The organism is Desulfatitalea alkaliphila (assembly GCF_022968795.1).
Lineage (GTDB): Bacteria > Desulfobacterota > Desulfobacteria > Desulfobacterales > Desulfosarcinaceae > Desulfatitalea > Desulfatitalea alkaliphila.
Genome location: NZ_JALJRB010000004.1, coordinates 173,015 through 230,685 on the forward strand (window position 1 = coordinate 173,015; position 57,671 = coordinate 230,685).

Consider the following 57,671-nt stretch of genomic DNA (forward strand, 5'->3'; position numbering starts at 1 on the left):
GTTTCCCGTTGGGCATCGGCCCTCTGCCGGTTCATCTCCTGGTCATGTATCGGTCCGATGGGATCGGTTTTCATGACCGCCCTCAGTGGTGCTTCGCTGATCTTGTTAATCATGGGATCCTCCCTTTCCGCCCTTCGTGTCCTCTCGGGTCAGGTCGGGGCAATTCTTGCCCCGATGCTTTGGTTCATCCGTTCTCAAACAGTGCTGTCGCTTTCCCCGGATGAAGGGTCCCCCGTCGCGTCGGCCGCGGTCGCGGCAATGGGGCCGAACAGCGGGCTGATTCGGTCGAGGGGTAAGCTGTTGGTGCTTTTCCGATCGTCTTCGTCAATGGTGGTGAAGGTGAAACGGACCTCCGCTTTCTCGCTCTTGCCCATGGGCGGTCGCTGGTAGGTGTCGGCCAACAACTCCGCGAAGCGGCTGCGGGGCGCTTCGCCGGAGATCTGCGCCACGATGTTTTCCGACACCTGGTCGATGATCGCCTGGCGGGGACGCCGACCGGACAAGCCCATCCCCTCCGTCACAGGGGAAGGCGATGCGGATCGTTCATTGTCCGCGCCGGTGCGTTGGCTCAATTGCTTCCGGTAGACATCCAGTACATTGTGGATTTGGTAATTGTGTATATACATGTGGGTCCCTCCGATTGTGTTATCGGCGGGTTTCACCCTGACTTTAGAAAAAATGTGGGGTGGGGATTAAAAAAAATGAAGCCTTCTATGCGGGACGCACCGCAGGGGATCGAAGACCATCGATTTACCCTGCGGTGCGCTCTGAAGCGTCGGGTATGCGTAAGCGTCAGCCGGTCCTTTGTTAATCCTCGAAGTCGCCCGCGGGACCTTTGTTGGAGGTGATGGCTTTGGCCTTTTCGATGATCTTGGCCTCTGTCCACGCCTCGGGTGTTTCAATGCGCTCCGCCTTCGGTCCGGGATCGTGGCTGCCGGCCTTGAGAATCGCATCGATGGCCAATGGCGCGGTATCGCTCGCATTGAACACATCCACCAACATCTTGTAGACGAAGGTTTCGACCCGCGTCGCCATGCGATTGCGCACCTCCGCCGGTTGGCTCAGCAGCTTGCTCTCGAAGGGCAGGTTGAGTTTTTTGAAGTCCCCTTTTTTCCAGCCCTGGGATTGGGCATAGTCCTGCATTTGCGCCCACACCTCTTCGGCGACCCCCTCGCCTTCGACCTTTTTGAACCGGCCCTCGCTGTCGAGGATGGCATTGCCGTAATCGTTGACCTCCACCCCCCATGAAATCATTTGCAAGGCCGTGGCCACATTGGCTTTGGTGGTGCGTGTTTCCTGTGCTATGCGGCGCAGGCGGTCCGAGCTGTTGCCCGATGTGCCGTGTTGGGCACCCGAAATGTTGTAGGGCACCAAGGCCGCATGAATCTCGGCCGTGAGTTCGACCTGAATGCCCTGGTCGCTGGCTTCGATCCCATGGGTGGTCCCGTTGTTCAGTGCGATCCAATTGGGGAAGATGTCGTGGGCGTTGAGCCCCTGGATCAGAAATAGGGCCTCCTCTTTGGTGGAAAGCCCAAGTTTGCCTTTGATTTCACCCACCTCTGTCTCAAGACCGGCCCAGTCGGGCACGTAGGGGTTGAGGGCGATGCTGGCCAGCAGATTGCGGTCGTCGGGCATATGGGAAGCATCGATGGCGATGGAGGTGATACCGGCGTCGAACATCGACGGGATTTCGGTGCGGGCGGTTTGGATGTCCTTGTCGTTTTTGATGCCGTAATGGTCGGCATGGATCGCCACCGGTATGCGGATGCCCATCTCATTGCAAAGGCTGTCCACGATGCGGGCCATGTTCCAGTAATTGACCGCGCAATAGGCGTTGGCGCCGCCTTCGGATTTGGCAATCTCAATGATGAGCACTGCGTTGGCCCGTTGGGCCGCCCGCAAGGCGCCCCGGATGACCATCTGATTGCGACCGTTGGCCGCCATGCAGATGCTATTGCCTTTGGCCAACATGGCCATGTCGATGTATTTGCCGCTTACCAGCAAAGCCCGGGAGTTGGGAAACAGCGTTTGAATGTTGGGGGGGCGACCGACCGCCAGTGCACGATCGAAATCCTTAGAGGAGATATCCGCCATCTTTGCTTCCTCCTTGTGCGATGTTTGCTTGTTGATAGGTTAACCGGGATAGGGCATGCGGGCAGGCAGCGGGTTGCGAGCTACTGGGAGCGCTCGTCGGCAACGCGCTCATTGAAGGCCTTCACCTGTTGGCCGAAGTCGTCCCGCTTCTCTTCATACGCTTGGGTACGGGCGTTGAAAGCTTCGATCTTTGAATTCAATGCATCGATCGCCGCCGCCCCGACCGCTTCCGCTTGCTCTTCATCCAGGGCATCCCGCTCTTGAAGAAGCGCCTCATATTCTTGGTTCAGGGCCGCTTCCAAGGCCTCCAGCCGCTCCCGCTCCGCCTCCAGGTCGTCCATCTCCTCCGCGGCCGCATCGGACCTTTGCGGGGCGCTGTCTGCGGATGGGGTGTTGCGGGGCGCGGGCGCTTCGTAAGTCTGCACCCGGTCTTGCTGGTCCCGGGGCACCTTGCTCAGATCGTCGGTGTAAATGACATTTCCCTGTTCGTCCGTGTAACGATAAAATTCGCCCAGTGCCGGTGTTGCCGCTAACAGGGCGACCAGGATCCACGCCAGCATGCGTGCCGTTTTCATGAGTGGTTTCCTTTGATAGGTCCAGTTTTGTTGCTGTTTTCGGTTGGAAATTTATGCTAATATACGGCCTCACCGGACAGGATGTCAAGGTATGTGGTATGCGGTGGCGGGCGCTTCGCTGTTGCTCCGCCCGGGAGATCGGCTTTCCGATATTGTCAGGGATCAGGCGCGTGTGATGAATCTAATTGCTTTACGACATGGGCAACGGGTATCGCGACTGCCGCAAGCGAGTCGTCACCGGCTGTGGTGGTGCATGCTGCTGTGCACGGTGGCGCTTGTTGCCGGTTGCGCAATGCCCCTGCCGCGACCAACCGACACGGTTGCCCCGGCTGCGGAACCCGGCGACCCCATCTTCCAGCAGGCGGATCGGTTTTGGCGGCAGGCGGCTTTGGACCAGGCCATGGTCCATTTCAGTCGCTACCTGGCCCATCATCCGAATGGGCGCCACGCGCCGCGCGCCTTGCAACGCTTGGGGGATATCTACCAGCGCAGGGATCAGTTCGAGGCCGCCCGCGCCTTTTACCTGAGAGTGATCGAACAATATCCCGATACCGAGGCCGCAGACGATGCCCGCCTGGCCATCATCGATCTGCTGATCGCCGACGGTCGTCCGGCGGAGGCCATGGAACTGGCGGATCGCCTGTCGGCCGGCAGACCCGCGCCGGAGGTTGCCCACACTTTATGGCAGCGTCTGTACCAGTTGCACGCCGCGGTCGCGGACACGCCGCGATCGGCCTGGTATGCCTACCTGCTGCGGCAAGAAGGGCCGGAGGAAAGCCGTGCGCTTTGGGCGGAGCGGGTCGAGGCGGCTTTCGCCCGTCTCGAAATCAGCGATATCGAATGGCTCTGGGACCGAGTCGATGATCGGGACTTGCGGGCCGATTTGATGTATCGGTATGGCGCGCTGCAGGCGGTGGCAGAGAACGACGACACGGCCCTGGAGGTCCTTTCCGCCTTTCGGCAAGCCCATCCCGGACATCCGCAGGCCGTGGATGCGGCAGCCATGGTGGAAACCCTTGTCCGCCGCCTCTCCTTCGCGCCAATGACCATCGGGTGCCTTTTGCCGCTCAGCGGTTCCCACGAGACCTTTGGACAGCGGATGTTGCAAGCCATCGAAATGGCCTTGGTCACCGTTTCGGAGAACGATGCCGTGCGTCCGATCCGGCTCGTAGTGGAAGATACCGGCTCCAATGAACGGGGGGCCGTGCAGGGGGTCCGCGCCCTGGCCGAGGCCGGGGTGGGAGCGATCCTGGGCCCCGTTGTGACCGCGTCGGCCGCCGCCCGCGAGGCGCAACGGTTGAAGGTGCCCATGGTGACCTTCACCCAACGGCAAGATATCACCGAGGTGGGCGATTACATCTTCCGCCATTTCATCACGCCCGGCAGCCAGGTGCGCACCCTGGTGAACCACTTCGTCAATGACATGGGGTTGCGTCGTTTTGCCGTGCTCTACCCCGATGAGACCTATGGCCGCACCTTCATGCGACTTTTCTGGGGTGAGGTGGCCCGCCAGGGCGGCGTCGTAATGGCCGCGGTGGCCTACGACCCCGAGCAGACCGATTTTGCCGCCACCATCGCCCGCCTCATGGGGCCGGACCATTCGGTGCCGGCGGACTTGCGGGTGCCGGCGACCATTCGGCCCTCCGAAAGACGCCATTTCCTTTCGCCGAATCAACTTCGGGGCGGTGGCGGCCACCCGGTGATGGACCCCGTCGCCCGAATGTCCGGTTTGTACCATGAAGATCGTCTTGAGGGGCAACGGGCGGGCGCGGACGACATCCCATTGCCGCCCTTCGACGTGCTTTTCATTCCCGATGGACCCCGCTCCACCGGTCTCATCCTGCCCCAACTGGTCTACCACGATGTGCAGGACATGATACTTGCGGGAACCAACCTGTGGCACACCTCCCAATTGTTGGACATGGCCCGGCAGTTCGCGCAGAACGCAGTTTTGGTGGACGGATTTTTCAAGGAGAGCCGATTGCCGATGGTGCGCCGGTTCGTGGACGGCTACCGCGAACTGTATGGCGCCGATCCGGGACTGGTGGAAGCCTTCGCCTATGACACCGCCCGGATGTTGTTCGAGGTGCTGGACACTCCCGATATGCGCCTGCGTCCGCAACTGCGCGACGCCTTACGCCAAAAGATTCATCTGGACGGCGTGACCGGCGCGACCGCCTTCGACCATCGCGGCGACGCGCTCAAGACCCTCAACCTGTTGCGCATCGAAGGCAACCGGTTTGTCGAAATCGCATCCCCATGAACCCTTACCACCTGGCCTACAACTTGATTGGCGCCGGCATCGGCGCCGTCTTGAAGCCCGCCTGGTGGCTGCGCGCCCGACACGCTGAAGATCGGCAGGAACAGTTTCGCCAGCGCTTCGGCCGCTATCCGGCGGCACTCCGGGCATCGCTCGGGGGGCGGGGGGCACGGATCTGGATGCACGCGGTCTCGGTGGGCGAGGTGGGCGTGGCCCTGGCCCTTGAAGATCCCCTTACGGCCCATGTGCCCCATTGTCGTTTGGCCTTATCCACCACCACCGTGCAAGGGTTGATCCGGGCCCGGACCGTATTGGACGGCCGGGTACCTTGCTTCTATGCGCCCATCGACCTGCCATGGACCACCCGCAGGGCGCTGGAGATGGTGCGGCCCCATACACTGGTGCTGCTGGAGACCGAGCTTTGGCCCAACCTGATCATCGCCGCCCACCGTTCGGGGGTGCGCACCGCCATGTTGAACGGTCGCATTTCGGTGCGGGCCATCGAACGCTATCGCAAGGTGCGCCCGATGCTGGCGCACATGCTGGCGCACGTCGATGCTTTCAGCATGATCTCCACGGCCGACGCCCAACGCATCATTTCTTTGGGTGCCCCCGAGGAGCGGGTTTCCGTCAACGGCAATGCCAAGTTCGACAGCCCCGATCCTCATCCGGAGCGAGAGCAAACCCGGGCCTGGGCCATGCAGCTTTACGGTTTGCGACCGGAAACGCCGGTTTTCGTGGCCGGCAGCACACGCCATCCGGAGGAGCGGTCCCTTTTGAGCGCCTTCCGTCAAATCCATCAGCACTTTCCCGAAACGGTCCTGATCATCGCGCCGCGCCATCTTGAGCGGGTGCCGCGGGTGGTCCAGTGGGTGAGCGAGGCGGGGCTCAGCTGCCAACGCCGCAGCCGATTGGAGGGCGAAGGACGCCATACCCCCGTGGTGGTGCTGGATACCATCGGCGAGCTGGCGGCCACTTACAGCGTGGCCCGTTTCGTTTTTTGTGGCGGGAGCCTTGTGCCCAAGGGGGGGCAGAACATGCTGGAGCCGGCCCTTTGGTCCAAGCCGGTCATGTACGGTGCTTCCATGGAGGATTTTGCCGACGCCCGGGTCCTGATCGAACGCGCCGGTGGTGGCTTCATGGTGCAGGATGCGGATCGAATGGCCGCCCTGGCCATCGAGTGGTTGCGCCGGCCGGAGGTGGCGGTCGAGGCGGGCCGCGCCGCCCGCGCCGCCATCCTTGTCCACCGCGGCGCCGCGAGGCGCCACGCCGCGGTCATCGAAGGCTTGCTCAAGAGGTGATCGGCGTATTGCTTCATGCCGGGTTTTTCATGGGCAACTGACCGGTGGTCTCCATCACCGCCGACCAGAGTTCGCCGGTGGGTGAAACCTGTTTGCGCCGGCTGGTGGCCGCTTCCATGGGGATGTGCACAAAATGGTTGTTCCACCGGCCGATCACCACCTTGGTCTTGCCGGCCATGCCGGCATGTACGGCGTTGCGGCCCAGAAAGCCGCAGAATACGCTGTCGTTGGCATTGGCCGGCAGACTGCGGATCATGTAGCTGGGGTCGATGTACTTGATGTTGACCTCGATGCCTTTTCCCTTGAAGTATTTCGCCATGGCACCTTTCAAATAGATGCCGATGTCGCTTAAGCGGATGTTGCCCGACTCGTCGGTTTCGCCGCCGTTGTTTTCGAAAAATTTCTGGCCCGCGCCTTCGGCCACAACAATGACCGCATGACCGCGCAGCGCCAGTCGCTTCTCCAGGGCGGCCAGAAAGCCGTTGGGCCCCTCCAGGTCGAAATCCACCTCGGGTATCAATACGAAATTGACATCCTGCTGCGCCAGTGCCGCCGTGGCGGCGATGAAGCCGGAGTGGCGCCCCATCAGCTTGATCAACCCGATCCCGTTGGGATAGCCGGCGGCTTCGTTGTGGGCGCCGATGATGGCCTGGGTCGAAACATCCACCGCCGTTTCGAAGCCGAAGGAGCGGGAAATCATGTAGATGTCGTTGTCAATGGTTTTGGGAATGCCCACCACACTGATTTTCAGGTTACGCTGTAGAATTTCGTCGGCGATTTTGACCGCGGCCCGCAATGTGCCGTCGCCGCCGACCATGAACAGGATGCCGATGTTCATGCGCTCCAGGCAATCGACGATTTCGCCGATCTCCTGCGGCCCGCGGGAGGAGCCCAAAATCGATCCGCCGCGATCGAGGATGCCGGCCACCGAAGCTGGTTCCAGATCCATTACATCGTGGCCGTATTTGGGAATGAAGCCCTGCAGGCCATAGCGCATGCCGTAAATGGTGCGCACGCCATAATGATAGTAGAGCTCCAGGACGATGGAGCGGATGATGTCGTTGAGCCCGGGGCAAAGACCACCGCAGGTGACCAGGGCGCAACGCAGTTTGCTGGAATCGAAATAGATCTTGCGGCGCGGTCCGGCCAGCTCGAAGGATGCGAGAGGACCTTCCTTTTGCAGGTCCGCCTCGATTTCCTCGAGGCGGATGTTGACCAGCACGCGATCTTTCTCTTCAATAAATGATTGGTGGCTCGTACCGTCTCCGTTGAGCAACGGAGAGGTCACGCTTGCTTTGCCGATTTCGGTGATTCCGGTATCGGTGATTTCGATGTGGTGCATGGATGGCACTCCTTGCAATCAGCATTCCGGCGGTAGAAAGCGCCGCGACGCACAAGGTGTACAACGGTTATGCGTCACTTGCCGTTGAATTTGAATTCGCCCTTGCCCAATATATCGTGCAAATGCAGAATTCCTGTAACGTTTTTATCGTGATCGATGATGGGCAGGACGGTGATCTGGTGTCGTTCCATGGTGTTGAGGGCATCGTAAGCCGGCATTTCCGGATGGGCGTGCAAGGGGTCACCGCTCATCAATTGATCCACGATCATGGTGTTCAATGGTTTGTTCTGCGCCAGGGCGCGGCGTATGTCACCGTCCGTGATGATGCCGGCCAAATGGCCGTCGCCGTCCATCACCAGAATCACCCCCAGGCTGTGGCGGTTCATTTCTTTAAGGGCGTCCGCCATCGGTGTTTGGCAGGGTACCGACGGCACGGCGTCCCCAGTGAGCATGATGTCCCTGACATTGCGGGCCAGGCGATGGCCCAAGGCGCCGCCGGGATGGAACCGTTTGAAATCGTCGCTCTTGAAGTGCTTGCGATTGACCAGCACCACGGCCAGGGCGTCCCCCATGGCCAACATGGCGGTGGTGGAGCTGGTGGGGGCCAGGCCCAGCGAGCAGGCCTCCCGTGCCACGCCGACATCGATGACCAGGTCGCTGTGTCGCGCCAGGGTGGAGTCGCCATTGCCGGTAAAGGCGATGATGGGGCAACCCACCACTTGAATGCGGGGCAGCAAGATGTTCAACTCATCGGTTTCACCGCTGGCCGAGAGGGCCAGGAACACATCTTCCGGGCAGACCATGCCCAAATCGCCGTGCATGGCCTCCACCGGGTGTAGAAATAAGGACCGGGTCCCCGTACTGTTGAGGGTCGCCACGATTTTGCGCGCAATGATACCGGATTTGCCGATGCCGCCGATGATCACGCGGCCCGTGCAGTCACAAATCATGTCGACCAGTTGAGCGAAGCGCCCGTCGACCCTTCGACTCATTGCGAGAATACTTTCGGCTTCCAGTTCCAACACCGCGACCGCTTCCTTGATCACAGCCTGATGATCTTGTTCCGCCATTTGAACTCCGTATCAATGGTTCGCGGCATTCCATCAGAGGTGTGCCGCGAATCGAAATCACAAAAAAGGATTTGATATATCCAATATGAGGGCGCATAATGAAAATCGCCGTGACACAATAAATCAACTCTGCGGCACATGCAAGGGCTTCAAACCATCGACGGATATCGGTGATCCACCGGCCACGGTGAATCTTGACACGAATTTCGGCATTTCAAAATAACAATCAGAGAATGGAGGCGCTTTCATGGAGATGAGTCAAGTGTTGGAAACCGTGTGGGAACTGGTGGTGATTTACGGGCTGAAGGTCTTGGCGGCGATCGTCATCCTCATCGTCGGGCGATGGGTTTCCATGGCCGTGCGCAAGCTGGTGCGGCGGCTCATGGCCCGGGCGGAGATCGACGAGACCATCGTCAGCTTCGTCGGCAACCTGGTCTATGTGGCGTTGCTGGCCTTCGTGGTCATCGCGGCATTGAGTCAACTGGGAATTCAAACCACCTCCTTCATCGCCATATTGGGTGCCGCCGGTCTGGCCGTCGGTTTGGCCCTGCAAGGCTCCCTGGCCAATTTTGCCGCCGGGTTTTTGATGATCATCTTCCGCCCCTTTCGGGTGGGTGACTACATCGAGGGCGGCGGCGTGGCCGGCACGGTGGAAGAAATCCAGATCTTCACCACCACATTGAAAACCCCGGACAACAAAACCGTCATCGTGCCCAACGCCAAGATGACCGGCGACAACATCGTCAACTGGTCCACCAAGGGGACCCGGCGCGTGGACATGGTGTTCGGGATCGGTTACGGCGACGACATCGACAAGGCCCGGCAGACCATCACCGCCGTGCTGGCAGAGGATGATCGGATCCTCAAGGAGCCGGCGATGCTCATCGCGGTGGTCGAGCTGGGCGACAGCAGCGTTAATTTCGTGGTGCGCCCCTGGGTCAAGGCCGAACACTATTGGGGTGTGTTCTTCGACACCACGGAAAAGGTCAAAAAAGCCTTTGACGCCAACGGCATCTCCATTCCATTTCCCCAACGGGATGTGCACCTATACCAGCACACCCCGTCCGACGTTTGATCGTTTTTAATTTTTTCTCCATTTTTTCTTGACAAGGCGGATCGGCTCGCATATACGCCGTTTCACCGAAACTGCATGAATGGCCGGCGGCCATGCGCCGGCTGTTTTTTTTGGCATTTTATTCAACGGAGGTGTTTACCATGATTTGTCAAACCATTCGCAAAGGTTCCGAGTGTGCTTTCATGACCGCCAAAGGGTGTGCTTACAATGGCGGCCTCTGCCACGAGATCATCGAGTCGTGTCAGGGTTGCGGGCGCGCCACCCAGCTCGAGGCGGGGTGGTACTGCGCGAGCTGTCCGGAGCCGGCGATCAAATGGAAGAGCGGACCCTGCAACCTGGCCACCCATGTCACCGCTACCGTGGCGACGACCCAGGCCAAAATCAATCCGATCAAGGCATCCAAAAGAGGAAGTCGGTAATGCGATCGGCCGTTACAAGCCGAACCCCATCCCGACGCCGGGATGGGGTTTTTTTATCCGCGCTATCCTGTTTCAACAATCATGATCAAATACGGGGAAGGGGGCGGGTTGCGCCTCTTTCCGGGGAGGAAATGGGACCATGAATCCGCTTGCCCAAGAGTTGAACGATGTGATCGTCCGGGGAAATCCCGCCATTGAAGCCATGTTGTCCCGGGTGGGACGGCAGCTTTTCTTTCCCAAAGGCATTTTGAGTCAAAGCGCCGAAGCCAAGGAAAAGGCCCATCGTATCAATGCGACCATCGGTATCGCCAAGGAATCGGGGCACACCATGTGTTTCGAAAGCGTCATGGCCAATTTGCAGGGTGTTCGCGCAAGTCAATCCCTGACCTACGCGCCTTCCTTCGGGCTGCCGGCGCTGCGACAGCGCTGGCAGGAAGATTTGTTTGCCAAGAACCCCTCCCTGACCGGCAAGGCCGTCAGTCTGCCGGTGGTGACCTGCGGCATCACCCATGCCATCAGCGTGTTCGCCGATGTGTGGCTGGATCCCGGCGACGTGGTGCTTTTGCCCGATATGATGTGGGGCAACTACAACATGATTTTGAACGTGCGCAAAGGGGCCCGGTTGAGTCACTACGCCCTGTTCGATGAACAGGGAGGATTCAACCTGGAGGCTTTCGAGGCGGCCGTCACCCGCGAGGCGCAGGCCAATGCCAAGATCACCATTTTGCTCAACTGCCCCCAAAATCCCACCGGTTACACCATCACCACCCGCGAGGGCGATGCCATCGCGGACATCTTGACCCGCGCCGCCGAGCAGGGCACCCATGTGGTGGTGGTGCTGGACGATGCCTATTTCGGACTCTTCTACGAAGAGGAGACGATGAAAGAGTCTTTGTTCGCCAAGCTGTGCGGACGGCATGCCAACCTCCTGGCGATCAAGCTGGACGGCGCCACCAAAGAGTACTTCGTCTGGGGGCTGCGTATCGGGTTCATCACCTATGGTCTGCACTGCGAGGGAGATGCCGCACCGTTTTATGACGCCCTGGAGCGTAAAACGGCCGGTTGCGTGCGGGGCAACATTTCCAATGCCTCCCATCTCAGCCAAACCCTTCTGTTGCAGGCCATGACCGATCCGCGGATCAGCGCGGAGAAACAGGAGAAGTTCGAAACCCTCAAAGCGCGTGCATTGAAGGTCAAATCGGTTCTGGCCGATGAGAAGTATGTCGCGGCGTGGGATGTGTACCCGTTCAATTCAGGGTATTTCATGTGTCTGAAATTGAAAACGGTGCAGGCCGAACCCTTGCGGGTTCATTTGCTGGACAAGTATGGCGTCGGGCTCATCGCCCTGGGCAAGCACGATCTGCGGGTGGCCTTCTCCTGTATCGACGTGGACCAGATCCAGGAACTGTTCGATATTGTGCTGCAGGGGATTGCCGATCTGGAGCGGGCCTAACAAGATCCGTAATTTCAGGGTGCGCGCAACGACAACTTCACATCGCAGATTGTCCGCTTTAAACCGCTTTCGATCCGAATCCGGGCACTTGCAATGCGAAATCGTTTTTGCGCGCGCCCTTTTTTTTGGGGCTTTATTACCAGAACTTCAAGTTGAAGCGCCCTTTGGCCTTGATCAGGGCATCGGTGGTCGTGCGCAGTCGCTGGGCCAGAATTTCGGACATCAAGCGATAGAAAACATATCCGAAAGCCGCCTTTTCATTGCCTGTCAGTTTTTCCAGATAGAAGATGTCGGTGGCCAGGCACACGGTGTCGGTGACGGCATAGGCCGAGGCCGAGCGGCGTGAGCTGTGCACGGCACCCATCTCGCCGAAGATCTCCCCCTTGCGGGACAGTACGGTGACCTCCTTGCCCGCCTTGGTGATGCGGATCTGGCCGTACATTAAAAAGTAGAGCCAGGTGTCGGACTGACCTTCGCGCACGATGCACTCGCCGGCTTTATATTTTCGGATCTTGCTCATTTCGAGCAGATTGTTGAGCTCCTGATTCTCGAATGGATCAAAGGCGGGCATCGACTTGAGGCTGTCCATATTAATGTTGTTGCAGTCCAGGAACGTGGTTTCGAGCATTGTTTTCCCCTTGCATGGATGAATCGTGGACCGATTGCCGTTGTTTGCACCCTGCATCGACTGCAACAAAAATGCCATCGGGGTAGGTATCCAATGAGAGCAACAGTGGTCGGCGACAAGGGGAAACGGCTCAGCCGGCGACCTGTCGCCGGGGCCGGCCGCATGTGATCATATGTGGTCGCCCTGTCTACTAATCCGCACGCTTGACGAACCAGTACCATGCGGTGGGGGTGCCCCCCTCTTCACCGATCACGCGCCGGCGGGTTTCGAAAGCATCATCGAACAGCACGTGTACCCTTTCCATCGCGATGCCCCGCTGTTTGCCGCGCCATCTGCGCGGGAGCCAGGCATAGAGCATGTATTTGGCGCCCGGCCGGAGCAGGGCCGGCAATCCGGCGGCGTATCGGTTTTGCTGGGAGGTGGTCAATGCGTGCAGGCAGCCGATGTCCAGGGCATAATCGAAGGGGCCACGGACACCTTGCAGATCAGTCACATCCCCTATCCGGAAGTCGATGGCCGGCTTGACCCGGGACGCTCTGCGTCGGGCCGTCCAGATGGCCTGAGGAGCGAAATCGATGCCGGTGACGTGCCAGCCGCGGCGTGCCATGGTCATGGCGTTGGTGCCGGTGCCGCAACCCAGATCGAGGGCGCGTCCCGGCGGCGCGGTTTCCAGGAAGGCCATCACCTCCGGCGGCGTGATCCGTGTGTCCCAGGGGGTGCGACCGCGTAAATAGCGCCACAGGAAGGACCACCAGCGGGCATCCCCGAGGCAGGCAAGACGCTGCACAGTGCTCATCGGCGCATCAGCATGGGGCCCAGGGGGCGCCCGGCGAAAAGATGCAAGTGCAGATGAAACACCTCCTGGTTGGCGTCGCGGTTGCAGTTCACCAGCAGTCGGTAGCCGCTTTCGGCCACCCCTTCGCGGGCGGCGATCTCCTTGGCCACCAGGAACATGTGCCCGATCAGCGGCGCATCGGCCTCGCTGATGTCGTTGACCGTGGGAATCTCCTTGTTGGGCACGATCAGAATGTGGACGGGGGCCTGGGGGCGGATGTCGCGAAAGGCAGTCACCCGGTCATCCTGGTAAACGATGTCGGCCGGGGCTTCTCCTTTGATGATCTTGGAAAAAATGGTTGTCATGATACGGTTTGCTCCTCGTCATTGGTGTTGGCATGGGTCTCGGCGGTCTGCCGGGCTGCACCCGGCAAGCGGCGCACCAAACGCTCCCGATTCCAGAAGGTGGTGGCGCTTTGCCGATGTTCGCGGTGGCTGCATTGCGACCGACCGCATATGGGGCACTCATCGGCATTGCAGGGATCCATGTGCACCAGCACCTCCGCGCGCCCGAGATAGCGGTCGATCAAGAGCTGTTCCAGCCGCTTGCACTCGCCGTGGGCGGTTTCCAGGGTCAGGTCGGCCGGCAGCACCAGGTGCAGGTCGATGTGTACCTGGTGGCCGGCGCGCCAGGCCCGCAGCTGATGGATGTCCACCCAGAGGGGAGAACGGTGTTTTTCCAGGGAGTGCGCGATCTGATCGAGCAGCACGGGGTCGGAAGCGTGCATCAGGCGCGCAAAGGAGTGGCGCACCAATCGGCCCCCCGTGAACAGAATGTTGATCCCCACCAGACAGGCGATGGCGCCGTCGAGCCAGAGCCAGTCGGTCCAATGCACCAAACCCAGGCCGATCAGAACACCCGCCGAGGTGAAGACATCGGTCAGGATGTGCTTGCCGTCGGCCATCAGGGTGATGGAGTCGGTGCGGCGGCCGGTGCGGATGAGAAACAGACCCAGCAGAAGATTGATCACCGATGCAACGCAGAGGATGATCAGCCCCAGGCCCAGGTTGGGCAGCGGGTGAGGGGCCAGCAGATGGGTCACCCCGGTGTAGAAGATCCCCACCGCCGCCCCGATGATCAACGCGCCTTCGAATCCCGCCGAGAAATACTCGATTTTGCCGTGGCCGTAAGGGTGGTCCAGATCGGGCGGCTTGTTGGCCATCCAGATGCTGATGGTGGCAAAACCGCTGGCCACCACATTGACGATGGACTCCAGGGCGTCGGACAGCACCGCCGATGACCCGGTCAGGCTATAGGTGTAGAACTTGAGCGCCAGCAGCACGATGCTGACCGCCACCGACAATAGAATGGCGGCCATTCGCAGGCGGTAATGGTCCGCGCTTTGAATCGCTTGTCCTTTGGCGGCGGTTGGGTCGTCCACGGCGGTCATCATGCGTCCCTTAGTCGGCCGGTCGGTTGAAGCGGTCCAGCACCCGGTACAGCCCTTGTGTCCCCATCTGCTCACCGCCCTGGGCCATGGCGGCCGTGTAGAATTGGTGGACGAGGGCCAAGCCGGGCAGGGACAGGCGCATGCGACGGGCTTCGGCCAGGGCGATACCCATGTCCTTGACAAAATGACGGATGTAAAAGCCCGGCGCGTAATCGTTCTGCGCAATGCGTCGGCCCAGGGTGTTGATGGCCCAAGAACTGGCCGCGCCTTGCCCGATGATGTCGATGACCGCATCGAGGGACATGCCGCTGTGATGGGCATAAAGCAAGGATTCCACCACCCCGATCATGGTGCCGGCGATCAGGATCTGGTTGCACATCTTGGTGTGCTGTCCGGCACCGGCGGGTCCCATGCGGGCGATGTGCCGGCCCAAAATGGCCAACAGGGGCCGGACCCGTTCGAAGGGGGCCGGGTCGCCGCCCACCATGATGGCCAGGGTGGCTTCACGGGCCCCCACGTCACCCCCTGAAACCGGTGCATCCAGGGCCGCCACCCCCTGCTGTCGAGCTTGCTGGTGGATCTTTACCGCCAGGTCCGGGCTGGAGGTGGTCATGTCCACCACCACCGTATCGGCCCGTGCGCCGGCCAGAATACCGTCTTCATGCAAGTAGACCGCGGCGACATCGTCGGGGTCGCCCACGATGGAAAATATCACATCGCAGTGCCGGGCCACCTCCCGCGGCGTGTCGCACCAATCGGCGCCGGCCTTTACCAGGCTGTCCGTCTTGGACCGGGTGCGGTTGAACAGGTGAACCTTGTGGCCGGCGGCGATCATGTGACCGCACATGGCATTGCCCATGACCCCGGTACCGATCCATCCGATCGCCAGGCTGTTCATGCGCCAGCTCCTTTTAATTCGGGGTGAAAACAGCGCCCTTCGTTCAATTACCTGCTATAACACATGCCTTCGGTGTATGGACCGAAAATAGTCAATATGCGCCGGTAGTGTCAAGCGAGGCGTGCCTTGCCCGGCAATTTCACTTTACGGGAAGGGCTCGGTCGCGTTCGAAAGCGCTCACTTGGTTGCGGCCGAAAGAAAGATGCGTTAGGTTCAGGATCATGATTGTTTCTCGCAAAATGGAAAATGAAGGCTGAGATGAAAATTCAGATACAACACATTCCCGCCGAGGGGATGGACGTGGCCTACCGCAAGCCGTTCGATGTTTTTCCAGTGCTCAAAGAGTTGGCGGACGAGGGGCAATACGCTTTTCCGGCACCGGTGGAGGCACAAATGCGGTTGGTGCTGGAGCGTGACCTGATTACGGTCGAAGGGTTCGTGCAGACCACCGTGCAACAGGCGTGCAGTCGTTGCCTGGAGCTGTTCGACCAGCCGATCCGGCAACGCTTCACCCTGCGTTATTCGCGTGAAATTCCCGTGGACGTGACCCCCGGCGATGGCGAGGAGGTGGCGCTGACCGCCGAGCAGATCGGCCTGGTCTACTTCAAAGGGGAACATATCGATCTGCGGGACACCATGCAGGAGCAGGTGGTGCTGGCGCTGCCTTTCAAACCCCTGTGCCGCGACGACTGCAAAGGGTTGTGTGCGCGTTGCGGTGCCGATTTCAACCGAGGGCCCTGCGGCTGCGGTGCCGAAGTGATCGAGAACCCGTTTGCCGTGCTGCGGGATCGTTCCTGGCCCAAAAGCTGATGCAAGGCGCGAGGGCACGGCATGCCGTGCCCCTACAAGGCCGGCAATCCCTTGTTGGGCGCATTGCATGCCATAACCGGTGCGCGGCCGGCCATTGCCTGTATGGGGAATCGCATGCCGTGTCCGAGCACGACCGGTTCCCCTCCGTAGGGGCGCGGCATGCCGTGCCCTTGCCCGTGTCCGAGCACGGCCGGCAAGTTCCCGCAGGGGCACTCCCCACGCCGTGTCCCGATTCATGAAAGGTGTTCTGGCCCCATGTCCATCCGATTGTTGGCGCGCGATCTTTACCTTTCCCAGCAGCAGGTGGCCCGCTTGCAAAAGGCGCTCGCCGATGCACCCGACGACCGACGGCCGGCGATAGCGCAACAGCTGCGCCGCGCCCTCGCCGAACGCAATGCCCTGCGGCGTGCCCTGGATGGGCGCATCGGGCGCTGAGCAATTCACGCCACGCTGTGCTTCAGCCGCGCTTGCCCCGTTTGAGCAGCACTTTGTAATAGTCCGTCAGGCGCCGGAACAGCTCCGGATCGCCGCCCTGGTCCGGGTGGTGTTTCAGCGCCAGGCGGTGGTAGAGGCGTGTCAAACTGCGTTGATCCAGTTTCTTGAGGGTCTTCCACGGCAACCCGAACAGATGGCCGGCCTCTTCCAGCTTGATGCGCACCTTTGCCGGGGGGTGGTAGGTGCGGTGGCGGTTGATGAAATCTTCCACATAGGCCTGCCAGGGGGATTGGCGCGGCGGGTCGAGATCGAAATAGAGGATGGCGTAGCGCACCAGGTAATCCCGCAAACGGCCGGGGTGGGGCAGGTCCGTCCAGAACCGTTCGTCCGCATCCAAACGGCACAGCCGGGAAACGAAATAACGATCCATCTGCTCGAGCAGCGTTCGATCGCTGGCGGGGTCGGGCACGAAGCGCCGCAACTCGAAGATGGTGTTGACGTAAGCGGCCTTTTCGTGAAGCCGCAGACGCCGCTCCTCCGCCCAGAAGTACTGCTCCAGCTCGTCCCGCGATTTGGCGTAAAGGGGATGAAAGACACTCTCCGGCACCCGGCCGATGTGCCGTTGCTCGCTGTGGCCGAAGCGCAGGTAGTGATAACGGCGCCGATCAAAAAGGTGGGGGGGCGGCATTGCATCACCGTCCATGGCGAGGGAGCGGTGCGCGGTCCTGCGACGCCTGCGGTCGAAGCCGGCGATCACCCGCTGGATTTCCGGATCCAGGAACTCGAACAAGAGTCGGTCCAGGGCGTCCGGGTCGGCCGCCGCATCCGCTTCGGCCAGGGCACTGAGCAAGGGTTCCGCATAATAGTAACCCCGTCCGCCCACATAGACGATGAAGGCGGCGGGGTCGGGGCCTAAATCGAACAGATCGCGGCTTCGCAGCCGTCCGTCCGCTGGATAGGATTGACGGATGACGTAGTGCAGCCGGCCTCCGTCATACACTCTTGCAAGATACATCCTCTGTCGCCACCTCCCCGGGCACAGAGGACCTTAACCATTGCCGGCGACCATGGCAAGCACCGAATACGCCGGAATCACACCTTGAACTGTCCCACCATTTGGCGCAGCTTTTCGGCCAGGGAGGACAGCGCATCGGCATTCTGATTGACCTGGCCGCTGGAATCGGCGATCTCCCCCACTGCCGCGCTGACCTCGTTGATGTCGCCGGAAATGGTACCGGCCACCACCGAGCTTTCGCTCACATTTTGCGTGACATCCTGAATGCCCTGGGATGCCTGGGATACATTGTTGGCGATCTCCTGGCTGGTGGTCGCCTGCTCCTGCACCGCCGTGGCGATGGTGCTGACAATGTCGTTGACCTGGTTGATGACCGCCGAAATCTCTTCGATCTGCGTGACCGTATCGCCGGTGGAGTGTTGGATGGCCTGAATGCGCGACTTGATGTCCTGGGTGGCCGATGCGGTCTGCTTGGCCAGCTCCTTGATTTCGTTGGCCACTACCGCGAAGCCCTTGCCGGCTTCGCCCGCCCGGGCCGCCTCGATGGTCGCATTGAGGGCCAACAGATTGATCTGTTCGGAAATTTCGGTGATCACCTCGGTCACCTTGCTGATCTCGTTGGCGGCCTGGCCGAGCTCGTCCACCTTGGCGGAAGTACTGCCGGCGATAGTGACGGCCGACTCCGTGATGGTGTGGGCCTTCTCGGAGTTCTGGGCGATCTCGTTGACCGTGGCGGTCATCTCCTCGGCGGAGGCGGCCACCATGTTGACATTGGTGGCCGCCTGTTCGCTGGCGGCGGCCACGCTGTTCATGTTGGCGCTCATCTGTTCCGAGGCAGCGGCCACCTGCTGCGAGCGTTGGGACATGTTTTCCACACCGCCGTTCATTTGACCGGCGATGGCGGACAGGTTGGTGGATGCCTCGTTGAGGGTGGAAGTGTCGTCGCTGATCTGGCGAATGATGCTTTGCAGTTTCTCCATGAAGGTGTTGAACCAGGTGGCCATCTCGCCGATCTCATCCTTGCTGTCCACCGGCAAGCGCTTGGTCAGGTCGCCTTCTCCCTGGGCGATGTCCTTGAGCATGACCACCGTCCCTTTGATGGGCTTGAGGATCACGGCGGTGACGGCCAGGGCCAGGGCGATCACCACGCCCACCACGACCAGGATCACCAAAAGGATTTTATTGCGCAGGGCATTGACCTCCGCGAACACCTCATCCGTGGCCGCGGTGGTGACCATGCCCCAGTTCAGTCCTTCGATGGCCAACGGATCGTAACGCACCAGCTCTTCGTGTTCTCCGTCCAGACGGTCGACGGCGATGCCGCTTTGACCTTTGACGGCACGGGCGCTGTATTCATCCGAAAGCAGGGTGCCGATTTTTCCGCTGCGGACAACCTGATCGCTGCGCAATCCCGCTTTGCCGTCCACGGCCCCCACCAGGTAGCTTTCCCCGGTCTGCCCCAAACCGCTGCGCTGTTGCACGACGGCATTGATTTCAGCGGTGGAGAGCCGCACGGCGACGTAACCCAGGTGATGGTCGAAGGCATCCAGGACCCGGGCGGTCATGAAGGCGGCGGGCTGGTTGTTCAAGGGGGGATAGGCAGCGAAATCCGCCACCACGACATCGGTGGTTTCGGATTGTGCCATGGTATTAAAGGCTCTGCCCAGGCTCGACTGCGCCAGGGGGCTTTCCGGAATGAGGACACCCAGATCCGATTCCCGTTGGGTGGAGTAAATGACGTAGCCGGAGGCGTTGAGCAACAGCAGGTCGGCGTAGCCGTAGTCGGCCACCATCTCGTGCAGACGCGGTTCCCGAAACTCAACGATCACCTTCCAGTTGGGGGCATCCACCGTGTTGCCGCTGCCTTCGAAGGCGGTGCCGAAGGCGTTGACGCACTCGCGGATATACGGATCGAACTGGATGGTTTTCACCGAGGTGCGCACCCGCGCGAAGTAGTCCTCCAAATGGTTGCGCTTGGCCTCCTGGATGGCCGTGAATTTGGCGGATGCCTCGTTTTGCAGCGCCCCTCCGGCCTGGTTGACCGCCAGCACGGTGACGATGCCCAGGGGGATCAGGCTCACCAGGATGAACGCCGTCAATAATTTGGTCTTGATGCCCAGTTTGTTCAACATTTCGCTCCGCTCCTTATTTCATCACATCGGTTCATATGGCCCACTGCATTATTGGCCGAATGGCATTCGGACTTAAGAGCAAATTCAAAAAATAGGATTACAATATGTTGAAGTTGGCATCGGCGCGTGTATGTCGGCAGGCGGGCGGTTGGAAGGCGGTCCGTCGTCAAACGGTGTGTGTTTGCGCATTGACATCGGGCCGGCCACTGCATATAACCGAGCTCAAACCGGGGAACGAAACCCCGATCCAGTGCCTTGTCGCCCTGATTGAACCACGAAGGTTCGCCACCCCGCATCCTTGCGAATGGACCGGCGAAGTTCGTGGTTTTTTTGATGCCCTTGACCCGAAAGGAGGTTTTGCAAATGCACCTGAGATCGTTTTTCATATGGACCCTGGTTTTGGCAGCGCTCCTTGCCGCCGCGCCCGTATCGGCCCACTTCGGCATGCTGATTCCTTCCGCGAACATGGTGATGCAGGACGATCCGCGCAATGTGGCCTTGACCCTCTCCTTTTCCCACCCCATGGAAATGGTGGGCATGCCCATGGCCAAACCGAAACAGTTCAAAGTGCTGGCGGGCGAAACCCACACCGATCTGCGCGACCAACTCACGCCGATCAAGGTGATGGGCCGCGAGGCCTGGTATATGGACTACCTGCTGCGACGCCCGGGGGTTTACACCTTCTATATGGAGCCCGAACCCTATTGGGAACCCACGGAGGATTGTTTCATCGTGCACATCACCAAAACCGTGGTGGCGGCCTTCGGTGACGAGGCCGGGTGGGATGCCGAAGCCGGGCTGAAGACCGAGATCGTCCCCCTGACACGCCCCTTCGGCCTTTATACCGGCAACCTGTTTCAAGGCATCGTGAAAATGGACGGCAAACCCGTGCCCTATGCCGAGGTGGAGGTGGAATTCTACAACAGCGACCGCAAGGCGGAGATCATCAACGACTACATGGTGACCCAGGTGGCCAAGGCCGACGGCAACGGGGTGTTCAGCTTCGCCGCCCCCGCACCCGGCTGGTGGGGCTTTTCCGCTCTAAACACGGCGGATTACACCATCACCCATGAAGGCCAGGAAAAGGAAGTCGAGTTGGGCGCCGTCCTATGGGTCCACTTCGAACCCTGGCCCACCAAACCCTGAAACCCCCGAACCCCAAACAAAAGCGGCGGTTCCAATCAAGGAACCGCCGCATCCAACTCAACCAACCCTACCAACTCAACAAACTCAATAAACGCAACACCCCTCTCAGCCCGTCGCGGAGCGGATACCGTGGCGGTGGCTGATCTTCTCCAGCATGCGGACGAAGCCGGCCACCAGGCTGTACAGGGCATCGATGGGCAGATTGTCCGGTGCCGATGCGTCAAAAAAGACGTTCAGGCTCGATGCCATCCCCTCATCGGGTTTCCAGTAACAAATCATCATGGGCACCTTGGGCAACGGGTAGAGCACAACGGCGATGTCGGCGTTGAATTCGTCCGTTGTCTCCTGACCATTGAAGAGTATCGTCATGTCTTCAAACAGTTCCGAATAGCTGTCGGCCAAGTGCTTGATCGCCTTCTCGCCCCGCTGTTCAAACAGGCGGTACCAATCCTGGCCCCCCTTGAGTTCCCGCAGCGGCACCCAACGGCCGGTCAACGGTTCGCCCTTGCTCTCCAGCACATAACGCAGCATGGGAATGGCAATCCAGCCGTGGATATGAATGTCCGCGTGCATCTTGCCCTGGTCATCGATACTGAAAGGTTTACCCAGCGTTCGCAAGGTCAGGCGACCATTGCGGTATTCGCCGCCCAGTCGCTCGGCAACCGAGGCCAAGTCCACATCTTTGACCCTTTCCTGCAGGACCCGCACCGCTTCGTCCATGCTTTGATCGATGTTCGGGCTTTTGTTGCCGCGACCGCTGTGTTGCTCGATGACCGCTTTGTCCAGATAGGGGCATTCCGCCAGGTCCCGGTTGCCCTTGAACACCGCGGCCGCAAAGGCCAGACAGGTGCGCTCGCCGCATTCGCGGCAGTTGGTTTTGGGAAGCAACTTGAAAACAGCCATGGGATTGTTCAATACCGACATGCAACACTCCTTTGGATGATTTGGCATCAAGGACGCGTGCCGTAATCAGGTCGTTAAAACCAGCTTATGGCTCGGGGCTCCGCCAGCCCCGGGCCATAAGCATTCATTGCGAATATGTTGGCGGCGAACCTTGATGCATGCCTTATCAAACAGCTACTTTAAGCACGCTTGCCGATTCATCAAGGGCGCAGGTGTCAGGATCGGGCCGGTTGCCCATGACGTCGGGCCGGCCCGGGAGGGAAACTAAAAACCGCTCTCGATGATTTTGCCGCAAACGTGGTTGGCTGCCGAACGGGCCATCTCACGGGCATCTGTTTCCGTATGGTCCCGCACCGGTCGCGTACGGTGAAGCATGTATCAGAAGGGGGTATCCCATTCTTGAGGCGCCTATTTGACTAAATTGCTGAAACAACGGCCTTTGCAGTTGGATTTGGATGGAAAAATATAAGGATTTGCGGATATGGGGCACCAAGCGACCGCCGGCGAGGATTCTGTTACATTAAATTAAAACTGAAATGTGACAGAAGCCTGAGGACCAGGGTTGCTATTTTGGACTCAAGAGGCATTTAGATCATAATTCAAGTCGTGCGGCCAGTGCTTGCGCCTTAGGGCTCGCGAAAAAATAACTTCCCCTTTTATGCATCCCTGCTTCAGGTCGTCTTGGCCCGATCAGCGGATTCAAAATCCTCGGAATAGCTCGCTATGCCTCCGGTTTTGAATCCGCTGATCAAACCAATCCGACCCAAATCCGGGCGCCTAAAAGGCGAATTTATTGTTTCGCGAGCCCTTAGTCGCGGTTTTGGTCCCTGTGGCCTTCGACAGCTCGATAAAATTGAGTACCTCTTGCTTGTGTGTCTGCAGCACGCGAGGTGGGAATTCGGTCAGCACGACGACAGTGTCATAAACGCCGTTCGAATTGTCTCTGTGTCGGCCGGCGAAATCGACCAGCGAGAGCACGACGCTTGGCTCATTGCGTCAACCCTGAATCAGTTCGTGCGCCGCGTTGATGCGTAATCCAGCGTCCGGCGAAAAAAGGTCGCGAATGAGTACGTCAACACGCTGCTCAAGGGAGATTTTCGCAGCTGATTGAACAGATGCGTCTTCGTCGGATTCCGCAATGGTTCGCACGAGGACCGGGCCTTGCTCCGGAAGCGCGATCAATACGACGGCGACAGCCAATTTGCGCTCCTGGGGATTAGAGCTGGTGAGCGATTTCATCATCGTGTTGACAAGATTGGCCTGAGCAATCTTGGTGTTGGCTTCAGCGATGGAGCAGGATTGTTCGGCACGCCTTTCCCCGCTTCTCATCTTACTTGGGCTTTGTGCATAACCGCATTCCCGAATGTCAATATGCCGCTTGACGGTATATGTCAAAGAAATTAGTTGCTTTCGGATGTGTGGCTTTGTTCCAAATCGCGACGGTGTTCTTCAAGCACCCTGTCGGCCGGTATTTTGGCCTCGCGGCAGTACCAGGTTGAGCAGCACGCCGGCGATGCCGGCCAGGCCGATGCCTTTGAGGGCGAATTCGCCGGTTTCAAAGGACATGCCGCCGATGCCGAACACCAGGATCAGGGCGATGATGGCCAGATTGCGCGGTTGGGTCAGATCCTCGCCGGTTTTCACGAGGGAGTTGAGCCCCACCACGGTGATGGCGCCGAAGAGCAACAGCATGATGCCGCCCATCACCGGCACGGGAATGGTTTGCAGCAGGGCGCCCACCTTGCCGATGAAGGCCAGCACGATGGCGAAGAGGGCGGCCCAGGTCATGATGGCCGGGTTGAACACCCGGGTCAGGGTGACGGCGCCGGTCACTTCGGAGTAGGTGGTGTTGGGCGGCCCGCCGAGCATGGATGCCAGCGTCGTGGCCAGGCCGTCCCCCATCATGGTGCGGTGGATGCCCGGATTTTCGAAATAATCCTTGCCGGTGACATGCTTTATGGCCAGCACGTCGCCGAAATGTTCGATGGCCGGCGCGATGGCCACCGGCACGATGAAGAGGATGGCCTGCAGGTTCCAGGCGGGCATCACGAAGGCCGGCATGGCGAACCATGCGGCCTCTGCTACCGGCGTCATATCGATCAGGCCCAAAGGAATGGAAACGATATAGCCGACGGCGATGCCGGTCAGAATGGGTATCAGGCGCATAAATCCCTTGGCCAGCAGGGATACCAGAATCGTGGTGCCCAGGGTGACCATGGCGACGACCAGGGCGACGCCCTGGGGTACCAGCACCACCGCCCCGTCGCCGGTTTTGCCCAGGGCCATGTGCACCGCCACCGGCGCCAGGACCAAGCCGATGACCATGATCACCGGCCCGACCACCACCGGCGGCAGCAGGCGGTGCAGAAAGCCGCTGCCGAAGTATTTGATGCCCAGGCTGAGCAGGACATAAAAGAGGCCCGCCGCCACCAGGCCGCACATGGTACCGGGAATGCCCCAGGTTTGCACGCCGTACATGATCGGGGCGATGAAGGCGAAGGAGGAGGCCAGGAAAATAGGCACCATGCGTTTGGTCAAGGCCTGAAACAGCAGGGTGCCGGCGCCGGCGGTGAACAGCGCCACATTGGGGTCCAAACCGGTGAGCAGCGGCACCAGCACCAGCGCGCCGAAGGCGACGAACAACATTTGGGCGCCGATCAAACTGTCTTTGAGCCTGAAAACGTAGTCGGTGGGGCTGTTGGGGCGTGGCATGGGGCTCCTTTTCTGAGTGGGCTATGGATGGATCGCTTCCGGTACAACGGTTATCAACACAGGACAGGGAGGCGCTTGACGCTATTTGGTGCCGAAAATCTTGTCGCCGGCATCGCCCAGGCCCGGCAGAATGTAGCCGGCATCATTGAGCTTTTCGTCGATGGCCGCCACGAAGAGCTCCACATCCGGATGGCGCTCCTCGAGTCGGCGGATGCCTTCCGGCGCCGCCACGATGAAGATGCCCTTGATCATTTTGCAGCCGGCGTCTTTGAGCATATCGATGGTGGCCACCAGGGTGCCGCCCGTGGCCAGCATGGGGTCCAGGATAAGGGCCACCCGCTCTTCCATGCCGCCGGCCATTTTGGCGTAGTACTTGACCGGCGCCAATGTCTCTTCATTGCGGTACAGGCCGACCACGCTGACCTTGGCGGACGGAATCAGGCGCAGCACGCCCTCCATCATGCCCATGCCGGCCCTGAGAATCGGCACCACCGTGATCTTCTTGCCCTTGATGCAATCCACTTCCAGCGGTCCGGCCCACCCCGTGATGGCGCGTTTTTCGGTAGGCAGGTCCTTGGTCGCCTCGTAGGTCAGCAGGCTGGCCACTTCCGAGGCCAGGTCGCGGAAATCCTTGGTGGTGATGTCGTTGACGCGCATCAGGCCGAGTTTGTGCTGGATCAGCGGGTGCTGGACAAGTTTGACAGGCACGGCGGCCTCCTTGTGTGGGTTCGGGGCGCAAAATCAGCAAGGCAGCCTTATGTAAAAACCGATCCGGTGTCAAGTGCCGGCCCGGTTGCCGGCGCTGGGACGGGACGTTTGGGCTTATTTGAAGAAACAGGTTGGCCTGGCTGGTTTTTGTCTGGCAAACGCCGCTGTGTCATGCATCCACAAAACAAAAGGCCACGGTTAATAACCGTGGCCTTTACCCAAGGCAAGTACAATATGGCGAGGTGGATTGTATCCGCCAGGTAGAGGCGGGAGGGGAGTGGCATCGACGCCGTACCGTGTCGATCAGGAAATAAGGGTGATGTAGTCCTTGTAGACAAATCTGATGAGGCCGCCGTGTTCGATGCCGTACCAGTTGCGGTGGCGGCCCACGATCTGCACCACGTGGCCCCGTGGAATGGTGTCAAGCCGCTGTGACATCCACGGACGCGCCCTTACATTCAGCCGGCTGCAATGATCCACGGTCCCTGTACGCCAGAAGGGCTCAAGGTAAAAGTCGTTCATGTTGGTCGCATCGCGGTTCAAGTCCACATTGGCTGCGGGCAATGATGCGCCGAATGATGCTGATCCTGATGTTGCCGTGGACGTTGACCGGCGCGGGTTCCTACCGATGGCCACGAGGATGTCTTCTTCCGTAGTGAAGCCGGACGCAATGCCGCTGATGTTCAACGCATCTCGAAAGTGGGTCCCCGTGCCGAGAAGACGGTGCAGATATTCAACATGATGGGGCAATGTTGCCGGCAAAGGCAGGGCCACCGGATTGCCGATCGCTTCCATAATGGCGACGATCAATTGTGATGCAGGTGGCGCGGCCGGCGGCAAAGCGGGCAAAATTGTGGTGATGCGAGGGTGCACAAGCCAGGTGTCCACATAACGGAGCACATCGCCGCACGATGTGAAGGTGTCCAGCGCTGTTGTAAACCCCGACACCCGCGAGGCGTCATGCTGCATCCAGGCCTGATTGAAAATCAGGCGGATTCGTGCTTCACTGGTCCAATTGGTTGTCGGGCTCAGCGCCTTGAAGATGGTGTCGATGTCCCCTCCAGGCAACTGGTTGCCGACATTGTGCCAGAGATCGAACCCCTGGGGATGGTCCAGGTCGTGCTCCAGGTGGGAAAGCCAATCGGTGACATTGACCATTCGGGCGATTATCCGGCCGTTGGACCAGTAGTTGCTCAACGCCACCTGGTAAATGCCGCGAACGATCTGTTCGTCCCAATTCGTGGTCGAGGGTGTCTTGGTCCTGCGTTGCGCCGCATCCCGGCACGTGGTGCCCACCGGCGACATGGCTTGGTCCACGGCCCAGCATTCCACCAAAGCACGAACAGCGCCGCCACACTCCGGACCGAATTCCACATACTGAATTTTGGGTGCTGCAATGAATGGATCGTGTGGTGCCTGCAAGGTGAGCCTGGGCGGTGCCCAAAAGGTGTCGGGTGTCATAAACCCCGTCGCCCATTGGGATGCCTGGGATCCCAGTACGGTTGCACCACTGCCCGCCCGACTCGCGATAAAATCCCTGATGTTCGGATTTGCCCGGATCGCGCTTTGGATCTGGACGGCCGCCGTGGCCGGGTTGTTGGGATCGATGCCGGTGGGATCGACCTCATGTGAGGCGGTCAAACACGCATACAAAACGATGCGCCTCTGAGTCGGATCGGTACTCATATGGTTGACCAGTTCATCGATCAGGTTCTCGGTGGCCGTCCGATGTGTTGCCGCAGCACCGCCTTCAAGGCTTTCATTGATGACCGTGCCGCCCGTAGCCGTGCCGGCAAGCTCGATACCTGCGGGTGACCCATGACCCGCAATCAGGACCTGATCGATGCGGCCCCCGATACCATACTGTGCGGCCAGTGGGGCGACACGGCTCTCATAATCGCCCAAGGTGCCCAATCCTTCGAGCACGATGGTCAAGATCCGGGGGGCTACGATCAGCTCCGTGATGCCGGACAGGCGATGGAATGCACCATTGTGGTCCAACGCGCTGAACAATACCAGCGTCAACGGTCGCAGCCACCGGCCTGCAGCGTTTACACCCTCATTGGCCACTATGCCGTCGAGTGCCTTGCGTTCGAACCGGTGGAAATTGCGCACGTAGCGGATTCTCCCGAAATAGGTCGTCGGATCTGCGCCTTCTCCTCTCAAGGCGAGATACGATGTTATTTCCATACCATTGGTGGCCGACAAAATGGGATCGCAAGTCGTCACATAATTGATGAAATCCGCATCCCTGCCCGCTGAAACCAGATTTTCGAAGGCTGAGGGGTCGGACAATGGGGTGGGGGGCGGCATGATCGATTGCAATGTGCCGGGTGTGCAAGCCCCTTCAAGGCCCGGCAGGGCCTGACCCCAATTTACCGCATCCGTTACACTGTTGGTTTGTCTCAACCAAGCCGTATTTCGGGAACTTGCCGCTCCCCTGGCGTAATGGCGCAGATGGGAAAACACTGCAGGAATGCCGGCAGCGATGATGTCGTCCACGGGCAGTGTGCCGCAAGTACTGAGAATGTCGGGTTCGTGTGAGAAGGAGAGCACTTGGCGAAAGTGGGCCAAATTCGTTGCCGCGCCAGGCGCCGTCAGGTGTGGACTGGTGGCCCAGTCCAGTTGGCGCACAGTGAATTCTTGAAAATCAGACAGACTCATGGCGTTGATTTGTGCCACGGTCTGGTGAGCCGCCGCCGCCACCGGCTGGAAGGTTGATTTGCGTTGGACCGTGTGGACACCGGTCCGCGCAGTGACCGGCGTAGAAGGAAGCGTATTTTCCTTGGGGGAAAATTTTGGTCGTTCGGCGCCTTGTTGCACCACGTGGGCTGCTTCATGGGCCATCAAGCCGAGGTCTCCTGGCGTTTGTTCCGCACCCAGGTAAATATGGTGTCCATGGGTGAACGCTCTGGCATGCATCGATGCGGCAGCCTTATGCGCTGTATCGTCATCGTGCACTTTCACATGGCTGAGATCGGCGCCGAGTACGCTGCTGATGGGCGTTTCCACATTCAGCGGCATTCGATGCCCGTTTCGACCGGACCCTGTTGCGTTTTCGACCCGGGGTGTCGGGGGTGTGCCCGTATGAATATTGTGATATTTGCCTTGGACCGTATCATGAAGATCAGGCGCTGGCTCAACCTCCCCTGCATCGTCATCTTCGTTCAGGCGAGGCCTGTTTGACTTTACAATGGAATCCGCGACCCGATCCGCCTCCTTCTCGTAAAAATCATCCGGCCGTCCCACTTCCGGCTTGGCCTGTATAATGCTGGCGGGGGCTGCAGCGAGACTGTTTTCGCGTTGTTGCGGGAATCGTGGTGACTCGGCAACGGCGGCACCCGACGACTGTAAAAACAGCGGCACTCCAGAAGTTGATGATTCACTGCGAGAGAATTCAGGCGGGGCGATCCGGACCGTGGCCCTTTGTGCTTTATCCGGTTCGGTTGCCTTTTGGAGTCGCGGTTTGAGTGCTTGTAACATTGAATTTTCAGCTCCCTGGTGTTCCTTTGAATTCGGGCGGCAATTCCTTGCCCAGTTTGCGGTACTCATCGGCCAGCGCCGCGATCAGATCCGCGAAGCGGATCGCTCTTTCTTGATCCTTGGCGACCACCGCGGCGCCGAGCACCACATTGCGAATGTGCCCGCCGGTCAGGTTGCATTGTACCGCCAGTTGGTTGACATTGGCCGGGCTGAGTCGGTGGCCGTCGCCCAGGTGGCTGAGCCAGAGGGCGCGGCGTTCTTCCGGGGTGGGCAGGGGAAATTCAATCATCATGTCCAGGCGGCGGGTGAAGGCCGCGTCGAAGCGGGCCCTGCTGTTGCTGGTCAGGATCACCACGCCGGTGTAGGTTTCGATGCGCTGCAGGAGGTAGTTGGTCTGGGCGTTGGCGAAGCGATCGTTGGCATCCTTGATTTCAGTGCGTTTGCCGAAGAGCGCGTCGGCTTCGTCGAAGAGCAGCAATACTTCTTCCTGCTCGGCCTGTCCGAGGAGCTTGGCCAGGTTTTTTTCCGTTTCACCGATGTATTTACTGGTGATGGCGGCCAGATCCACGCGGTACAGGGGGATTCCCAAGCGGTTCGCCAGCCAGCCGGTGGCCAGGGTTTTGCCGGTGCCCGAGGGGCCCAGAAAGAGCGCCTTGACGCCCATCTGGTAGCGCGCTTGGATGGTGGCCCCCAGCCCTTCTCCCAAGCGTTCGCGGATGTGACACCGCTTTTCAAGCAATTCCAGTTGGCGGCGGGTGAAAGGTCGCACCACCAGGGCATCGTCCTTGACCCGGGTGTTGACCGGCTGGGCCAGGGCGGCGAGCCCGCCGCCGTCGCTCACCCAGGCCGCCTGCCGGATCTCATTCAGGCCCGGCCGCGCTTTTTGTTGCTGGATGCACTCGCGTTTGGCGAGTTGGGACAAGGCGATGATGCGCGATGTGCTGTGGACATGGTTGCGGGCCATGGTGGTCGCGAGTTGCGGTTCGCCCAGGTGTGCTTCCCACAGCTGTTGCCGTTCCGCCAGGGTGGGTCGCGGCAGGAGCCAATTGCTCAGGTTGCCGCGAGGGCTTTCGAAGGCGCCTTCCAAGCCCGCCATGACGAGCAGCGGGCCGTCGTAGCCTTCAACGCGAGGCAGTTGGACTGTTTCGCCGGGACCGCAGTAATGACGGAAGACGGGCATCAGGTTTTTGGCCCGGCAGACCGGCCCCAGGCCCGGCAATGCCTTGTCTGGATCGGTGATGAACAGGGGAGTGACAGCGCAACAGGTGGCGATGGTGCGGGCGGTGATGGCGGCTTCCGGTTTGGATGCGCAGCGCAGTACCAATACACTGTCCGGCAGGGCCTTGAGGGCCCGGGCGTGGCGTTGGGCCTGTGATTGAATGGAGGGGGGCAGTGCAAAGGCCGCATACGGGAGGGCCGTGGCGGCCCCGGGCCAGGCGAAAGTCTTCCCGGCCAGGCTGAGCGCCAAGGGCGCCGGCATTTTGACGGATTGTTCGGGCAGAGGCGCGGTTTCATCCAACAGTTGCAGCATCCCCAGGGCCACGGCGCGGCCGTTGGCGATGGCTGCGATCCGATTGTCGTCATGGAACGGGCGGAGGCGGCCCAACACGGCATCGATCAGACTCAGGGTGGGGCGCGACCCGCCCAGGGGTTGTTGCAGATAGGCGATACAGCGCCCCAGCATGGCATCCTGTTCTACCGCATAACAGAGACACAGTACAATGCGTTCCGCGAAGCCGAGTCCCTGGGCATCGGCCATTTGCAGCAGATGGGTTTCCCCGGTGTTTGGGGTTTGATGGGCGGCAAGGATGGCTGCGGGCTGGGCGGAAGACGGCAGGTGGGCCAGCAGTGCGCGGCGGGCCTGCAGGTGGTGTGCTTCCGGGCTGTTTTGCTGCGGCACCGCTTCCGGCAGCAGTTCGGCCAGCAACGCAAGCAGATAGTCCTGTGGACGGATGTCGTCCATGTTCAAAGGGCTTGCGCCGGCGTGCTCGGGGCGATGGAGGGTTTCAGGCATGGTTCACCGGTGATGCATGGTGTCGGAATAGTGGATTCGGACCACACGCCCCAGCCATGGCACCCAGCCGGGGTCGATGTCCAGCCCTGCCAGGCGTATGCGGATGTCCAGTCGTTCCAAAGGGAAGGTGACGTCCAGATGGGTCGGGGTGGTGGCGACGGCGGCCGGGTGCCGGATCAGTTGCAAAAGAGGCAGGGCGGCGCAGCGCCGGCCGTAGCGGCCCATGGCGCGGCGGATGTTGGCCACCAGGCGTTCCACGGACCACGGCCGGGCCTCCGTGCGCGCAGTACACGGTCTGCCGGCCGTCCCCCACCAGGGCGCCATCGAAGGCCGGTTGCGGGGATTCCACAGGCCGAGCACCAGCCGTGCCTTGCGATGCATGACCAGCCGGTACCCCGGATGACCGATCACCCGGCTGACCTGCACATCGCCATGATCCCCGGATGCAGGCAGTATGGCGCGCCATTGCGGGGGGGCTGCAAATTGCGGCAAGAGAGGCGAAACCTCCGGCGCGGCGCCCAAAAAAGAGAGCATCGGGTCGTCCATGGGGATGCCTGCCAGGGCTGCGCAGCGGAAAAGGATCCGCTGCGGCAGGTCCATTTGCGCATACTCGGTCTGGGCGGCCATCAGCGCATCCATGCCGATGCGCTTGAGCAGGCAGATGGCATAAACCAATCCCCCATTGGGGCTGACGTCGCCGGTAAACCGGCCATGGTGCAGCCGGATCTGTTGCAGGCCTTGCCGACGCTTGCCGTAGAAACGGTCGTCGCCTGCATCGTCGGGCTGGTGGGGTTGGGCAGCGTAACGGGCAGTGCTGCCGGCGTCCGGGGCCGCGGCTGGTGGTGACGCCGATGGGGTCGTTTCTTTTCGATCCGGCATTTCCGCCTTTGCCGGTCTTTTCCGGGGTGCATCCGCGGCTGTTCCGATGTCGGCCGTGGCATTGGGCCGGGCGCAGCGGCTTGGCCGGCGGTTGTCGGCGGTATTCGTTGCTGCCAAGGCGCCGGTGGTGGCGGCGGGGAAGGGTTTGTGCGGAGCAATAGGTGCCTGCGCAGATCCATCGATTGCCTCAAGCATTGGGCAAGGCGCTTGCGTCAGGCCGGTTGCCTCTTCCTTGACCGCCCATTGGGCGGGGGATGATGTGCCGACCGTGCGCGGTTTTCGTGCCAGCTGTGGCGTTGTCGCCAGGTGCGCCATGCGGGGCGGAAGCAGATGGGATGCCAGCAGCCGGCGGGGATCGGCCGGGGACCACATGGTGGCCGCCCGGTCGATAAGGGTATCGGCCTCCCGGGTGGCCCTGCGCCAAGGGGGGGCGGGAGAAGTGGATGGGTTTCCCGACCTGGTGAATTGGTGCGCGTGCCCTGCCGGCGACAACCCCATGGTGCGCAGAAGGTGTGCGGCCGTTCGGGGATTGAGGGCATCGAGCACCGCCAAAAGGGTCGCTGTCCTTATCAGCGGCGCGACAACGCAGGCCATGCCCCGGATGCCTGTGCGGTGTCGGGCGACAAGCGAGAGGATCAATGTGTAGCTCTGTTGCACCGCAAGGGCCGGGTGCCAGCCTGCGACCGCCGTTGGCCAGTACCAGGCGCGGGGACGGTGGTTGCGGGAGAGCAGATGGAGCAGACAGCGATGGGGGGCGAGGTCGTCGCGAAACCAGACCGCCGGCGCACCCACCTGTTCCGTTGTGCTCTCCTCGATCAGCACCGGCCGGAGGCGGCGGATGCATGCGTCGATTCTTGCGGCCAGGACCCGGCTCGAAGCCCTCGCCGGGGATGGGCCCAGGTCCAACCGCTGGATATACACCCGGCCGTTGGGCGGCAGGCCGGGAAAAGAAGCCGTGCGCAAGGCATCTTCAAGCAGATGGACCGCCCCGGGCAGCAGCGACTTGTCCGGCGTGCGGATCTTGAGTTTGCGAACCTGGCAATCCACTGTCATGGCGTGTTTCGATCCGGCGTGGGTATCCGGCGCGGGAGCCGGGGGACGCCGCTGTCCTGCGCCGGTTCCCGCAACCATGCGCTTTAGCGTTCACTCTCCTGGGCCGTCAGCGGAAGAAGCCGGCGGCAACAAAATGGACCTGCGCCCCTTTGTCGATACTGAATACGGGGCCGCCGTCCCGGGTACCGGTGACTTTGACGCGGGCCGCATCGGCCCTCACATCGGCCACCACCCCTTGCAGGGCGATGGCGCCTTGGCTGGTGATGGTGACGGCCATGCCCACTTTGACCTGTCCCCGGCCGATGGTCACCTCGATGGAATCACCCGTTTTGCCGCTGGCCGGCGCCGCGACATGGCCATTGACGATGGTGCTGACCGGTGCGTGTCCAGCCAGCAGGAGGCACACTCGCACCAGGTCGTTCATGGTCCGGCGGGCCTGATCGATCGCCACGTCCACCTGCGAAAAGAGCCAATCCACCATGGTCTGGAGATCCGTGCGGGTGGTGATATCGATCCGTTCGAAGGCGGGCAGGACATCCAAATGGCGCAGGTCCGGCGCTTGGTCATGGATGCTGATACGGTGCGCCCATTGCAGCTTGATGGCCGGTGCCAGCCCATCGACGCGATGATGGAGGCAGACCGCCACGTCTTCCAGGTTTTCCATGATGGCAATGGCCTGCCGGGCCGCCTTGGTGAAACCCTTACCGCTTGCAATGAGATCGGCCAGGGAGACCAATGTTTCGGCCCGGTCGGTTAATTGAAACCAGGACAGGGTGTTGATGCGGGTCGGTTCCAGGGCGCGCTTGTGTTCGGCCGCCACCTGTTTGACTTGCTGATTGGCCGCCACGATGGTGCCGATGGCTTGCCCCAGGGCATGGGTGGTGTATGTCTTGTATGCGGCGGTGGGAGGCGGCGCCGATGGCAGGGCGTGTGCCATGCGCGCGCCGGCCTGGGTGAGCAACAATGTTACATCGGCGGCGGTCCGGATCTGTCTGACCAGCCCCCTGGCCGCCGTCAGCCAGGCGATGGGCATTTCCCGGAACACATCCAGCATTTCCGCCAACTCTCCGACGGCCTCGAAATCTTCGGCCAGACAGGTGGGCACCGGGTTGACATATGCGGGCTGCAGTGCCACGGCCGGGACGTCCAGGCGGGGATCCGCCAGGCGGGGGCGCACGAACACCAGGCTGGTGGCGTAGGTGTCGAGAATGGCGCGGCGCTGTTGGTTGATGGTGTTGCAGCGCGTCCTTTCCTCTTCAAACAGCGCCCGCGTCACCAAGGCGTCGTGGCGCAGCACCGTCAGGTTTTGGTCGGCTTCTCCCAGCTTGTCTTGCCACAAGCGGGCACCGGCACGCAGATCGATCAGCACCTTGTCGCACTGCCGCAACGCTTTCTTGTGGTCCTTGAGCCGCTGTTCAATGCTGCGCATGGCATTGAGCCCTTGCTCGAGAGCGGTCACGCCGGCTGCAAAAAAGTTGGCCTCATCGCCATCGGTGGGGTCGGGATCGAAGATACCCGCCTGGATGTTTTTGCCCAGTGCGGCCGCCTTGAAGGAGAGTCTGTTCTTGTCGTTGTCGGCCGCCAGGTTGGCGAAGTAGTGCGCCAGCCGGTCCACGGCGATGGCCGGTTCCTGGCCGGTCAAGTAGTGCTTCTCGCTCTCGCTCAGCGGCGTGACCCGCACCGCGGCGTATTCGTCCGACAGCCGCGCGCGGTTGCCCAGAAGCACCTTCTCGGGATCGGTCAGCGATTGCACAAAGGCATCGTAGGTCTTGCGGGGCACGATGGCGGTTTGACTGTCGGTGACGCCGACCTTCTCATCGATGTCCAGCGGCACTTCGGCGAGCAGCGCGAAAATGGTGGATTTGGTTTTAACCGTGTTGGCCTTGACCTCCATGGCCGGCGATTCGTAAACCCTTTCCACCATGGGTTTGTCCCGCTCGGCGGCCCCCGGCTGCGCGACACGGACCGGCTCTTTGAATTTGTAGACCACTCCTGCCGGCGCCGCAGCCGTCGCATAGTAAAGATCTTCCTTGTCGCGAAACTTGGTGATTGACTCCGGCCGGGCGAGCATGGCGATGGTTTTGCGGGCATCGCCATAGCGGCCGGCGGTCACGCTGGCCAAGGTCCGCGTGGCCGACATCAACTCCTCGGTTGTAATGGCCTGGCCGCTTTCCCTTTTCTTGATGATGCGCAAGGCCCGGTCGATCTTTTCATCTTCCGTGGTGCCGGACAGATCGCCGGGCGCCAATCCTTCCGGGGTGAGTTCCGCCGCCTGATCTTCTGCCCGGCCCATGGCATCCGTGGGGGTGGTGGTAATGGCCGAAGCAAAATAGCGTTCCACATCGGCCGTCGTCGGCATGGCGGCCTGACCGCCGACAATGCTGGCCATGGCCGGAGAAACGGCCAGCCGGGAGGCCTTGACGTTACCAAGCAGAATCTGGCGCAAGCGGTACATGTCCGTTTCGGCTCGCACAAAGCCGGCGTTCAAAAGGGCTTCGGTCCTGGTGATATTGTTTTGCAGTGCAACAATGAAATTTTCCAGGCCCTTGAAATCTTCGGCAAACTGCGGCGGATCGACCGTGGGCAGCAGGGGGCGGATGGTCGCAGCGGAGACGCCGGCAGCGTGTTTTTGGATCCAGGCGTGCAGCCCGCTGAGTGCCTGAGCGGCCCGGATGCCGTGGTCCGTCATTTTGGGATCGTGGGGAACCGCAACGGGAAAGGTGCCCTCGTCGTCAATGGGGCCGGGGTCCGCCTCGAATGTCGGCACTTGCCCTGTGTCGATGGCCCCCATGACCCATGCAGCCATGCCGCGCAGATGGTCCCGGTTGGCGGCCCAGCGCCGGATCTCACCAATCAGTTGGCGCAAGGTTTCGAGAAAGATCGGGTCCGGCGTCTCCTTTTGCAGCAGATCGGGTTGGTACACGGCCTGGGGCACCGGCACCAGCAGTTTGATCTTCTCGGGTTGATACAAGTCGAAGGGGGCCAGCCCCGCCGATGCGTTCATGGCCACCTCCAGTTGTTCTTCGGGAATGGGGGCGGCTTCGATGAAAAACGGGCTGGGGAAGAAGTCCGATCGCATTTCGTCCAGGTTCATGGCTTGCTTGGGCAGCACGCCCACCGGCGGCAACTTGTCGAAATTGGCTTGGGCCGGCGGAAGTGTTTCCAACTGCTGCCGCAGGTCGGCCATCTGGCCGATAAACTGCTGCATCCGCGCTTCCCACAAAAAGGGCAAGCCGTTCATGGAGAGCAGGGGCCGGGTGGACAACGGCGCGCCCCCTTGGCGCACCACGGCTTGCGGGTCGATGAACATGATCCGGCCACTGCCCACGGTGATGTAAGCCAGGCCCACGGGAACCCCTATCTGCTCCCAGGGAAAAAGGGTGTCCGGGTGGGTGCGCTCGTATTCGAAGATTTGGTAAACGAGCTGATTGCGGAATTGCCGGTTCTGCACCCGGGGAATCGGTCCCAGCAAGCCGACGGGCCAGGGCACGAACACCAGGCGGCAGCCGTCGACGATCTGTTCGTCGTCAAAGGGGTCGCGTGCCTCGTCCCACGGGCACTGGTCCGCTTCATCGGAAACAATCTCATCCAGTATCTCCAGGGGTTGCAGCACGAAGATGCCGGCGCCCCGCGGCGGGAGATCGCTGTCCCACATGGCCACGTTGTCCAGGAGGATGTCGGCGGTTTCAGGAAGTGTGATGTCCTCGCCCCAGCGCGTGATCCCCAGGCCGGCGCTCAGGCGCAGCCACTGTTCGGCCGGTGCCGCGCCTTGCCCTTGCACATCGGCGCGCTGGTGGTGCGACAGCGTCAGCCCCTGTATGACGCCGGCGGACACATGTCTGCCGGACAGTTGCAAATGTCGCAGATGATGCTTGGTGTTGGCGATCAGGGTGTCCGCGGTCAGGGCCCGTCCGGTGAACAGAAGGGGGCGCCGGTACCATTGCGAAGAGATCCGGTTGCTGATTTCCGGAGAGGTCTGGACAACCCGTTCGCCTTCGAAACGGTGTGGTGTGAACTTGATTCTCATCGCTCAAGTTCCTTTTTTTGGCTGCGAATGAATTCGGCGACGGCTTCCGGTGTGTCCGGACCGTGCAAGCGCGTGTGCACTTCATCGGCCAGGGCCGCGGCCTCCTCGGCGGTGAGCACGCGCGCCAGATCGTCCAGCTCGGGAGTGCACAATGCGTCGGCCAGCTTGATCTTTTGATCGATTTTCTCCGCGTCCGTTCCTGCAAACAGACGTTCTTCGATTCGCTCGAGCCCTTTTCCGACCTGGCTGCCGGCGAAGCGCACACTGACCGATGCCGCGTGGCGCTCGTCCAGTTTGTCCGCGTTGCCGAACTCCTTGAGGGCCGAACGCATCAGCACTTCCGACTTGGTGAATTTGGGGATGGTCAGCAGGCGCACCATTTCCAGGTCGGCCGCCGCGCTGCCCCGGACTTTCAAGTAGGTGAAATCGTCGTACAGATTCAGGGAGCGCTGGTAACGGCGCATGTCGGTTTCATCCTGATGCTCGTTGGTCATCACATGCACGACGCTGCCGCTGATCTCATCCTTGTAATTGAGGTTGCGCCGCCGCACGTACCAGACAAAGGTCTGCCCGCTCAGCAGCCGTTTCCAGGCCACTTCCTGCAAGGCCTGCGTGTTGCCCGGCGCCGGTGTTTTAAAATCGGGCAGTTTGGCCTGAAACAGGTTCAAGTAATCTTTGGGCGTGAATCGGGAACGAACGGTTTTGATCGGAAATTGGATGGGCGTGGGCAGCCGCTTGAGCACCTTGGTCTCGCTGTGAAATGTGTGCCGCGGCACCGGCAGGAAGATCATGACGGCAGTGGTCGCGATGGCGTTTTCATCGTTGAGCGGCACCGGGGGCAGCAGCATGCTCTCTTCCAGCAGAAGGCCCATTTCATCTTCGGGCACAATGGAAATCTCCACGTCCATGGCATCCGGGAAGAAGTGCTGGGTGAAGTTGTCCAGATCCACGCAGGCCGTCGGCAAGCGTCCGGCCGCGGGCAGGGATTCGAAATACTCCGTGGCGGCGAAACGCAGGCCGGCGTTGGAGCGCAGCCGGCGATCCACAATGTCTGCGATCATCTCGTCGTACTGTTTGAAATGGGACCTGCGCAGCGGCCGCGGCGTGAATCCGAACCCCAGTACATCGCTGTGCACGGCCCCCATCTCGCGCCGCACCATGTAGTTGTCCAGCCAGAGCAGTTGGCCCCGGCGCAGCTCGATCATGGCCAGGGGCAGGGTGGTGGAGGGCATCCGATATGCGTTGGTTTCGGTAAACAACTGGTGTGCCAGCCGTGCCCGCCGGGCGTCGATGGATCGGGCGGCTCCGGCCGGATAGGAAAATGGGATCAGGGTGATCGCCGTGGCCTCGACAACACTGCCGTCCTGCAGTTGTCTCCTACCGTCCACATCCACCGGGTAGGCGGCGGTGGGGTTGGCGGTGAACTCCAGGGGGCGCAGGGCGATGATGTAGATGCCGCTGCGGGACCGGTCCGGCGGTGCCGGTTTGCGGCTCAGCCCCATCTTGACGTTCAATTCCTCGGACAGGGCGATGTTGTGCAGGCGGATGTCCACATCTTCAGGTAAAAAGACGCGCTCCCCGTCGAAGGTCATACCGTGCCCGTGGGAAATGGCGATTCGGGTGGGGCCGGTCTCGCGTACCATCAGCCCCTCCACGACACCGGTGCCGGTGGCCACGGCCAGGTCGGCCTGTCGCGTGAGAAAGTAGCTGGATTCGCGATTCAGGTCCGCCGCTTTGAGAAAGCGGCCGTCAAACCAGCGCGGTCGGCTGCGGCGGCGGTCGACAAAGACCGAACCCCCGTGTTCATACTTGTCCAAAACACTGATGTGCTGTTTGACGCGGTCGATGTGGTAGTCTTTCAAGGCCATGGCTATGCTTCCCTTGTGGCTTGGATTAACCAGAACAGTTCATCCGTGCTCAGGCGCAGCACACGGATATGGTTGTCGATTTCCAGCGCCCCGTTGGTGTCGTACTGCATGGGGCCCTCGCCGGCGGGCAACCGCAGCCGGGCCAGGAGCACCTCCGTGCCGTTTTGCCGCGTGGTGTACTCGTTGCCCACATTGATCTTGCCCGAGGCGGAGTTCCAGAATTCCGATTCCCGCCAGGCGGTTTCGATTTTGAAAGTGCGCAGTTCCGCCAAAGCCGTCGCGACATCCATGGGGCCGGCGCTCAGCGTCTCGTAGGGCGCTTGTTGCCGGGGCTTATCGTTCTCGGGCTGGGTGCGCAGGACCAGATCCAGCGTGGCGGCGTCCCTGAGCCGGTCGGCCGTGAAGGCGTCGGTGGCATCCGCATTGTCCGCGCCGAAGCAGGGGGTCATGCCCCGTTCGCAGGTGTTGAAGCCGATGAACAGATCGGCCACCACGGCCCGGGGGCCGCCGTTGACCGCGCTGTTGGCAAAGCTTTCGGCCAGCGCATCCCCGTTCTGGGTGGCGAACCAGTTTGGGGCCCGGATGCAATAGGGCGCCTGCAGCTCGATCAAGCGTCCCAGGCGGTCGACGGCCAGGCCGGGCGTCACCCGGAGGACATGGGACTCGGTCGGTAGGGGTTCCACCTTCAGCCCGGCCACGGTGCCGAAACCATGGAGATAGGCGAGGGCCCGTCCCAGCCGGCCTCTGAAATAGGCCTGCTCCGCCCTGAAATCGTTTTCGTCCAACAGCACGCCGTTGGCATAGTTCACCCGGTCGGGGTAGCGCAGGGTTTCCAAGGGATCTGTCGTCTTCGCTGCCATCGGTATCTCCTTTGGGCCGGCAACACCCGTCGCAGGGCTCGCGCGACCGCCTATGGTTCTAAGCGGTGGTCCAGTGCCGGCAGTTTGTCGATGAAATCGTTGCGCCCCAGGCGGCTGTGGCCCACACGGGCGGTGCCGCCCGCGGGCGTTTTTTGCAGATAGGTGTCCTCGCCCAGCAGTGCATGTAATCCGACCAGCAGCGCCCGGCCGGCGGGCACCACCCGGAAGGCGATGTGGGCCGGCACCTCGCGGGCCACGATCCGGTGGATCAAACCCACGGTGTGCGGGTCGCTTTGTCGGTGCACCAGCACCGTCAAGCGGTTGGACAAGCGCGCGTAGAAGCGTTCCACTGCCGCCGCGTCCGCGGTGTCCGCCGGCATTTCCGCGCCATAGAGGGCCAGAAATTCCCTTTGCGCCGCGTCGCCCAGGATCATGGTGTCGCCGACGTAGGCGTTGGCATTGGGAATGGTGGTCATCAGCAGGGGATCCTCTTCCACGGAGAAATCCCGCCCCAGAATGGTGGCGAAGGTCCGACGCAGGCGAAAGTCTTCCAGCAGCACGATCTCCCCTCGTTCGACCATTCGGTCGCTGAGCAAATCCAGGGCCAGGGCAAGTCCTTTCAGGGTGCCCCGCTTGCGATACAGGTCCGTCGCATGCCGGATGAACAAGCGCTTGCGGGCTTCGGGCAGGTCCATCTCCACGTCAAGGCTCACCCAGCGCCCGAGCCAGTCCAGCGCTTCGGCGGGGGCGCTGCGGGGGTTGGTCAGCATGTAGGCGGCGGCCACCCGGTCCTCGATGGGGGTCAGCAGCCCTTCGAACAGGCATAAAAAGCGCTGCAGGAAATCGGACCCGTTAGCGGCGCCTTCGTCCACTGCGTCTCGGCGCGGATCGCTTTCCCGGTAAAGCTCCGGCAGGTAGCGGTCCAGGTAAGAAAAACGAGGAAGGTACACGCGCAGCGCGGCGATCTCCGGTGTGGTCTGCCCGCCGCCCATCAGCGTGAGGGACACCTTCAGGTAGCGTCCTTTCAGAGATCGATGGACGCGCCCGGCCCGCTGCACAAGCACTCCGAAGACGCCCGATGTGCCGTCTTTCGGTTTTTCCGGCAGCAGGCCCTGAAAAAACGGCACTTCGGAGGCGGCATCGAGCCATGTGGCGCGGGGTACGTCCGGTTGCGGCGGCACCGTTCCGAAATGGTGCGCGAACCACTGCGGATGGTTCTCCAGGATTTCCCGGTCTTCGTCCGCCGCCAGGTGCACGATCACCCCGCTGCCCTTGGGCAGGCGGGCCTCCAGGAACAGGCGGTGCCAGACGGTGTTGGGCGCGCCGCTGTCGATGAGGTCGGCCGCCGGCACCGTCACCCGGGAGGGATAGGATGGAAAGGAGAGCGGGTGCAGGGGACGGAGCAGAAAGCGGCCCTGGCTGTCCGTGGACGGATAGTGCACCGGTCGGGACAGTCCATTGCAAAAGCGGGGGTTTGCCACCGGGTCGCCGTGCCCCCGGTTCAGGGGATAGCGACGCCCGCTGACCGTCGCTGAAGTCGTTTCCGTTGGGGCGGGAAAGGGGATGGCGTACACCAGGGCCTCTTTGAGACCGTCAAACAGCAAGGCCCATTCATTCTCCCGAACCCAGCCGATGCTGAAGGGTGCCGGGGCCTCGTGGAGGAAAACCGGCGCGCTGATCCGCCCCTCGAGCATCAGCACCACCGCCGCGGGCTTGTCCGCTTCGGGCGGATAGAGCAGAACGGCCGCCTCGCCTTGCGGGTTGGCCGCCATATCCACCGCCGTGTAGCCCGCGGGCAGCACCAGGTCGGGCCGTGGGATCAGCGTCTGAGGCCGGGGCCCGTCCGCGCAGGGCCGCGGTGTGGCGGGCGGATACTTGGCGGTCGGCTGTTCGCGCAGCGGTCGGTCCACCACCTGCAAGAAGACCTGGCGTTCGCGGTCCAGCAGCAGCGCCCCGTCTCCCATCGCCACAACCCGGTCGGGTTGCGGGCCGTCCGGGGCAAACGGCGCCTCGGCGACACGGGTTGCCTGCGCCGTGGTCGCGTCTTCCCGGTAGGCGGTTTTACCGTCTTCCCTGGCGCCGCGCATATTGATCAGGTAAAGGGTGGCGACATCCAGGCTGTTCTTGCCGATGGCGTACAGCATGCCCTGGGGATGCATGCACATGTCAGCCACTTTTTGATCGGCGGGCAGGGTGAAGATTGCCACGGCATCGGGAAAGACCCCGCCGCCCAAAATGACACGCTGTGTCGCATCCACATGGGCCCAGGTGCCATAGGCGTCCATGGTGGCCGGCGGCTGGTCGGCATGGGTCCGGGCGCGGGCGCGGTCTTGGGGCAACGCCGTCAGCTTGCGGGTGCTTCTCATGCGCAGGACCCGGCACCGTTTGTCCCATGTGACCCGATCGGTCAGCCCGCGGAGGTCGAACTGCCCGGCGCCGGCAAGGGTCCGGCATTGGTGTCGGTTGGCATCGATCATTTGCATATCTCCGGTACGACCGGGATGGCGATTTTGTCGCCCGGACCGCCGGCCGGGTCGTCGTCCCATTCGCCCACCGGCCGGCTCTCAGCGCCCAGGGCCGCTTCCAGATCGGTCAGCGGTTCTTCGTCCTCGACCACCACAACGGCCTGCAGTTCGGGCAGTTGCCACGTTTCGAGGCGCATTTGATGCTCCAGGCCGCCTTCCACCGGTTCCCAGCGGCGGGCACTGTCGCGGCGAAACAGGTTGACCCCTTCCACGGTGAGAACCCCGGCCACCCGTGCCACGATCACCGCCAGCTCCTGGTTGTCCACAAAGCGGCCCAGGGGCCAGCCGGTGTGTTGGTGGCCGCCCGGGGGCAACGGCCAGAGGAAATCGTACAAGGCGTTTTTGACCTGCTCGAGGGTCTGCTGACGGGCAATCCCCTCCCGAAGGGTCACCGCCACCCCCACGCCCAGCGGCACATAGTCGGCGCCGATCACATAAAGCTCCACACCGATGGGGCGCCGCTCGTCCACATATCGATGGACCCGGGCCAGCATGTGGCGGTCCGGCCGGGGGTTGGGCGGCCGGTGGTAATCCCCTTTGGGCAACACCATCACGCTGATCACGCCGATCACATCGGACAGCTTCTGCTGCGGTTTGAACTTGGGCAGCACTTCCACCCGGCCCAGCGCCAAACCCGGCGTTTCCGAGGCGATTTGCCGGTAATCGGCTTCGGTCACGGCCCGGTGGCAGTGTTTCAAAACGGCGGGAATTCGTTTCTCCGCCTGATCCAACGTTTCGGCATCCATGCCGTCCCGGGTGGGAATCGGTTGCACAACGGCCAGGCCGGGATGATGGATGGCGCTCAGGTTGCCCGCCTGTATGTTGCCGTCGCGGCCGCCGCCGGATCGCATCCGTTGCAGCCGGATCCGGCTGCCGGCTTCCGGGATGGCCCCCCTGAGGCCGTCGCCGAAGGTCACGGTGCCGGCTTCGCTGTCCAGTTCGTAGACCGTGTCGAACCGCCCGGCCATGTGCAGCGGCAGGGGATGCCAATCTTTGTAGCCGACGCCCTTTTCCTCCACTTGCAGCCGAAAGCTCGATGCCTCCACCGATGTGCCGGGCAGCGTCAGGGTGAGGTCCGGCGTGCCGTCGGCCGTGGCCAGGATCACATTGCGCAGGGTCTTCAACTGGTCGATCGGCACGGCGTTGATCCCCGCCCAGTCCAGGGCCAGGCTGTGGGCCTTGCGGCGTGGGCGCAAGCGTATCCAGGTCAGCAACCGTCCGGCAATGGTTTCGTCGTCGATACGGGGCGGACGATTGCCCGTGCCGGCATAAATGTCTTCATCCACGCTGTTCTCCGGCAGGGCGATCTGATCCGCCGGCGGCAGCACCAATTGCACGATCCCCCGCTGGATGAAGCCTAGTGTGGTGTCTTCGCGGATCTCCAGGGGAAAGTAGGCGATGTTGTGGGCCGCCATGTCATCCGCGGTCCGTCTGGAGGGCATCTCCCACTGCCACGCGTCATGCATGGGCAGCGCCTGTCGGATGTTCTCTTCGAAGGGGTCGATTTTGACGCCGGGTTCGATGCCGATCCGGATCCGCCGGGGGCCATCGGCATCCGGGTCGAAGGCCTGCCGGACCCGGCCGGTCCGGTCCGGATCCGCCTCCGGCGCCAGCAGCGCGAACCATAGGCATTGATCGATGGTCTCCTTGGCCACATCCAAACCGCCGGCATCCACCCGTGGGTTCTGAAAAACCGGCGTGGTGATATACTGCTCGCCGCTGTTGCTGCCGATGTTGTACACCTGCTCCAACACATCTTTGATGTCGGCGACCACAAGGGCTTCCTCCTCGGACGGCCGCCGCTTGACGAACACCATGCCGGCAAACGGCAGTACGGTCGTTTCCGCGGCGGTTTCAAAATCCACGCTGCCCTTGATGCGCGTGTAACGGGGCACATGGACGGGGCCGATCGTTTGCTTGTTACGGACTTCCAGGGTTACCAGACCCGAAGCGGGCCGGGCCGGGTGCATGGGAATGTGGAGCAGCCGCAAAAACTCCAGCCGCTGGCGCTCGGGCAAAAGGTTCACCCGGTAGAGCAGGGTGTCGCCCAGCCAGGCGAAAAGATCGATCAAGGTGCGCCCCGGATCGCCCACCCGGGGGTTGGTCCACTCCGGGGTGTGGGACGGTATGCGGGCCACCATCTCCTTGACCAGGTCATCGAAATTGCGGTCGTCCAATCGATATCGTGGAATAGGCATGATCAACTTCCCAAATTCAGAGTCACCGTTGTGGTTACCGGCTCACCGGTGCGCCGTATTTTGTAGGCGATTTCGATGCGTACGGCTTCCGGTGTCGCTTCATCTTCCCATACTTCCACCCGGCGCACGGTGATGCGCTGCTCCCATCGGGTCAACGCGTCGAGCACTGTTTCCTGGATCTGCCGGCGTGTTTCCAGGGTGTTGGGCAGATGCAGAAACCGGGACAGTCCGGCGCCGAAAGCGGGGCGCATCAGTTGCTCGCCGGGTCGCGTCAGCAAAATGATACGGATGGATTGCTTGATGCTGTCCGCCGGCACAGGGAAGGCCAGGGTGCCGTTGTCCGGCACCGGCAACAACGGCCATCCCAGCGGCGGGCCGGGGATGTGTTGGTTTTTCTTGACCGGCGATGTTTGATCCATGGCTTAACCTTTGTCCTTGGCCTTCAGTCCGGGGATGCCCGGCAGGGGGAAGCACATGAAGAACCAGGGCATCCATTTGAAGAAGATGTTGAGCAGATTCACCATGATGGTCAGGACGATCAGCGCGCACAAGGTGACGATGGGGATGGATAAGGAGCAGAACATGCCGAAGGTTTCGTCTTTGCTACGGCAGGGGCCCGCCTTGCCCACGTTTGGCAGCCGTTTGTGAAACGGCCAGGGAAGAACGGACAGCACCAGGTCGGCCAGGGTCAGCTTCTTGGTTTTCTTCACCGTGCCGCACATCAAGTCCGAGAAGAGGAACATGGCGTTCTTTTTGTACTTGCGCAGACCGGCCGGGGAGATGTCCATGGGCATGCGGATGCGCACCGGACGGGCCGGGGCATCGGGGTCGAAAAAGGGCGCCATTTCAAGCCGGCAGGTGGCTTGGCTGACCAGCGGCGGGAACAGGTTGGCGCATTGGGGTCTTTCAAAGACCAAACGCACCACAAACCGGACGTTCTGCATGTCCAGCAGGGGGCTGGGATGCAGTCCGCCGGGCAGATGGTCGCCGGAGAGCTGTTTCGCCATGCGCACCAGGCGGTCCAGCAGATCCGCCATATGATCCAGACCCTCCGAAATGTCTGCTTCTCCTTGTCCTGCCGCCGGGTCGTCCGCGGCAAGCCGTGGTACGACATGGCCCTGGGCCGCGCTCAAGGACGGCGCCGGATCGGTCAGCGGAAAAAGGAAATCGGGCCACCGGGCATCGATGCCGTTGTCCTCGCCAACTTCCGCTAGGCTTCGGTCGTATGGGGTGTCCAGCGTTTCCAAACCATCGCTGAAAGCCGGGATCGCCACCAGAGCGTCGGACAGACGGCGCACGATGCGCACATTGCGGCCGTCTTTGTTGGGCAAGAAGAGCAGGTTGCCGACAGCTTCGTCGATCACCTGCATCCGCAGAAAGGCGATCAGCGCCCGGGTCGCCGGGTCGGGGGTTGCCGGTTGGCCGAAAACTTCCCGCAGGGCCGCCGCGTGCAGTTGCGGGCAGTGGGTTTCGATATCGGCGGCGAATTGGAGAAATGGGTACCACGCACCGCTTGCCGCGACACCATAGGCCTTTTCCAACAGTGCCGTGTTGATCGGCGCCCCATCGGCCGTGCGGCCGGCATGCAGATAATCCGCAATTTCATCGGGCCGGATCCGATCGATATGGCGATCCACATGGGCCTGGAAGCGCCAGTGGAACTGCAGCAGGTCCCACATGGATTTTCCCGGCGGGACCGCATCGGCCTGGGTTGCGCGGAAGGTCTGGTGCAGGGTGTTGTGCAGCGACGGCAATTTGATTTTCTTCAGAATGTCGATCAAACGCCCGATGTCCGTGCCGGCGGCGGGCCAATCGCCCTGCACGGCGGCGGATGGCAACGCCGGCAGCGCATCGCCGAGGGTGCGGGCCAAGTCGAAGAAGCTGTCGTGCGCATCGCTGCGCAAGGATGCCAGGCGCGTCAGACACATCTGCCGGAAGGCCATTGAGAGCCAGGGATCGTCGGCCACCTTGGCCTCGAGGGCTTCGGCGTGGCTGTCCGACCCGTAGAGCACCCGGCAGAGGTGCAGGTGGGTGTCCAGTTTCCAGAAATCGATGATCCGATCCCACAAGGAGACGTTGGTGCCCGTTTCGTAGCCGCTGACGGCCAGGTTCTCCACCGCCAGTTCCAGGAGCATGCGCGGATCCATGGTGGTTTGCACCAGGGCGTTGACCAGCTTGGCTTCATCTTCGCTCAAGGGGCTGGGCGCTGCGGCCGCCGGCGGTGCCGGGTCGGCTGCGTGCAGTTCGGCCCAGACGTTGGGCAGGTGGTCCCTTAAAAACCGGGCGAAGTCCAGCAGCACGTACCACGAACTGCTCTGGATGGCATCCCGTGCGCTGCGGATGTCGCCGATGCGGTTCAGTCGGGCCGCGGGGTCGTTGCCGTCAAAGCCGGGAAACATGGACGCCGACGGACTGTTGCGGCGCTTCTCGGTTTCGGCCTGCTCGATCAGGGCCTTCCAGGGTGCGATCACATCGCTGTAAAGGATTTCCCGGTAGGGATCCCCGCCGTCGTCGGCAGCGGGCACCGGGCCGGCGATGGCCGCTGCCTGTCCGCCGGCATGGGCTGGTGCGGCCAACCATGCGTCGCGCTTGTTGACCGGGATCAGGCCGCCGAACAGTTGTCTGAACCGCTCACAGCGATCCGGATAGGTCAGGGGGAACAAAGCCAGTTGCTCTTCATTGGGAAGCAAACGGCGCACGGCCGCATTCTCTTCATCATGGGGACCGGCTCTGCGCCAGGCCATGCCGCTGGCAGTGGCAACAAAAGCGTACTCTTCGGCCACGCCCGCTGCATTCTCCTTGAGGGCCCGCACCACGAAGGTGGCGCGCTCATCGCAGCTCAAGTCGAGCAGATGGTCCGGATACCCTTTCTGCTCGCAAACCAGGGAGCCGGTGACCACATAGTACCGTTGGTGCGCCGCCGGATAGAGTTTGATGGGGTCGTCGGCGGGCAAACACGGTGCGGTGGCGGGGGTTCGGGTCAGTTCGCGGATTTGCGCCTTCCGTGTCTGCCGGTCATGGTTTCGGATCAAGCGCTTGGTGCCGTTGTATCCCTCTGGAGCAGGGATCGGCGGCCGGGTGATCTCTACCGGCTTGGGCGTGGGCATGGGATTGCGCCAGGTTTCCGGGCGGGCCACCCATTCGGTCAGGCGCCACGGGGTGTGGGTCAGCATGGCGATCATTTCGTCCATGAACAGGTCGTTGGCGAACCGCAGCACCAGCGGCTGGGTCATCAGCTGCTGTTCGGGCAGTCGCATCCACGCACTGCGCTCCCCCCACAGCGGCGCGGGGGCCACCCAACGGATGTTGTGCCGGTTGGCGGGGTTTACCATATGTTGCCTGCTCCCGGCGTGTAGGATGCGCTGATCACGCTGTTGGTGATGACGGTCTCGGCCTGTACGACCCCGCTGAATTTGGAGATCGGCGCGTCCACCTGCACCTGGGCCGCCGAAACAGTGACCTGGGTGGCTTGGACCTTGACGGTCAGGGGGGTGTCGACGGTCACCCCCCGGGTGTTGATGGTGACCGTGGTGCCCGCTGTCGAAAACACGACTTTGCCGCCGCCGGCATCGGTCAGCTCCCCGCTGGTGCCGCCCGGCGTGGTGAACCGGATGGTGGCCTCACCCGGCGTCTCTTCTTCGATGGCAATGCGGGTGCCCGCCTTGCCCACCAGGGTCCAGCGATCCACGGCATGGCCGCCGCCGCCCAATGTTTCCGGGGCCGGGTCATTGCCGTTCCACAAAGAGCCCAGCACCACGGGGTAGCGGCTGTCGCCGTTGATGAAGGAGACGACCACCTCGTCATCCACATCGGGAATGAAAAAGGCGCCTTTGTTGCCGCCGGCGCAGGGAACGGCCACCCGCGCCCAGAGGGTGCCTTCCTGCTGCGCGGCGCCACTGTGGGACAACAGCCGGATTTCAACCCGGTTCAATCGCTCCGGGTCATTGACGGCGGTGACCTTGGCCAGGTGAAGCTCCCGGGGCAAACCCGGTAGGGGAGATAATGTCCGCAAACTGGAAAGCGATGGTGTCATGCGCGTGAATCCCTGCCGATCAGGCGCCCAGGTAGGCGCACTCGGCCTGAAAGGTGGTGCGGTAACCGTTTTCCAAATCGTAATGGTGGCGCACACGGGTGACGTAATAGGTGTTTTCGAACCGTGGCCCGACGCCCAGCAGAGTCAGATGGGTGCCCACGCGGATGGCAGGATTGCCTTCGGCCACGCCCTCGGCGCAGACGAACTTACGCGCCCGCTGTGAAAAGCCGGCGTTGACCAGTGCCTGGGCTTCGATATCGTCCCGGGCGGCGACATGGGACAGGTGTTCGCTGCGTTCCCCGAAGGCCTCGTTGAGAAATTGGGCGCCTGTGCGGCCCTGCCCGGGGCCGTAATCCACGGCGCCATTGCTTGCCGCGTTGATCGCTTCGCCGGCGGCCACATCCCACCCGGCAAAGGTGACCCGGCTCACCTGGTGGGCCAAGTCGGCCATGATCCGGATGCGCTGCAGTTGGCTGTTCATTTCCAGGGTCACCGCGTTGCGGCGCAGCTCTGACCGGGGCGCCACGCAAAGCACGTCGTCCACCAGCCACAGGTCCCCGTCATGGCGGTCGATTAGACGCCTTAGAAAGGCCAAATCCGATTCGTTGAGCTGCAGCTGGGCGTCCACGGTCTGGTGCATCCCGCTGATGTCCATGGACAGGCCCAGGTCCGCGGCGACCGACCGCAGGAGGGCGTCCAGCGATCCGGCTGCGTGCAGTCGGGTGCGCCGCGTCAAGCGGGCCTGCTGCAAGGCATCTTCCGCCAGCACCGTCAGTTCGGGTTCGCCGGATCCGCTCATGTGCATTTCCAGGGCCGTGATGGTGCCCTGGAAGATCTTTACAGGGTCGCGGTTGTCCCCGGCCCACACCCGGATGGGCTTGCCCAGGGAGAGCAGGGCATTGTCTGTGTATTCAAAGGCCAGGTCGTTGCCTCGTCCCTGGACGGTGGCCGAATTGAAGAAACGCAGCTCCAGGGCGGCCATGCCCTGATCCGACTCGCTGAGTTGCATGCTGATCAGAAGGCGCTGCACCATGTCATCGGCCTGTCCGTCCACCTCGATGATCGGCCGGGCGATGTAGATGCTCGCCGAGGCGAGTGCCGTTTCGCTGCTCATCGTCAGTCCGCCATGAGCCGCAAGCGTCGCTGTTCCAGGCGGGTTAGCCGATCCATCAGTTCGGCATCCCCGTCGGCGGCCGCGGCGGTGGCCGGCGCCTGCGCCGCCGTGGTCTCATTGCCGGGTTGCGCAACAGGCGAGTCGATTTCCGATGTCACTTCATCGATGGTCACACCCATGGTGGTCAATCCTCGAAGGTGATGCCCGGTTTAAGGTCCGCCCCGACGCCCACATCCGCGGACATGCTCGATGCGAGACCCGCTTGCAAACCCGTCCCCGGTGCCGAAAAAACAGGGGTGTCCGTGTCCGGGTGGATTGCGAAATGGCTTTCTTGATGGAACAGCACAGAGGCGCGCAGCCTTGGGGGCGCCGGCGGTTTGAGGGCGGCGAACCGCGCGGCGGTCTCCCCGCCCACCTGCACCCCGTTGCCCGCGCCGGCCCCCGGCGACCCACCGGCCCCTGCAAAGATCCGCACGTCGGGCAGCACCAATTCTCCGACCTCGGGCAGGCGCATGTTTTCGATGCCGTTGGTTGCCGCAACATAGCGGGCCACGGCCGAATCGCCGCCCGCCGCCGGATGGCCGGCCGCCACGGCCCGGGTGACGCTGGTGTCGGCGCCCAGCGGATTCACCGGCGCGTTGCCCGAGGCGGCGCCGGAGCGGGCGGCAGGTACATTGTGGCCCGGCGCAAGGTCGCCGGCGACATCGGTGTTGTGAGCGACATCGGTGTTGGGTTCGAAATCCCGCTGCTGTTGGGTCATGGACAAGGTCACGGTGGCGCGCAGGGGTACGCCCTGGTCGGAGAAGAATTCCAGCTTCTCCTTGTAGTTGTCGATATAGCCTTCGAACCAGAGGGTGCCCCACTGGAAGATCACAATGGACGGTATCCGCCTGCTCCGGTTGTTGCGCCGGGGTTGTTGCTGGGCCGGGTCCATCATGCGGGCCAGTTGGTTGGTCTCGGTGCGCACATCCACACCGTTGAGCGTGGTGTCGAATAGCAGCTCCATGCTCAGCGCGGCCGTCGTTTCGGTGACCGTGACCTGGGCCGGTTGATTGCGCTGCCCTCGGCGCACGCTGTTGGTGAAGGTGATATCCAGGGATTCGGGGTTGAAATGGACCGTCACCCGGTTGTCCCGCTGCCGTTCATGGGAGAGCGGTTGCCCGTTTTCGTCGGTTTTGGGCATGAAGCAGGCGGTGGTGCGCAGCTCTCCGCGGGGGGCCGGATCGGCGTCTGAAGCCGTGGTCGTCATAAGGTGGTTCTCCGTTTTGCTTTTCTTCCAAGAATGCGTGTTACAATCGTTGCGCCTTGCCGGCGCGGCAATGGGCCGCGGCCGGGTGTCGTCCTTGTCCGGCGTGCCGGTGTCAAGCCAGCGGCGCCTTGTGGATCAATCCCTCATGCACGAAGTGCAGCTCCTCGATGGCCACCTGACTGAAGGTGGCATTGAAATCGGCGGCCTTGAACTTGGTCGGCAGGGCGTTGCGCATTTCCCAGGCCATGACCGGCGTTGGTTGGCCCTCGAGATCGAAATCGAAGAGGGTGACTTCCGCTTTCAAACGAAAGGCGTAGGCCCCGGTGCTCACCAGTTTGAACCACTGCCACAGGTCCCGGTTGGCCGTCACACCGCGCTTTAAAATGACGGTGGCGAAGCTGACCCGCCCGGCCCGTTGAAACTCGCCGTAATTGTTGCCCCCGGCCTTGATGGCCTTGGGTTCCATGGTGGCTTCCAGGCCGCTGCATTCGGAAAACGCCCCGCCGCACAACAGGCGCTCCCCGCTGACACCGGCGTTGGCGGTGGCCACCGTGAAGCGCACTTCAAACCGGAAGACCGGCAACGGATAATCCAGGATCGACCCCTTGTTGTGCGCGGCTTGGCTCATACCGTGTCACCCCCGAAGGATACGGCGCCGTCGCGCTCCAGCAGCAAATCGACGGCGATCCGTTCGATGGGAACCGCCGGTTGCAGGACCACGTTGGCGATCAGTCGGCCGTTGTCGATGTCATTGCGGGTCATGGTGGCGCGGCCGCAGGAGACGGCGTAGGCCTCCTGCGCGGACCTGCCGCGCAGGCCGTGGTGCAGATAAATTTGATGCAACAAGTTGCTTAAGGCGTCCCTGATGTTGCGCTGGATGCGTTCCGAGCCGGGTTCGAACACGTAATCCAGGCCGATCCGCTGCGCCGCCCGCTGAATCAGGATCATGATGCGGCGCACGGCGCCGAAACGCTCGCTCCCGTGGCGTACCGCCGTCACATCGGACTGCAGGCGAATGCCGTCCGGAACGTGATCGAACCAGGAGACCCGATCGGCCATGGCGGGTTCCGCCGCCGTGGCGGAGAGAAAGGCGTGCGCCTCCATGGGGGCCAGGTCATAGGCATTGGCCGCCAGGGTGCCGGCCACACTGCGGAAGGCGCCGATGCGGCGGGACTGGTGGGCCAACATCCCGAGCAAGGTGCCTTCCGGCGGTTCCAGGGCGCCGGGCAGCCGGCCGGAGTCCTCGGTTTTCAGCCAGGGAAAGACCATTTGCAGATGCTTGTCGACTTTGTCGCGCGCTTCGTTTGCGGGAAAAAGGTCATTCAACAGCAATCGATCGAACGCCTTGCGCACGGTGCGATCCGGCAAGGGCAGGCCGGCCACCAGTTGTACAGTGGGGGCATGTTCCGCCAGATGGGTCAACAGATGACCCACCACCCGTTTCCAGACGCCATAGGCGCCGGCGCCGCATTCGGGCGGCTGTCGGGTCAGGGGATGATACCCGTCCGGTTCCGGTTCGGACGCGCTGCAGGCGACAAAGACCTCCTTGTCTTCGATGGCCGGGGCCGCGGGCGCGTCGGCGGGTGGTGTCACAAGCAGGTCCACCAGGTCCGGCAGGCACAGATAGGTCACATCCGCAAGACCGGCCAAATGGGCCGTCCCCTGCCATAGGTGCACCGGCGCGGCGCCGGTGGCGATGGCGGGAAAGGGGATGGAAAGAAAGTCCTCCCAGGTCAATGGCGTCCGGTTCCCCGAATGGGCGTCGGTCAGGGACGGCCCCCAGAGCAGGGTGCGCAGCCGGGCGATCTTCTCGCTCGCTCCGACATGGTAGGGCAAAGGATCGCCCATGGAAATGAAGTAGCATTTGCGACCGCCCTGGCGGAAGAACGCCTTGACGGCCGCACCGGCGTAGTGGGGCAGGCCGTTGGCGTCGGATTGTACGGTTTGGACAAACCCCAGGCTCATGTTGGCATGCACGGTGAGTTCGCCCGGTTGGACGCCGTTGTTGCGCTGGATGATCAGATGCGCGCCGGAGAGCGGATCGATGCGCGCCGACGCCCCGCTGTCCGCCAGTTGTGATTGCATCTGGGCGGCCAGTTCGGACAGGGCGAGCCTTCCCCCTTCATCGGGGGCCAAGCTGAGCGCCAGCGGCACGTGATCCGCTATGAGATGCAGCACGCGGTCCTGCTCCGCAATGGGCAGGGGGTCGGCCAGCAAGCGGCTGCGTACGCTGCCCGCCTGGTCCAGCCGTTGTTCGCTGAACACGGCGCGGAAGGCATCCCAGGATTCCAGGGCCACCGGCGTGTTGCGGATCAACGCGGGTTCCTGTGGCAGCCTTTCGATCTTTTCCAGCGGCCAACCATACCCTTCCAGCCAGCGCTGTAAAGTGTCGGAGAACAGCGGACGGCGGGCCAGGGGCGCGAATCCGACAAAGCAGGCCACGTCCATGCGACCCGGCGCCGGGGGGCCGATGGGCGGCAGGTTGTTGAACGTAATGCCGCGCATGGGCTTTATCCTTCGGCGTAAACGATGCCTTCGGCCGCGAGCACCAGCTCTTCCATGGCCACATCCGATCCGCCCTTGGCATTCAAGCTGGGGCCCGTGTATTTGGTGGGCACGGTGTTTTGCAGGGTCCAGCGCATGACGGCGTTCTCATGGGCTTCGTCCATCATGGTGATGGTCACATTGCGCTGGGCGGTCCAGCCTTGCCGGCGGGTCAGGTTGATCCAGTTCCAGAGGTCCTGGGACTTGATGATGCCCCGCTTGAGGGTGACGTCGCTCACCTTGTTGATGTTGGGAATCTTGCGGACATGGTTCTCCTTGTCGTTGCCGTTGCGGTACTCGGCCATGGTGATTTCGGCACCCAGTCCGGTCACTTCGGAGAAACCGGCCGAAATATCCTGCCCGTTGAACTCCACCAGAAAATTGAAGGCGCTATAGGGTGAGGTGCGTTGATCCGACATGGTCTTTTCTCCTTATCTCTGAATTATGCATCCGCGGTTTTCTGCCCGATCCTGAAAATGACGAATTCGGCCGGCTTGACGGCGGCCACCCCTACCTCACAGATCAGGCGCCCGTTGTCCAGGTCCGCCTGGGTCATGGTGGAGCGGTCGCAGCGAACGAAGAAGGCCTGCTCCGGCGCTGTTCCCAGTAGGGCGCCGCTGTGCCATTCATTGTACAGAAAGGCGTTCACCGTATCGGTGATGTTGGTCCACAGGCGCGGACCGTTGGGTTCGAAGACCGCCCACTGGGTGGATCGGTCGATGGAGTGCTCCAGGTAGATGAAGTAGCGCCGGATGTTCACATACTTCCATTCGGGATCGGAGCTTGCGGTGCGCGCGCCCCACACCCTGTAGCCGCGGCCGAAGAAATAGCGCAGGCAGTTGACGCCCTCGGGGTTGAGCACTTCCTGCTGGGCATGGTTGATGTCCCGTTCGAAGCGGATGGCGCCGCGTACGACTTCATTGGCCGGCGGTTTCCAAACCCCTCGGTTGATGTCGGTGCGGGCGTAAATGCCGGCGATGAATCCCGAGGGGGGCACATTGATCTCTTTCGAGGTATTGCTGTTGCCGGGCCGCCACAAGGGGTTGGCCACCGTGACCCAGGGGTAGTACAGCGCCGCATAAGAACTGTCGATGCGGCTGCGCGCGTCGCGGGCGCCTTGAATGCTCAGTTGCGAGGGGGTGTCCAGTACGGCGATGCAGTATTTGTCCCGTTCCGCGTGGGAAATCAGGGCCTGCTGAATGGCGGCGTACTGCGCCATCTCGGAATGGCCCGGGGCGGCGACGATGGCAATGTCATCCAAGGCCTCCAATACTTCCAGGGCTTCGGCAAAGGCCACGGTGTGATCGTCCCTGCTGGTGGAAGAAGTGGTGGGCACCGGTTCAACCCCGTCATTGCCGTTCTTGATGGCGATGGTGTTGGCCGATTCCGTGCCGAACAGGGCGTTGAACAGTGCAAAGGCGGTGTTGCCGGGGGTCACTGCGAAATAGTAAGGGTGCTGCAAGGCTTCCGAGGTGGTGGCCGGCTGCTCGGGCAGGACCTTGGCGATGAAATTGGGATGAGCGGCGCCGAATCCCAGATCGTCGTATATCAACTGGTTCCCGTCATCGTCTTGGATCTCCAGGGTCCAGGTCATCAAATCGTATGCCCGGCTGTCGATCTGATCATCCAAGGCGGCGTCGGCGGCATCCGTCCAGACATTGCCGTTCTTTAAATAGTAGGTGTAGGTCAGGCCATCTTGTCCGGGTTGCGGCGCCCCACCCAGTCCCAGCGCGGTTTTCGCATCCGAATCCTCGATGCGCAGCGTGGTGCCGGCCCCGACGGCCACCGTGGCGATGCGCATGGTGCCCGTCGGGGTCAAGGTGGTGGCACGGGCGGCGATGCCCGCTTTTACAAGCGCGCTGTTGATCTCTTCCACGCTGACGCTGCCGATGGCATCCACATTGCCCGTGCCGTGCACCGTGCCGGCCTCCAAGTTGAGCTGCGGTAACGCGCTGATGGTCAGTTGCGCCGAATCGCCCCTTTCATCCGTTCGGATGAACAGCCGGTTGCCGTCGACGCCCACCTTCACATTATCGATGGCCAGGTTGAGAAAGGCCGCCAACCGGGCCGGTGTTTGTCCCCCTCCTGACGGCAGGGTGATCTGCTGGTCGAAAAGCGCGCCGCCGGGCCCCACCTGCACGGTGAGTGAGGTGTCGTCCGGAATGTCGATGGCCGCCCCGAGCTCTTCCGTGGATTGCACTTGGGCCGGTTGCTTCTGATCGCTGAAGGTCACGGCCTGCGGGGCGCCTTCATTGATGAAAAAAGTCAATTGATCGTCGTTGGTCAGCGCAAAGGGGGGCTTGATGGTGCCGTCGATGCGGGCGGGCAGGGCCACGCCGGTACCGCTGCCGCCGGTCACCCGGAGAAGAGAGCCGTCGCCGGCCTTGTCCAGGGGGATGGCGCCGGAAACCCGCTTGGCGTTCAGGTAGACTTCCGCCGAGGCATTGTAGCCGCTGCCGGCATAGCGGGCCTGGATGCGCGCGACATCCCCGCCGATGTCGCTGTAAGCGAAACCGGGCCGCGCAGCGCCGCCATCCTCCGCGGGCACATAGGTCCGCGCGACATACAACCGGCGCCCGCCGTTATCGAAGAAGGCGCGGGCCCCATGGGCCATGTAATTGGGGAAGGATTTGCCCCCGAAGGCCAAGTCCGCGAGGCCGCCGTACACGCGCTGGTACTCACCGAAACTGGTGACCAGCTCAGGCGTGACATTGTAGGGGCCCTTGCGTGTCGGACCGACGAAGGCGCAAGTGCTGGTGCTCACCCCTTCAATGGATTTGGCCCGGAAGCTGACCTCTTCAACGTAAACACCGGGTGCTAAGTATTCAGGCATGACATATCCTCCCTTTGATTATTCACTTGCGGTTAGATTCACGAAAAGTTTCACGGAGCGGGATCGGCCGGTTTGCAACGCCAAGGGCAGCCCGTCGCGCAATTGCTCGCTGTCAGCCGTTCGAAATGGTCTGCGCCACTCGGCGCGCTGGTCTTCGATGGCGTCCGGATCCACCGGCCAGGCAGCGCCCGGGCCGACGATCACCTCCAGGTGGACCGGGGTTTCGGTTTCCGTCACGGCGCCGCCCGCCGCCCATACATCGGCCGCATCGTCATCGGCATCCTCCCCAGCCGCCGTGCCCGCGGCGAAAGTGGTGATGGGAATGCCCGGCACGAGCACCGCTGCTTCTCCCCGCTGATCGCTCAAGCCGCTCATCCGCAAACGCCCATCGCCATCCACCAAACGGACCAAGGCACCGGGAACGGGCTTTTCCGCCGCCACATCGGCAAGATCGTAAATGGAAACCCGCAGCACGCTCCAATTGGGGCTCACATGGGCTGCCGGCGCGGGATACAAGGGAATTTCGAACGGCGTGAACAGGCTGTTGTCCGCCTCCGGCGCGGCGGCGCGCGGTAGCCTGAGGGTTGCCCGCCGCGAAAGGAATTGCCCGCTTCCATCTTCCACCAACACGTCAAAGGCCAAGGTGTCCGGGGGCGGTGACGCCGGCGGCGCCGCGAAGGCGGCCAAATGGTGTCCCAGACCCGTGGCATGGGAAATGACCGCCAGGAAAGAGCGATTGAAAAACAGAGTCAAACCGGGCGCCTTGATACGAAAGGGTCTGCGCAGTGCGCGTCCGCTGACCCGATCCACCATACGCAGTGCGCCGAGGTAGCGATGATGGATGGGCTCTTTTACGTTAATCCGTCTCATTGGCGGGTTCGATATCTCCATACCCGTAGCGGGTGGCCACCACCGGCGGGTGATCCTCGCCGGCCTCCGGTTCGATGCGTACCACCCGCGCGATATAGGGCAGTGATAACCGATAATTGGGCGTCAGCACATCCCACAACTGCATGAGGTCTTCGTTGGACAACTCCATTGGAACGATATGCACCTGATCTCCCGGGCCCCAGTGGCCGGAACCGGATAGGTTGGATTGATCGAAGATCGGATGCCGGTGCAGCCGCGACATGGCCCAGGCGGTAATGGTGTGCTCGGCCAGGGCGGAATCCGCCCAGACGATGAGCAGATAGTGCAGCGCAAGGCACAGGGCGTGGTCGGCCGGTTTACCGCCACGCGAAAAAGCCGCGTTGCGGGTGTGCTTGTCGATTTCCACGCGGTACAGGTAAAGGCTCACGGTGGTGCCCAAATTATCGGCCTCCGCCATCTCGCCGCTGGACATTAGTCTGAAATCGCAAGGGTAGTCGCCGCGCAACGGTTCGGGGTAGGTGTTGCGCAAAAAGGTGATCAGCGAGTCGCCCACCGAATGAATTCTGAAATAGTCGCTCATGGAAGTGTTGCTGCCTTGCCGTCGGACCGGTTGCTGTCGACGATGTGTTGATCCGCATAGTAGATCGCGATTCGATCATGATGATCGGCCGGCCGCCGTCGGCCGCCATGGGCAAAGTTGCTGCGGCAATGGCGCATAACTCCGTCTCCTGGCTTCCCTCATCCGGCGGCATAAGCGGATGGACAGGAAGCCGTTTGCCTGGAAAGCAATCAATGCAAAAATCGAAACATCGCTGCCGGCGCCGATCTTCATCCAAGGTGCGATGCAAAGTTTCCGGAAGCGCCGGACCGCCCTGTCGATTCGGCAGGTGCAAACCCGATACCAGGTTTCGCGATTACCC

General features: G+C 61.9%; 46 protein-coding genes (1 of these 46 cut by a window edge). 8 read left to right on the top strand and 38 right to left on the bottom strand.

Going from position 1 to position 57,671, the window contains the following annotated elements:
* From MRX98_RS05750 to MRX98_RS05765, 4 genes are all read right to left on the bottom strand, one after another.
* Positions 1-113: the start of a hypothetical protein gene (locus MRX98_RS05750; RefSeq protein WP_246903829.1), read on the bottom strand. Its footprint begins 178 nt before the window's first position; 113 of the gene's 291 nt are visible here — the first part of the coding sequence; the start codon lies at positions 111-113; its stop codon lies off the left edge, out of view.
* A gap of 81 nt (positions 114-194) precedes the next feature.
* On the bottom strand, positions 195-626 hold the full coding sequence (locus MRX98_RS05755) for a hypothetical protein (RefSeq protein ID WP_246903831.1): 432 nt from the start codon (positions 624-626) through the stop codon (positions 195-197).
* Between the two features lie 181 nt (positions 627-807).
* Entirely contained in the window at positions 808-2,094 is a 1,287-nt protein-coding gene (locus MRX98_RS05760; RefSeq protein ID WP_246903833.1) for a class II fructose-bisphosphate aldolase, read from the bottom strand.
* 80 nt (positions 2,095-2,174) lie between these two features.
* Entirely contained in the window at positions 2,175-2,669 is a 495-nt protein-coding gene (locus tag MRX98_RS05765) for a DUF4124 domain-containing protein (protein ID WP_246903834.1), read from the bottom strand.
* Between the two features lie 175 nt (positions 2,670-2,844).
* Between MRX98_RS05765 and MRX98_RS05770 the strand changes: the two genes are divergently transcribed.
* Together MRX98_RS05770 and MRX98_RS05775 are read left to right on the top strand one after the other, a co-directional pair.
* Positions 2,845-4,932, top strand: coding sequence for a penicillin-binding protein activator (locus MRX98_RS05770; RefSeq protein ID WP_246903835.1), 2,088 nt, complete (start codon positions 2,845-2,847; stop codon positions 4,930-4,932).
* Positions 4,929-6,230: a 3-deoxy-D-manno-octulosonic acid transferase gene (locus MRX98_RS05775; RefSeq protein WP_246903836.1), complete on the top strand. Its 1,302-nt coding sequence runs from the start codon at positions 4,929-4,931 to the stop codon at positions 6,228-6,230. The genes MRX98_RS05770 and MRX98_RS05775 overlap by 4 nt, the downstream gene beginning before the upstream one ends.
* A 13-nt stretch (positions 6,231-6,243) precedes the next feature.
* Here MRX98_RS05775 and MRX98_RS05780 read toward each other — a convergent pair whose 3' ends face one another.
* Positions 6,244-7,572: an ATP-dependent 6-phosphofructokinase gene (locus MRX98_RS05780; protein ID WP_246903837.1), complete on the bottom strand. Its 1,329-nt coding sequence runs from the start codon at positions 7,570-7,572 to the stop codon at positions 6,244-6,246.
* Between the two features lie 74 nt (positions 7,573-7,646).
* Complete coding sequence (locus MRX98_RS05785; RefSeq protein WP_246903838.1) at positions 7,647-8,642, bottom strand: KpsF/GutQ family sugar-phosphate isomerase; 996 nt, start codon at positions 8,640-8,642, stop codon at positions 7,647-7,649.
* A gap of 247 nt (positions 8,643-8,889) precedes the next feature.
* On the opposite strand from MRX98_RS05785, the gene MRX98_RS05790 reads away from it, so the two are divergent.
* From MRX98_RS05790 to MRX98_RS05800, 3 genes are all read left to right on the top strand, one after another.
* Positions 8,890-9,717: a mechanosensitive ion channel family protein gene (locus MRX98_RS05790; protein WP_343217730.1), complete on the top strand. Its 828-nt coding sequence runs from the start codon at positions 8,890-8,892 to the stop codon at positions 9,715-9,717.
* Positions 9,718-9,857: 140 nt separating this feature from the next.
* The gene (locus MRX98_RS05795) at positions 9,858-10,136 is read left to right on the top strand and encodes a PxxKW family cysteine-rich protein (RefSeq protein ID WP_246903839.1); all 279 of its coding nucleotides are present in this window, start codon (positions 9,858-9,860) and stop codon (positions 10,134-10,136) included.
* 139 nt (positions 10,137-10,275) lie between these two features.
* The gene (locus MRX98_RS05800; protein WP_246903841.1) at positions 10,276-11,589 is read left to right on the top strand and encodes an aminotransferase class I/II-fold pyridoxal phosphate-dependent enzyme; all 1,314 of its coding nucleotides are present in this window, start codon (positions 10,276-10,278) and stop codon (positions 11,587-11,589) included.
* Positions 11,590-11,725: 136 nt separating this feature from the next.
* Here the strand turns inward: MRX98_RS05800 and MRX98_RS05805 are convergent, their stop codons facing one another.
* From MRX98_RS05805 to MRX98_RS05825, 5 genes are all read right to left on the bottom strand, one after another.
* Positions 11,726-12,217 carry a Crp/Fnr family transcriptional regulator gene (locus MRX98_RS05805; protein WP_246903842.1) on the bottom strand — a complete coding sequence of 164 codons (492 nt, stop codon included), beginning with the start codon at positions 12,215-12,217 and terminating at the stop codon, positions 11,726-11,728.
* Positions 12,218-12,407: 190 nt separating this feature from the next.
* On the bottom strand, positions 12,408-13,013 hold the full coding sequence (locus MRX98_RS05810) for a class I SAM-dependent methyltransferase (RefSeq protein WP_246903844.1): 606 nt from the start codon (positions 13,011-13,013) through the stop codon (positions 12,408-12,410).
* Positions 13,010-13,357, bottom strand: a complete 348-nt coding sequence (locus tag MRX98_RS05815; protein ID WP_246903846.1) for a histidine triad nucleotide-binding protein — start codon at positions 13,355-13,357, stop codon at positions 13,010-13,012. The genes MRX98_RS05810 and MRX98_RS05815 overlap by 4 nt, the downstream gene beginning before the upstream one ends.
* Positions 13,354-14,445 carry a cation diffusion facilitator family transporter gene (locus tag MRX98_RS05820; RefSeq protein ID WP_246903848.1) on the bottom strand — a complete coding sequence of 364 codons (1,092 nt, stop codon included), beginning with the start codon at positions 14,443-14,445 and terminating at the stop codon, positions 13,354-13,356. Before MRX98_RS05820 ends, MRX98_RS05815 begins: the two co-directional genes overlap by 4 nt.
* Before the next feature lie 7 nt (positions 14,446-14,452).
* On the bottom strand, positions 14,453-15,340 hold the full coding sequence (locus MRX98_RS05825) for an NAD(P)-dependent oxidoreductase (RefSeq protein ID WP_246903850.1): 888 nt from the start codon (positions 15,338-15,340) through the stop codon (positions 14,453-14,455).
* Positions 15,341-15,598: 258 nt separating this feature from the next.
* Here MRX98_RS05825 and MRX98_RS05830 point away from each other — a divergent pair, with 258 nt between their 5' ends.
* Complete coding sequence (locus tag MRX98_RS05830) at positions 15,599-16,150, top strand: YceD family protein (protein WP_246903852.1); 552 nt, start codon at positions 15,599-15,601, stop codon at positions 16,148-16,150.
* Between the two features lie 255 nt (positions 16,151-16,405).
* Entirely contained in the window at positions 16,406-16,585 is a 180-nt protein-coding gene (locus MRX98_RS05835; RefSeq protein ID WP_246903854.1) for a hypothetical protein, read from the top strand.
* Positions 16,586-16,607: 22 nt separating this feature from the next.
* Here the strand turns inward: MRX98_RS05835 and MRX98_RS05840 are convergent, their stop codons facing one another.
* The gene (locus MRX98_RS05840; RefSeq protein ID WP_246903855.1) at positions 16,608-17,600 is read right to left on the bottom strand and encodes a hypothetical protein; all 993 of its coding nucleotides are present in this window, start codon (positions 17,598-17,600) and stop codon (positions 16,608-16,610) included.
* A gap of 77 nt (positions 17,601-17,677) precedes the next feature.
* A complete protein-coding gene (locus MRX98_RS05845; protein WP_246903857.1) occupies positions 17,678-19,732 on the bottom strand; it encodes a methyl-accepting chemotaxis protein in 2,055 nt (684 codons plus the stop codon).
* Between the two features lie 363 nt (positions 19,733-20,095).
* On the opposite strand from MRX98_RS05845, the gene MRX98_RS05850 reads away from it, so the two are divergent.
* The gene (locus MRX98_RS05850) at positions 20,096-20,878 is read left to right on the top strand and encodes a DUF4198 domain-containing protein (RefSeq protein ID WP_246903858.1); all 783 of its coding nucleotides are present in this window, start codon (positions 20,096-20,098) and stop codon (positions 20,876-20,878) included.
* Positions 20,879-20,983: 105 nt separating this feature from the next.
* On the opposite strand, the gene MRX98_RS05855 is transcribed toward MRX98_RS05850, so the two are convergent.
* The 25 genes from MRX98_RS05855 to MRX98_RS05975 all read right to left on the bottom strand — a co-directional run bounded on the left by MRX98_RS05855 (position 20,984) and on the right by MRX98_RS05975 (position 57,468).
* The gene (locus tag MRX98_RS05855) at positions 20,984-21,802 is read right to left on the bottom strand and encodes a DUF3786 domain-containing protein (RefSeq protein ID WP_246903859.1); all 819 of its coding nucleotides are present in this window, start codon (positions 21,800-21,802) and stop codon (positions 20,984-20,986) included.
* Between the two features lie 975 nt (positions 21,803-22,777).
* Positions 22,778-23,176 carry a hypothetical protein gene (locus tag MRX98_RS05860; protein ID WP_246903860.1) on the bottom strand — a complete coding sequence of 133 codons (399 nt, stop codon included), beginning with the start codon at positions 23,174-23,176 and terminating at the stop codon, positions 22,778-22,780.
* Positions 23,177-23,230: 54 nt separating this feature from the next.
* On the bottom strand, positions 23,231-24,493 hold the full coding sequence (locus tag MRX98_RS05865; protein ID WP_246903861.1) for a uracil-xanthine permease family protein: 1,263 nt from the start codon (positions 24,491-24,493) through the stop codon (positions 23,231-23,233).
* 81 nt (positions 24,494-24,574) lie between these two features.
* The gene (upp, locus tag MRX98_RS05870; protein WP_246903862.1) at positions 24,575-25,201 is read right to left on the bottom strand and encodes a uracil phosphoribosyltransferase; all 627 of its coding nucleotides are present in this window, start codon (positions 25,199-25,201) and stop codon (positions 24,575-24,577) included.
* Between the two features lie 303 nt (positions 25,202-25,504).
* The gene (locus MRX98_RS05875) at positions 25,505-28,684 is read right to left on the bottom strand and encodes an eCIS core domain-containing protein (RefSeq protein ID WP_246903863.1); all 3,180 of its coding nucleotides are present in this window, start codon (positions 28,682-28,684) and stop codon (positions 25,505-25,507) included.
* A 7-nt stretch (positions 28,685-28,691) separates the two neighbouring features.
* Positions 28,692-30,698: an ATP-binding protein gene (locus MRX98_RS05880; RefSeq protein ID WP_246903864.1), complete on the bottom strand. Its 2,007-nt coding sequence runs from the start codon at positions 30,696-30,698 to the stop codon at positions 28,692-28,694.
* A gap of 3 nt (positions 30,699-30,701) precedes the next feature.
* The gene (locus MRX98_RS05885) at positions 30,702-32,630 is read right to left on the bottom strand and encodes a hypothetical protein (RefSeq protein ID WP_246903866.1); all 1,929 of its coding nucleotides are present in this window, start codon (positions 32,628-32,630) and stop codon (positions 30,702-30,704) included.
* A 106-nt stretch (positions 32,631-32,736) separates the two neighbouring features.
* Positions 32,737-36,657: a hypothetical protein gene (locus MRX98_RS05890; RefSeq protein ID WP_246903868.1), complete on the bottom strand. Its 3,921-nt coding sequence runs from the start codon at positions 36,655-36,657 to the stop codon at positions 32,737-32,739.
* The gene (locus MRX98_RS05895; RefSeq protein WP_246903870.1) at positions 36,654-38,525 is read right to left on the bottom strand and encodes a hypothetical protein; all 1,872 of its coding nucleotides are present in this window, start codon (positions 38,523-38,525) and stop codon (positions 36,654-36,656) included. Before MRX98_RS05895 ends, MRX98_RS05890 begins: the two co-directional genes overlap by 4 nt.
* Before the next feature lie 2 nt (positions 38,526-38,527).
* A complete protein-coding gene (locus MRX98_RS05900; protein WP_246903872.1) occupies positions 38,528-39,385 on the bottom strand; it encodes a hypothetical protein in 858 nt (285 codons plus the stop codon).
* A 50-nt stretch (positions 39,386-39,435) separates the two neighbouring features.
* Complete coding sequence (locus MRX98_RS05905) at positions 39,436-41,862, bottom strand: phage tail protein (RefSeq protein WP_246903874.1); 2,427 nt, start codon at positions 41,860-41,862, stop codon at positions 39,436-39,438.
* Entirely contained in the window at positions 41,859-44,108 is a 2,250-nt protein-coding gene (locus MRX98_RS05910; RefSeq protein WP_246903876.1) for a putative baseplate assembly protein, read from the bottom strand. Before MRX98_RS05910 ends, MRX98_RS05905 begins: the two co-directional genes overlap by 4 nt.
* Positions 44,109-44,110: 2 nt before the next feature.
* Positions 44,111-44,527, bottom strand: a complete 417-nt coding sequence (locus MRX98_RS05915) for a GPW/gp25 family protein (protein WP_246903878.1) — start codon at positions 44,525-44,527, stop codon at positions 44,111-44,113.
* 3 nt (positions 44,528-44,530) lie between these two features.
* A complete protein-coding gene (locus tag MRX98_RS05920) occupies positions 44,531-47,440 on the bottom strand; it encodes a hypothetical protein (protein WP_246903881.1) in 2,910 nt (969 codons plus the stop codon).
* A complete protein-coding gene (locus MRX98_RS05925) occupies positions 47,434-48,141 on the bottom strand; it encodes a phage baseplate assembly protein V (RefSeq protein ID WP_246903883.1) in 708 nt (235 codons plus the stop codon). The genes MRX98_RS05920 and MRX98_RS05925 overlap by 7 nt, the downstream gene beginning before the upstream one ends.
* Before the next feature lie 19 nt (positions 48,142-48,160).
* On the bottom strand, positions 48,161-49,255 hold the full coding sequence (locus tag MRX98_RS05930; protein ID WP_246903885.1) for a phage late control D family protein: 1,095 nt from the start codon (positions 49,253-49,255) through the stop codon (positions 48,161-48,163).
* Between the two features lie 2 nt (positions 49,256-49,257).
* The gene (locus MRX98_RS05935; RefSeq protein ID WP_246903887.1) at positions 49,258-49,434 is read right to left on the bottom strand and encodes a hypothetical protein; all 177 of its coding nucleotides are present in this window, start codon (positions 49,432-49,434) and stop codon (positions 49,258-49,260) included.
* Between the two features lie 5 nt (positions 49,435-49,439).
* The gene (locus tag MRX98_RS05940) at positions 49,440-50,504 is read right to left on the bottom strand and encodes a CIS tube protein (RefSeq protein ID WP_246903889.1); all 1,065 of its coding nucleotides are present in this window, start codon (positions 50,502-50,504) and stop codon (positions 49,440-49,442) included.
* 112 nt (positions 50,505-50,616) lie between these two features.
* A complete protein-coding gene (locus tag MRX98_RS05945; RefSeq protein WP_246903891.1) occupies positions 50,617-51,132 on the bottom strand; it encodes a phage tail protein in 516 nt (171 codons plus the stop codon).
* Positions 51,129-53,009 carry a hypothetical protein gene (locus MRX98_RS05950; RefSeq protein WP_246903893.1) on the bottom strand — a complete coding sequence of 627 codons (1,881 nt, stop codon included), beginning with the start codon at positions 53,007-53,009 and terminating at the stop codon, positions 51,129-51,131. The genes MRX98_RS05945 and MRX98_RS05950 overlap by 4 nt, the downstream gene beginning before the upstream one ends.
* Positions 53,010-53,014: 5 nt before the next feature.
* Positions 53,015-53,467: a phage tail protein gene (locus MRX98_RS05955; RefSeq protein WP_246903895.1), complete on the bottom strand. Its 453-nt coding sequence runs from the start codon at positions 53,465-53,467 to the stop codon at positions 53,015-53,017.
* Between the two features lie 23 nt (positions 53,468-53,490).
* Positions 53,491-55,881, bottom strand: a complete 2,391-nt coding sequence (locus MRX98_RS05960) for a phage tail sheath family protein (RefSeq protein ID WP_246903897.1) — start codon at positions 55,879-55,881, stop codon at positions 53,491-53,493.
* Between the two features lie 18 nt (positions 55,882-55,899).
* Positions 55,900-56,751 (bottom strand): hypothetical protein, encoded by an 852-nt coding sequence (locus MRX98_RS05965; RefSeq protein ID WP_246903899.1) that lies wholly within the window; start codon positions 56,749-56,751, stop codon positions 55,900-55,902.
* Positions 56,738-57,331, bottom strand: a complete 594-nt coding sequence (locus MRX98_RS05970; protein ID WP_246903901.1) for a Pvc16 family protein — start codon at positions 57,329-57,331, stop codon at positions 56,738-56,740. The genes MRX98_RS05965 and MRX98_RS05970 overlap by 14 nt, the downstream gene beginning before the upstream one ends.
* Entirely contained in the window at positions 57,328-57,468 is a 141-nt protein-coding gene (locus MRX98_RS05975; protein WP_246903903.1) for a hypothetical protein, read from the bottom strand. The genes MRX98_RS05970 and MRX98_RS05975 overlap by 4 nt, the downstream gene beginning before the upstream one ends.
* Between the last annotated feature and the right edge of the window lie 203 nt (positions 57,469-57,671).

What these genes read in the sequence shown, in the direction of transcription:
- MRX98_RS05755 (WP_246903831.1), bottom strand. Translation starts at nt 626, where the DNA reads ATGTATATACACAATTACCAAATCCACAATGTACTGGATGTCTACCGG.
- MRX98_RS05760 (WP_246903833.1), bottom strand. Translation starts at nt 2,094, where the DNA reads ATGGCGGATATCTCCTCTAAGGATTTCGATCGTGCACTGGCGGTCGGT.
- MRX98_RS05765 (WP_246903834.1), bottom strand. Translation starts at nt 2,669, where the DNA reads ATGAAAACGGCACGCATGCTGGCGTGGATCCTGGTCGCCCTGTTAGCG.
- MRX98_RS05770 (WP_246903835.1), top strand. Translation starts at nt 2,845, where the DNA reads ATGAATCTAATTGCTTTACGACATGGGCAACGGGTATCGCGACTGCCG.
- MRX98_RS05775 (WP_246903836.1), top strand. Translation starts at nt 4,929, where the DNA reads ATGAACCCTTACCACCTGGCCTACAACTTGATTGGCGCCGGCATCGGC.
- MRX98_RS05780 (WP_246903837.1), bottom strand. Translation starts at nt 7,572, where the DNA reads ATGCACCACATCGAAATCACCGATACCGGAATCACCGAAATCGGCAAA.
- MRX98_RS05785 (WP_246903838.1), bottom strand. Translation starts at nt 8,642, where the DNA reads ATGGCGGAACAAGATCATCAGGCTGTGATCAAGGAAGCGGTCGCGGTG.
- MRX98_RS05790 (WP_343217730.1), top strand. Translation starts at nt 8,890, where the DNA reads ATGGAGATGAGTCAAGTGTTGGAAACCGTGTGGGAACTGGTGGTGATT.
- MRX98_RS05795 (WP_246903839.1), top strand. Translation starts at nt 9,858, where the DNA reads ATGATTTGTCAAACCATTCGCAAAGGTTCCGAGTGTGCTTTCATGACC.
- MRX98_RS05800 (WP_246903841.1), top strand. Translation starts at nt 10,276, where the DNA reads ATGAATCCGCTTGCCCAAGAGTTGAACGATGTGATCGTCCGGGGAAAT.
- MRX98_RS05805 (WP_246903842.1), bottom strand. Translation starts at nt 12,217, where the DNA reads ATGCTCGAAACCACGTTCCTGGACTGCAACAACATTAATATGGACAGC.
- MRX98_RS05810 (WP_246903844.1), bottom strand. Translation starts at nt 13,013, where the DNA reads ATGAGCACTGTGCAGCGTCTTGCCTGCCTCGGGGATGCCCGCTGGTGG.
- MRX98_RS05815 (WP_246903846.1), bottom strand. Translation starts at nt 13,357, where the DNA reads ATGACAACCATTTTTTCCAAGATCATCAAAGGAGAAGCCCCGGCCGAC.
- MRX98_RS05820 (WP_246903848.1), bottom strand. Translation starts at nt 14,445, where the DNA reads ATGATGACCGCCGTGGACGACCCAACCGCCGCCAAAGGACAAGCGATT.
- MRX98_RS05825 (WP_246903850.1), bottom strand. Translation starts at nt 15,340, where the DNA reads ATGAACAGCCTGGCGATCGGATGGATCGGTACCGGGGTCATGGGCAAT.
- MRX98_RS05830 (WP_246903852.1), top strand. Translation starts at nt 15,599, where the DNA reads ATGAAAATTCAGATACAACACATTCCCGCCGAGGGGATGGACGTGGCC.
- MRX98_RS05835 (WP_246903854.1), top strand. Translation starts at nt 16,406, where the DNA reads ATGTCCATCCGATTGTTGGCGCGCGATCTTTACCTTTCCCAGCAGCAG.
- MRX98_RS05840 (WP_246903855.1), bottom strand. Translation starts at nt 17,600, where the DNA reads ATGTATCTTGCAAGAGTGTATGACGGAGGCCGGCTGCACTACGTCATC.
- MRX98_RS05845 (WP_246903857.1), bottom strand. Translation starts at nt 19,732, where the DNA reads ATGTTGAACAAACTGGGCATCAAGACCAAATTATTGACGGCGTTCATC.
- MRX98_RS05850 (WP_246903858.1), top strand. Translation starts at nt 20,096, where the DNA reads ATGCACCTGAGATCGTTTTTCATATGGACCCTGGTTTTGGCAGCGCTC.
- MRX98_RS05855 (WP_246903859.1), bottom strand. Translation starts at nt 21,802, where the DNA reads ATGTCGGTATTGAACAATCCCATGGCTGTTTTCAAGTTGCTTCCCAAA.
- MRX98_RS05865 (WP_246903861.1), bottom strand. Translation starts at nt 24,493, where the DNA reads ATGCCACGCCCCAACAGCCCCACCGACTACGTTTTCAGGCTCAAAGAC.
- MRX98_RS05875 (WP_246903863.1), bottom strand. Translation starts at nt 28,684, where the DNA reads ATGTTACAAGCACTCAAACCGCGACTCCAAAAGGCAACCGAACCGGAT.
- MRX98_RS05880 (WP_246903864.1), bottom strand. Translation starts at nt 30,698, where the DNA reads ATGCCTGAAACCCTCCATCGCCCCGAGCACGCCGGCGCAAGCCCTTTG.
- MRX98_RS05885 (WP_246903866.1), bottom strand. Translation starts at nt 32,630, where the DNA reads ATGACAGTGGATTGCCAGGTTCGCAAACTCAAGATCCGCACGCCGGAC.
- MRX98_RS05890 (WP_246903868.1), bottom strand. Translation starts at nt 36,657, where the DNA reads ATGAGAATCAAGTTCACACCACACCGTTTCGAAGGCGAACGGGTTGTC.
- MRX98_RS05895 (WP_246903870.1), bottom strand. Translation starts at nt 38,525, where the DNA reads ATGGCCTTGAAAGACTACCACATCGACCGCGTCAAACAGCACATCAGT.
- MRX98_RS05900 (WP_246903872.1), bottom strand. Translation starts at nt 39,385, where the DNA reads ATGGCAGCGAAGACGACAGATCCCTTGGAAACCCTGCGCTACCCCGAC.
- MRX98_RS05905 (WP_246903874.1), bottom strand. Translation starts at nt 41,862, where the DNA reads ATGATCGATGCCAACCGACACCAATGCCGGACCCTTGCCGGCGCCGGG.
- MRX98_RS05910 (WP_246903876.1), bottom strand. Translation starts at nt 44,108, where the DNA reads ATGCCTATTCCACGATATCGATTGGACGACCGCAATTTCGATGACCTG.
- MRX98_RS05915 (WP_246903878.1), bottom strand. Translation starts at nt 44,527, where the DNA reads ATGGATCAAACATCGCCGGTCAAGAAAAACCAACACATCCCCGGCCCG.
- MRX98_RS05920 (WP_246903881.1), bottom strand. Translation starts at nt 47,440, where the DNA reads ATGGTAAACCCCGCCAACCGGCACAACATCCGTTGGGTGGCCCCCGCG.
- MRX98_RS05925 (WP_246903883.1), bottom strand. Translation starts at nt 48,141, where the DNA reads ATGACACCATCGCTTTCCAGTTTGCGGACATTATCTCCCCTACCGGGT.
- MRX98_RS05930 (WP_246903885.1), bottom strand. Translation starts at nt 49,255, where the DNA reads ATGAGCAGCGAAACGGCACTCGCCTCGGCGAGCATCTACATCGCCCGG.
- MRX98_RS05935 (WP_246903887.1), bottom strand. Translation starts at nt 49,434, where the DNA reads ATGGGTGTGACCATCGATGAAGTGACATCGGAAATCGACTCGCCTGTT.
- MRX98_RS05940 (WP_246903889.1), bottom strand. Translation starts at nt 50,504, where the DNA reads ATGACGACCACGGCTTCAGACGCCGATCCGGCCCCCCGCGGAGAGCTG.
- MRX98_RS05945 (WP_246903891.1), bottom strand. Translation starts at nt 51,132, where the DNA reads ATGAGCCAAGCCGCGCACAACAAGGGGTCGATCCTGGATTATCCGTTG.
- MRX98_RS05950 (WP_246903893.1), bottom strand. Translation starts at nt 53,009, where the DNA reads ATGCGCGGCATTACGTTCAACAACCTGCCGCCCATCGGCCCCCCGGCG.
- MRX98_RS05955 (WP_246903895.1), bottom strand. Translation starts at nt 53,467, where the DNA reads ATGTCGGATCAACGCACCTCACCCTATAGCGCCTTCAATTTTCTGGTG.
- MRX98_RS05960 (WP_246903897.1), bottom strand. Translation starts at nt 55,881, where the DNA reads ATGCCTGAATACTTAGCACCCGGTGTTTACGTTGAAGAGGTCAGCTTC.
- MRX98_RS05965 (WP_246903899.1), bottom strand. Translation starts at nt 56,751, where the DNA reads ATGAGACGGATTAACGTAAAAGAGCCCATCCATCATCGCTACCTCGGC.
- MRX98_RS05970 (WP_246903901.1), bottom strand. Translation starts at nt 57,331, where the DNA reads ATGAGCGACTATTTCAGAATTCATTCGGTGGGCGACTCGCTGATCACC.
- MRX98_RS05975 (WP_246903903.1), bottom strand. Translation starts at nt 57,468, where the DNA reads ATGCGCCATTGCCGCAGCAACTTTGCCCATGGCGGCCGACGGCGGCCG.